Annotated in this window: 44 protein-coding genes and 2 pseudogenes (2 of these 46 running past the window's edge); 13 read left to right on the top strand and 33 right to left on the bottom strand. The window is 53.6% G+C overall.

Annotation, left to right across the window (positions count from 1 at the left end; genetic code table 11):
- The 5 genes from ACR0EV_RS17830 to ACR0EV_RS17810 form a co-directional block, all read right to left on the bottom strand.
- Nucleotides 1-1,353 carry the 5' portion of an ABC transporter ATP-binding protein gene (locus ACR0EV_RS17830; protein WP_480801333.1) on the bottom strand. It extends 297 nt beyond the left edge of the window, so only the first 1,353 of its 1,650 coding nucleotides appear in the window; its start codon is at nt 1,351-1,353; its stop codon lies beyond the left edge, outside the window.
- A gap of 4 nt (nt 1,354-1,357) precedes the next feature.
- A complete protein-coding gene (locus tag ACR0EV_RS17825; protein ID WP_480801332.1) occupies nt 1,358-2,188 on the bottom strand; it encodes an ABC transporter permease in 831 nt (276 codons plus the stop codon).
- Nucleotides 2,189-2,193: 5 nt separating this feature from the next.
- On the bottom strand, nt 2,194-3,147 hold the full coding sequence (locus tag ACR0EV_RS17820; protein WP_480801331.1) for an ABC transporter permease: 954 nt from the start codon (nt 3,145-3,147) through the stop codon (nt 2,194-2,196).
- Between the two features lie 64 nt (nt 3,148-3,211).
- On the bottom strand, nt 3,212-4,777 hold the full coding sequence (locus ACR0EV_RS17815; RefSeq protein WP_480801330.1) for an ABC transporter substrate-binding protein: 1,566 nt from the start codon (nt 4,775-4,777) through the stop codon (nt 3,212-3,214).
- Nucleotides 4,778-4,827: 50 nt separating this feature from the next.
- Nucleotides 4,828-6,120, bottom strand: a complete 1,293-nt coding sequence (locus ACR0EV_RS17810; RefSeq protein WP_480801329.1) for a CaiB/BaiF CoA transferase family protein — start codon at nt 6,118-6,120, stop codon at nt 4,828-4,830.
- A 110-nt stretch (nt 6,121-6,230) separates the two neighbouring features.
- Here ACR0EV_RS17810 and ACR0EV_RS17805 point away from each other — a divergent pair, with 110 nt between their 5' ends.
- Complete coding sequence (locus tag ACR0EV_RS17805) at nt 6,231-7,106, top strand: LysR substrate-binding domain-containing protein (RefSeq protein WP_480801328.1); 876 nt, start codon at nt 6,231-6,233, stop codon at nt 7,104-7,106.
- Between the two features lie 204 nt (nt 7,107-7,310).
- On the opposite strand, the gene ACR0EV_RS17800 is transcribed toward ACR0EV_RS17805, so the two are convergent.
- The 9 genes from ACR0EV_RS17800 to ACR0EV_RS17760 form a co-directional block, all read right to left on the bottom strand.
- Nucleotides 7,311-8,339 carry a 5-oxoprolinase subunit C family protein gene (locus ACR0EV_RS17800; RefSeq protein ID WP_480801327.1) on the bottom strand — a complete coding sequence of 343 codons (1,029 nt, stop codon included), beginning with the start codon at nt 8,337-8,339 and terminating at the stop codon, nt 7,311-7,313.
- The gene (locus ACR0EV_RS17795) at nt 8,336-9,058 is read right to left on the bottom strand and encodes a 5-oxoprolinase subunit B family protein (RefSeq protein WP_480801326.1); all 723 of its coding nucleotides are present in this window, start codon (nt 9,056-9,058) and stop codon (nt 8,336-8,338) included. Before ACR0EV_RS17795 ends, ACR0EV_RS17800 begins: the two co-directional genes overlap by 4 nt.
- Nucleotides 9,059-9,064: 6 nt before the next feature.
- On the bottom strand, nt 9,065-9,838 hold the full coding sequence (locus ACR0EV_RS17790) for a LamB/YcsF family protein (RefSeq protein ID WP_480801325.1): 774 nt from the start codon (nt 9,836-9,838) through the stop codon (nt 9,065-9,067).
- Nucleotides 9,839-9,865: 27 nt separating this feature from the next.
- Complete coding sequence (locus ACR0EV_RS17785) at nt 9,866-11,170, bottom strand: TRAP transporter large permease (protein ID WP_480801324.1); 1,305 nt, start codon at nt 11,168-11,170, stop codon at nt 9,866-9,868.
- A 12-nt stretch (nt 11,171-11,182) separates the two neighbouring features.
- Entirely contained in the window at nt 11,183-11,707 is a 525-nt protein-coding gene (locus ACR0EV_RS17780) for a TRAP transporter small permease subunit (protein ID WP_480801323.1), read from the bottom strand.
- A 69-nt stretch (nt 11,708-11,776) separates the two neighbouring features.
- The gene (locus tag ACR0EV_RS17775; RefSeq protein WP_480801322.1) at nt 11,777-12,754 is read right to left on the bottom strand and encodes a TRAP transporter substrate-binding protein; all 978 of its coding nucleotides are present in this window, start codon (nt 12,752-12,754) and stop codon (nt 11,777-11,779) included.
- Between the two features lie 99 nt (nt 12,755-12,853).
- Nucleotides 12,854-14,023, bottom strand: a complete 1,170-nt coding sequence (locus ACR0EV_RS17770; RefSeq protein ID WP_480801321.1) for an aminotransferase-like domain-containing protein — start codon at nt 14,021-14,023, stop codon at nt 12,854-12,856.
- 197 nt (nt 14,024-14,220) lie between these two features.
- Nucleotides 14,221-14,892, bottom strand: coding sequence for a GntR family transcriptional regulator (locus ACR0EV_RS17765; RefSeq protein WP_480801320.1), 672 nt, complete (start codon nt 14,890-14,892; stop codon nt 14,221-14,223).
- Nucleotides 14,893-15,087: 195 nt separating this feature from the next.
- The gene (locus ACR0EV_RS17760) at nt 15,088-15,870 is read right to left on the bottom strand and encodes an IclR family transcriptional regulator (RefSeq protein ID WP_480801319.1); all 783 of its coding nucleotides are present in this window, start codon (nt 15,868-15,870) and stop codon (nt 15,088-15,090) included.
- A gap of 168 nt (nt 15,871-16,038) precedes the next feature.
- On the opposite strand from ACR0EV_RS17760, the gene ACR0EV_RS17755 reads away from it, so the two are divergent.
- The 8 genes from ACR0EV_RS17755 to ACR0EV_RS17720 all read left to right on the top strand — a co-directional run bounded on the left by ACR0EV_RS17755 (nt 16,039) and on the right by ACR0EV_RS17720 (nt 26,729).
- Complete coding sequence (locus tag ACR0EV_RS17755; RefSeq protein ID WP_480801318.1) at nt 16,039-17,178, top strand: TAXI family TRAP transporter solute-binding subunit; 1,140 nt, start codon at nt 16,039-16,041, stop codon at nt 17,176-17,178.
- 97 nt (nt 17,179-17,275) lie between these two features.
- On the top strand, nt 17,276-19,231 hold the full coding sequence (locus tag ACR0EV_RS17750) for a TRAP transporter permease (RefSeq protein ID WP_480801317.1): 1,956 nt from the start codon (nt 17,276-17,278) through the stop codon (nt 19,229-19,231).
- On the top strand, nt 19,231-20,706 hold the full coding sequence (locus ACR0EV_RS17745; protein WP_480801316.1) for a class I adenylate-forming enzyme family protein: 1,476 nt from the start codon (nt 19,231-19,233) through the stop codon (nt 20,704-20,706). Before ACR0EV_RS17750 ends, ACR0EV_RS17745 begins: the two co-directional genes overlap by 1 nt.
- 57 nt (nt 20,707-20,763) lie before the next feature.
- Complete coding sequence (locus ACR0EV_RS17740; RefSeq protein ID WP_480801315.1) at nt 20,764-21,948, top strand: acyl-CoA dehydrogenase family protein; 1,185 nt, start codon at nt 20,764-20,766, stop codon at nt 21,946-21,948.
- Nucleotides 21,949-21,951: 3 nt separating this feature from the next.
- Complete coding sequence (locus ACR0EV_RS17735; RefSeq protein ID WP_480801314.1) at nt 21,952-23,031, top strand: acyl-CoA dehydrogenase family protein; 1,080 nt, start codon at nt 21,952-21,954, stop codon at nt 23,029-23,031.
- The gene (locus tag ACR0EV_RS17730) at nt 23,028-23,414 is read left to right on the top strand and encodes a PaaI family thioesterase (RefSeq protein WP_480801313.1); all 387 of its coding nucleotides are present in this window, start codon (nt 23,028-23,030) and stop codon (nt 23,412-23,414) included. Before ACR0EV_RS17735 ends, ACR0EV_RS17730 begins: the two co-directional genes overlap by 4 nt.
- Nucleotides 23,415-23,453: 39 nt before the next feature.
- Nucleotides 23,454-25,541 (top strand): 3-hydroxyacyl-CoA dehydrogenase NAD-binding domain-containing protein, encoded by a 2,088-nt coding sequence (locus ACR0EV_RS17725; protein ID WP_480801312.1) that lies wholly within the window; start codon nt 23,454-23,456, stop codon nt 25,539-25,541.
- Nucleotides 25,542-25,550: 9 nt separating this feature from the next.
- Nucleotides 25,551-26,729, top strand: a complete 1,179-nt coding sequence (locus tag ACR0EV_RS17720) for an acetyl-CoA C-acyltransferase (protein WP_480801311.1) — start codon at nt 25,551-25,553, stop codon at nt 26,727-26,729.
- A gap of 649 nt (nt 26,730-27,378) precedes the next feature.
- Here the strand turns inward: ACR0EV_RS17720 and ACR0EV_RS17715 are convergent.
- From ACR0EV_RS17715 to ACR0EV_RS17665, 11 genes are all read right to left on the bottom strand, one after another.
- A complete protein-coding gene (locus tag ACR0EV_RS17715) occupies nt 27,379-29,022 on the bottom strand; it encodes a choline dehydrogenase (protein ID WP_480801310.1) in 1,644 nt (547 codons plus the stop codon).
- Nucleotides 29,023-29,121: 99 nt separating this feature from the next.
- A complete protein-coding gene (locus tag ACR0EV_RS17710) occupies nt 29,122-30,090 on the bottom strand; it encodes an ABC transporter substrate-binding protein (protein WP_480801309.1) in 969 nt (322 codons plus the stop codon).
- Nucleotides 30,091-30,234: 144 nt separating this feature from the next.
- A complete protein-coding gene (locus ACR0EV_RS17705) occupies nt 30,235-32,325 on the bottom strand; it encodes an ABC transporter permease (RefSeq protein WP_480801308.1) in 2,091 nt (696 codons plus the stop codon).
- Nucleotides 32,326-32,331: 6 nt separating this feature from the next.
- On the bottom strand, nt 32,332-33,375 hold the full coding sequence (locus tag ACR0EV_RS17700; protein WP_480801307.1) for a quaternary amine ABC transporter ATP-binding protein: 1,044 nt from the start codon (nt 33,373-33,375) through the stop codon (nt 32,332-32,334).
- 8 nt (nt 33,376-33,383) lie between these two features.
- A complete protein-coding gene (locus ACR0EV_RS17695; protein WP_480801306.1) occupies nt 33,384-34,469 on the bottom strand; it encodes a proline racemase family protein in 1,086 nt (361 codons plus the stop codon).
- 135 nt (nt 34,470-34,604) lie between these two features.
- The gene (locus ACR0EV_RS17690) at nt 34,605-35,423 is read right to left on the bottom strand and encodes an SDR family NAD(P)-dependent oxidoreductase (protein WP_480801305.1); all 819 of its coding nucleotides are present in this window, start codon (nt 35,421-35,423) and stop codon (nt 34,605-34,607) included.
- An 11-nt stretch (nt 35,424-35,434) separates the two neighbouring features.
- Nucleotides 35,435-36,235, bottom strand: a complete 801-nt coding sequence (locus ACR0EV_RS17685; RefSeq protein ID WP_480801304.1) for an SDR family NAD(P)-dependent oxidoreductase — start codon at nt 36,233-36,235, stop codon at nt 35,435-35,437.
- 11 nt (nt 36,236-36,246) lie between these two features.
- Nucleotides 36,247-37,779, bottom strand: a complete 1,533-nt coding sequence (locus tag ACR0EV_RS17680; protein WP_480801303.1) for a trimethylamine methyltransferase family protein — start codon at nt 37,777-37,779, stop codon at nt 36,247-36,249.
- Nucleotides 37,780-37,897: 118 nt separating this feature from the next.
- The gene (locus tag ACR0EV_RS17675; RefSeq protein ID WP_480801302.1) at nt 37,898-40,345 is read right to left on the bottom strand and encodes a GcvT family protein; all 2,448 of its coding nucleotides are present in this window, start codon (nt 40,343-40,345) and stop codon (nt 37,898-37,900) included.
- Nucleotides 40,342-41,382: an alcohol dehydrogenase catalytic domain-containing protein gene (locus ACR0EV_RS17670; protein WP_480801301.1), complete on the bottom strand. Its 1,041-nt coding sequence runs from the start codon at nt 41,380-41,382 to the stop codon at nt 40,342-40,344. Before ACR0EV_RS17670 ends, ACR0EV_RS17675 begins: the two co-directional genes overlap by 4 nt.
- 8 nt (nt 41,383-41,390) lie before the next feature.
- Entirely contained in the window at nt 41,391-42,275 is an 885-nt protein-coding gene (locus ACR0EV_RS17665; protein ID WP_480801300.1) for a dihydrodipicolinate synthase family protein, read from the bottom strand.
- A gap of 218 nt (nt 42,276-42,493) precedes the next feature.
- Between ACR0EV_RS17665 and ACR0EV_RS17660 the strand changes: the two genes are divergently transcribed.
- A complete protein-coding gene (locus ACR0EV_RS17660; protein WP_480801299.1) occupies nt 42,494-43,444 on the top strand; it encodes a LysR substrate-binding domain-containing protein in 951 nt (316 codons plus the stop codon).
- Here ACR0EV_RS17660 and ACR0EV_RS17655 read toward each other — a convergent pair.
- The 8 genes from ACR0EV_RS17655 to ACR0EV_RS17620 form a co-directional block, all read right to left on the bottom strand.
- Nucleotides 43,441-43,686 carry a MoaD/ThiS family protein gene (locus ACR0EV_RS17655; protein ID WP_480801298.1) on the bottom strand — a complete coding sequence of 82 codons (246 nt, stop codon included), beginning with the start codon at nt 43,684-43,686 and terminating at the stop codon, nt 43,441-43,443. The genes ACR0EV_RS17660 and ACR0EV_RS17655 overlap by 4 nt on opposite strands.
- A complete protein-coding gene (locus ACR0EV_RS17650; protein WP_480801297.1) occupies nt 43,686-45,926 on the bottom strand; it encodes a xanthine dehydrogenase family protein molybdopterin-binding subunit in 2,241 nt (746 codons plus the stop codon). Before ACR0EV_RS17650 ends, ACR0EV_RS17655 begins: the two co-directional genes overlap by 1 nt.
- Nucleotides 45,916-46,404, bottom strand: a complete 489-nt coding sequence (locus ACR0EV_RS17645; protein ID WP_480801296.1) for a (2Fe-2S)-binding protein — start codon at nt 46,402-46,404, stop codon at nt 45,916-45,918. Before ACR0EV_RS17645 ends, ACR0EV_RS17650 begins: the two co-directional genes overlap by 11 nt.
- Nucleotides 46,401-47,261, bottom strand: coding sequence for an FAD binding domain-containing protein (locus ACR0EV_RS17640; RefSeq protein WP_480801295.1), 861 nt, complete (start codon nt 47,259-47,261; stop codon nt 46,401-46,403). The genes ACR0EV_RS17645 and ACR0EV_RS17640 overlap by 4 nt, the downstream gene beginning before the upstream one ends.
- A gap of 185 nt (nt 47,262-47,446) precedes the next feature.
- Nucleotides 47,447-48,565 (bottom strand): tyramine oxidase subunit B, encoded by a 1,119-nt coding sequence (locus ACR0EV_RS17635; protein WP_480801294.1) that lies wholly within the window; start codon nt 48,563-48,565, stop codon nt 47,447-47,449.
- Between the two features lie 26 nt (nt 48,566-48,591).
- Nucleotides 48,592-49,866, bottom strand: a complete 1,275-nt coding sequence (gene eno / locus ACR0EV_RS17630; protein WP_480801293.1) for a phosphopyruvate hydratase — start codon at nt 49,864-49,866, stop codon at nt 48,592-48,594.
- Between the two features lies 1 nt (nt 49,867).
- Nucleotides 49,868-51,277: a glycerate kinase type-2 family protein gene (locus tag ACR0EV_RS17625; protein WP_480801292.1), complete on the bottom strand. Its 1,410-nt coding sequence runs from the start codon at nt 51,275-51,277 to the stop codon at nt 49,868-49,870.
- Nucleotides 51,278-51,452: 175 nt separating this feature from the next.
- Nucleotides 51,453-52,145, bottom strand: a complete 693-nt coding sequence (locus ACR0EV_RS17620) for a GntR family transcriptional regulator (protein ID WP_480801291.1) — start codon at nt 52,143-52,145, stop codon at nt 51,453-51,455.
- Between the two features lie 1,698 nt (nt 52,146-53,843).
- Here ACR0EV_RS17620 and ACR0EV_RS17615 point away from each other — a divergent pair.
- From ACR0EV_RS17615 to ACR0EV_RS17605, 3 genes and pseudogenes are all read left to right on the top strand, one after another.
- Nucleotides 53,844-54,872: pseudogene (locus ACR0EV_RS17615) on the top strand (IS110 family RNA-guided transposase).
- Between the two features lie 449 nt (nt 54,873-55,321).
- A pseudogene (locus ACR0EV_RS17610) lies at nt 55,322-56,769 on the top strand (aldehyde dehydrogenase family protein).
- A protein-coding gene (locus ACR0EV_RS17605) for an iron-containing alcohol dehydrogenase (protein WP_480801290.1) crosses the window boundary here: on the top strand, nt 56,769-57,671 show its 5' portion. It continues 213 nt past the right edge of the window; the window shows 903 of its 1,116 coding nt (coding positions 1-903); its start codon is at nt 56,769-56,771; the stop codon falls past the right edge of the window. The pseudogene ACR0EV_RS17610 and the gene ACR0EV_RS17605 overlap by 1 nt, the downstream one beginning before the upstream one ends.

Below are 57,671 nucleotides of genomic sequence, written 5' to 3'. Positions count from 1 at the left end.
CGAGGTAACTTCGTCGCAGATGACCAAAGTCGGCTGGGCGGCGAGCGCGCGGGCGATACCAATGCGCTGTTTTTGGCCACCGGAAAGTTCAGAGGGGCGGCGGTCGATGTATTGGTCTGGCTCCAATTCAATCAGCGCCAACAACTCGCGTACGCGGTTTTCCTTCGCCTTGCCTTTCAACCCGGTGTAGAATTCAACCGGCCAGCCTATGATTTCACGGATTTTCTGCTTGGGATTCAGTGCCGTATCAGCCATCTGATAAATCATCTGCACCGCCCGTAGCTGGTCCTTGCTGCGGTCTTTGTAACTTCGCGGCAATGGCACGCCATCCAGGCTTACCGTGCCTGAAAAGGGCGGCAACAGACCTGTCAAAACACGTGCTGTCGTGGACTTTCCGGAACCGGACTCCCCGACCACTGCCACCGTCTGACGTCGATGTATATCGAAGGATACGCCTTCAAGGACGGCCTCTTTTGCATAACCTGCCGTAACATCATTAATCGATGCCAGCGGCTTTGCGTCTGATGGCACGGATTTGGCTTCGCGTTGGAATGACCTCACCGCCCAAAGAGATTTGGTATATTCCTGCTGCGGGGCTTCCAGCATGCTCCGGGTTTCGGCCTCTTCAACCTCCCGACCGTGGCGCAGAACTTTGGTACGGTCTGCCATCTGGGCCACTACCGCCAGGTCATGCGTGATGTACAAAGCCGCAGTGTTGAACTGATCGACGATATCGCGGATTGCCGACAGAACACTGATCTGCGTTGTTACATCCAAGGCGGTGGTTGGTTCGTCGAAAACAATCAAATCCGGGCGGCATGACATGGCCATTGCGGTCATTGCCCTTTGAAGCTGACCACCCGAAACTTGGTGCGGATACCTGAAACCAATCTCTTCTGGGTTGGGCAACCGCATTCGGCGGTACAAGTCTATGGCGTCTTTCTCAGCTTGCTCGCGGGGCATCACACCGTGAAACACCGGTCCTTCGCTAAACTGATCGATCAGCCTGTGTGCCGGATTGAACGACGCGGCTGCCGATTGCGCTACATATGCAATCTGGTTGCCACGCAGAGATCGACGCGCTGAATCTGTCATCAGCAGCAGGTTTTTCCCGTCGAAATTTACACTGCCACCACTGATCCGGCACCCGTCGCGGGCAAAGCCCATTGCCGCCAATCCGATCGTAGACTTTCCTGCTCCGGATTCCCCGATGAGGCCCATCACCTCACCCCGGTGCAGTTTCAGGTCAACGCCCCTGACTATTTCTTTCGGCCCGTCCTCAGTTTTTGCTTCGATCCTCAGCCCTTGGATGTCCAGTAGCACTTCATCGGTAATATGGGGTTCGTGAGCCATATCTTCAGTCCTTCAAGCCGCTGGAACGATGCAACATCCAGTCCACTACAAAGTTGACGCCAATCGTCAGCAAAGCGATGGCTGCCGCCGGAATAAGGGGTGTAATGTCCCCGAATGAAATCAGGCTGGCGTTGTCACGAACCATCGAGCCCCAATCAGCGGTCGGTGGCTGGATCCCGAGACCCAGAAATGACAATGCTGAAATCGCAAGAAACACAAAACAGAACCGCAACCCGAATTCGGCCGCCAAAGGGGCTGCTGCGTTGGGAAGAATTTCGCGTGATATCAGACGCCCTACCCCATCACCTCGAAGTTTTGCGGCCTCGATGTAGTCCATCACTACGATGTTGAGCGAAACCGCACGCGCTAGGCGGAACACGCGCGTTGAATCCACCAACGCTATGATAAGGACCAAATTTACAATCGAAGTCCCGAATACCGTTAGAAGAAGCAGCTTGAAGATCAATGAGGGGATAGCCATCAATGTATCCACCAGCCGTCCTAAAAGTTGATCGACCCACCCCCCTTTGAGGGCTGCCAGGATACCCACAGTTGTTCCAACAAGGAACGCGAGTATGGTGGTCAGAAACGCGATCCCCACCGTGTTGCGGGCACCGTAGATGATCCGCGACAGCATATCCCGACCCAGATTGTCGGTGCCAAGCAGGTAATCGGAACTCCACGGCATGAATTCCGCGTCCACGATCTCTTGCTCGCCGTAAGGCGCAAGCAGGGGCGCAGTTAAAGCGGCGATGGCATAGAGGAAGATGACAACCATTCCAAAGACCGCCGAAGGGGGTGCGGTCCGTATGGTTTTTTGGGCGGCAAGGATCATTTGGCTTACCTCGCATGGATCAGACGGGGGTTCGACAGGGTCGACAGCACGTCCGCAAGCAGATTGAGCAGAATAAAGGCGCTGGCGAAAATCAGGCTTGCGGCCTGTACGACAATCACATCCCGCTTTGAGACGGAGTCGACTAACAACTGACCAAGCCCGGGATACACGAACACAACCTCGACGACGACAACCCCTGTCACAAGATAGGCGAGGTTCAGGGCTACGACGTTGATGATCGGGGCCAATGCATTGGGCAAGGCGTGGCGCAGGATTATACGTTTGCGCGACATTCCCTTGAGGTCGGCCATCTCAATATACGGGGAAGCCAGCAGATTGATGATGGCCGCTCGGGTCATCCGCATCATATGCGCCGTGATCACCAGTGTCAGGGTGAGCGCGGGCAAGAACGTTACATAGAGTTTGGTCAGCAGCGGGGTCGAGGCTGTAACGTCGGCCATCGATGGAAACCAACCAGACTGCGAGAGAAGAAAGATAAGAATATAGGCCAAAAAAAACTCGGGCATCGAAACCGAGGACAATGCCATCAAATTTGCCAGACGGTCGAAGATCGAATTTCTGTAAAGCGCCGCCAACAGACCCAGAGACACGGCAAGCGGTACTGAAATTGCTGCGGCATAGATGGCCAGAAAAAGAGTGTTCCCGAGGCGTGACAGGATCAACTCCGAGACATCCCGACCGCTTGCCAGAGAGGTTCCAAAATCACCGGTCAGAATCCCACCGGCCCATTCGAAATAGCGTGTGATCGCCGGGCGATCCAAACCCAATTCCTGGCGGAAGGCTTCGACGGATTCCTGCGTTGCAGATTGCCCAAGAATTTCCTGCGCAATATCGCCAGGAAGCATTTCAATCGAAACGAAAATGATCACCGAGACGGCAAAGAGTGTCACAAAACCCATTGCCAAACGTTTCAATATCATGAGCCGGAGATTGGTCATGAGATGCCCCTATCAGATCGGAGGTTTTGCCCCAGTGGCCGCGGGCCACGCGGGGCAAAACCCTTTAGCCGTTGATCCACCAGCGTTCGATTGAACGACCGCCATCCAATTCCCAGGCGCCCGACATAGTTTCCGGATGTCCGATCTTGGTGCTCGCCGCAAAGACATTGTCAGCAAACAACGGAACGATTGACCCACCTTCGTCACGCACCATTGCCTGCATGTCGTGGTACATCTCGGCCCGTTTGCCTTGATCCAATTCTACCCGTGCTGCACCCAGCAGCTTGTCGAACGCGTCGTTGTGCCAAGCGCTTTCGTTCCACTTTGCCGAGCTGGAGTACCCGGTCGAGAACATGATGTCTGCCGTCGGTCGTGCGCCCCAATAGCTGGCGACAAAGGGCTTTTTCATCCAGATGTTCGAAAAGTAGCCATCGGCCGGCTCACGGGAAACCTCAAGGTTAACGCCAGCCTGCGCCAGGTTTTCCTTGTAGACTGTCACGCCATCCACGGCCCCGGGGTACAGGCCATCAGAGACATGCAAGGAAAGATCCAAGCCGTCCAACCCAGCTTCTTTGAGGTGGAATTTCGCCTTCTCCGGATCGTACGCTGTCTGTTCCAGATCACTGGCGTGAAACTGCATGCTGGGCGCGATCGGATGATCGTTGCCGATGCTGCCATAGCCGCGCAATATCTTCTTGAGCAATGCTTCGCGGTCCAGCCCATATTTCAGCGCTTTCCGAAGATGGATGTTGTCATATGGCGCAAGCGTGGTGTTCATCGCGTACACGTAATGTAGACCGCCTGAGGTGTTCAGAACGGAAACATCATTTCTGCGTTTCAGCAGTTGCACAGTCTTCAAGTCAACCTGGTCAATGATGTCCACGCCGGCAGTCATCAAAGCGTTCTGACGCGAAGTTGGATCGGACATCGAAATGATCTCGGCGCTGTCGAAAAATGCTCGATCATCGCGCCAATAGTTGGGGTTACGTTCAACTGATGCACGTACGCCGGGCTCGAATTCTTTGAGAATGTAACCGCCGGTGCCGTTGCCAGACATATCCAACCCGCCGTCCTTTTCAGGCAGGATCATCAGGCGGTAGTCAGTGAACACCACCGGGAAATCGGCGTTGCCCGAGCTGAGTTCGAAGCGGACCGTATGGTCGTCCTCGCGGACGATTTCATTGATGATACTCAGCAACGGCTTCATGCCTGACTTGCTGTCTTCGCCCATGTGGTGACGTATTGAAGCAATCACATCATCCGAAGTTAACGGCTTTCCGTCATGGAACGTGATGCCTGAACGTAGTTTGAAAACCCAGGCTTTCGCCTCGTTTGATCCTTCATAGGTTTCAAGAAGTTCCGGTTGAAAAACGTTGTTGCCATCGATCTCGACCAATGTGTTGTATAGACCATAGCCCATCGTCCGCATGAACGTATTGCCAAAGGTCGCAGGATCGAGGGTGTCCGAGGTCGAACCACCCCGAACACCGTAACGTACATGTCCGCCACGCTTGGGTTCCTGAGCATATGCCCGAGGTATACCCAATGCCATCAGTGCCCCAGCGCCAACCATGGAGGTCAACATAGAGCGACGGTTAATTGAAGAAGTCGATATGCTTTCCGATTTCATTTCTTCCTCCCTGAACATCGTGAAATCTACCTGAGTGCCCTCGGTTCTGCTCACCCCGATGCGGCCCTGTTTTTTGATGGTGCCGCGATGGCGCTTTGCGTGTCTCCGACCACGCCGGAGTTTCGAAGCGTCGCCAATTGCTCGGGTGTCAGCCCCAGGATGCTGTTCAGCACATCATCGCTGTGTTCTCCGAGATCTGGCGCAGCGTTCATTTCCTGCGGCGGCGTTTTGGACATCTTGATCGGCGAGGCCACGCCGACTACAGATGTCCCATCCGCATTGACCGGCGCCGTTTGCATTCCCCGAGCGCGCACATGCGGATCGGCGAAAACACGTTCGAGGTCATTGATCGGACCGGCGGGCACACCTGCGCCGGCCAGTTCGGCAATCCACCAATCTGTCGTCTGCTGGGACAAGATGTCCTGTAGGATCGGGGCCAGCACCTCGCGGTTGCCAACCCGTGCCGGATTTGTCGTGAATCTTGCATCTTCTACTAACTCTGGACGCTCGACCAGCTGGCAGAAGCGTGCAAATTGCCGATCATTCCCAACGGCCAGAATAATATGCCCATCAGCAGTGGCGAATGACTGGTAAGGCACGATGTTGGGATGCGCATTCCCCAGCCTTTGTGGTGAAGAGCCAGTCGACAGAAAATTAAGCGCTTGATTGCCCAGCGAAGCAACCTGCACGTCCATCAATGACATGTCGATATGCTGGCCCTCGCCAGTCTGGTTGCGATGTTGCAAAGCCGCCAAAAGCCCGATCGTGGCATAAAGGCCCGTCAGGATGTCTGTCAGTGCGACACCGGCCTTCATCGGTTCACCACCGGGCATTTCGTCGGGGCGGCCCGTAATGCTCATAAGCCCGCCCATGGCCTGGATCATGAAATCGTATCCAGCCCGCGCAGCATAAGGGCCAGTTTGGCCAAACCCGGTGATCGAACAATAGATCAGATCAGGCTTGAGCGCAGTCAGACTGTCATAGTCGAGGCCATATTTGGCGAGTCCGCCAACCTTGAAATTCTCGATGACAATGTCGGATTCGAGGACAAGCGCGCGTATCAGCTCTTGCCCTTCTTCGCTGCCGATATCAATGGCGACGGACTTCTTTCCCCGGTTCGCCGAGTGGAAATATGCAGCGCCACGATCACGTCCCGCGCTGTCGGTCAAGTTGGGCGGTCCCCAGCTTCGTGTGTCATCGCCAGATCCGGGCCGCTCAATCTTGATAACCTCGGCACCCAAGTCGGCAAGGATTTGAGTGCTCCATGGTCCGGCAAGAATGCGCGTCAGATCAAGCACGCGAACGCCATGCAATGACTTGGGTGTATTGGAATGACCTTGCACGTCACGCCTCCAGAAGCCTTGGAAAATTGGAAACATTAAGTCATGACTTTAAGTCATATATGGCTTAAAGATAGCGGAATAATCTCATCAAATATTGAGTTTAAGTCACTATGCGCCGTCACATCCCCACGACATCCATGCTGCTGTGCTTTGAGGCTGCGGCCCGTTTTGGAAACTTCAGCCGAGCCGCAAAAGAACTATCTTTGACGAATAGTGCCATCAGCCGATCGATTCAAAGCCTTGAAGACTTTCTGGGTGTTCCGCTCTTCATTCGCGACAAACAGCGTGTCCATCTCAACGATATCGGTCAGAGCTATCTGGTCTCGATTTCTGAAATACTGGAGAGGCTGGAGTCTGAGACCGCCATGGCGATTGCGCGGGCACAGATTGACCCGGTACTGAAACTTGGAACCTACCCGACATTTGGGTCACGTTGGCTGATGCCGCGTTTGCCGGATTTCACAGAACAGTATCCAAACGTGCCACTTACTTTCACAACTGGCGTCAAGCCGTTCAATGTGCATACCGGAGAAGTAGACGTGGCGATTCAGCACGGGCATGGTGACTGGCGCGACAGTCACACGCTCAAGTTATGGCATGAATATCTGATCCCTGTGGTTTCGTCAGACAATCAAGTAGACCCTGCTCGCTCACCCGAGCAGATATCGGACTTCATGTTGCTTTCCCTTCAAACCCGACCATTGGATTGGGAAATTTGGTTCTCGCATTACTCGCTAGCGAAGCCAACGGGGCATACCGGACCGGTTTTCGAAACATACGGTATGTTAATCGGTGCCGTGCGCGCTGGACTAGGTGTGGCTCTAGTTCCAGAAATTTATGTGCGAGAAGAGTTAGCATCAGGTGGTTTGATCGCCGCATTTGGTGAACCCGTTGCCAGCGGAGCTGCGTTTTACGCTGTATGCGACGTAAAGCGGCGGGGAGAACCAAGCATCAGATCCTTCTTTGACTGGCTGAAGATGCTCTGAAGGCCGATATGCTGAAGCCAAAGGTTCCGCTAAAAATTCGTAAGTTTTCCCCTATTGGCTTTTTTGCTTAAAAATTCCGAACCAATCCTTTTTCATGAGCCCTACGAATTATCCGCTGGCGGCGCTGGTGGATATCGCTGTCACCCTGAGCGCACCAATGTACACGGTCGAAACTACGCAATAAACCAAGACTAATCAGCCATTTCAGAATTCAAAACCAAAAACTCCGCTGATCAGGTTCTCTGTATAAAGCTTGCTCAGAAAATCCGACCCGTCGGCCGGCCGAAGGTTCGCAATTTTTGCGAGCAATTCGTTTTCTACTTGCCGTCTGATGTTTTCAGCTTGACCAACGTTGACGGCAGCAAATTTCAATTCGCTACCAGGCATCGCGTGAGCCAACCGCGGTAAATCGCTTGAGATGACCGTTGCAATTTTGGGGTAGCCCCCTGTCGTTTGACAGTCCGCCAACAAGACGATTGGAAGACCATGACCAGGCACTTGAATCGCACCTGCCACAACACCATCAGAGGGGATGTTGAAGCCAGACAAATGATCGATTACCGGACCATCGAGTTGCATACCCATCCGATTGCTCTTGGGGCTGACGGTGTAACTTGTGTTTAGAAACGCTTCGATAGCCGCAGAAGAAAAGTAATCCGCCTGAGGTCCCAATACTACACGGATTGGACCTAGATCCCGTCCGCCAAACTTTGGCGGAGCTGTAAGATCAGGCGCTTCCGGGGCGTTTTCCAGGCATAGCGGCAGGTGGTCACCCTCGTGAATTGCTCTGCCCTCAAAACCCCCTAGTCCGGCCTGCTGGTATGTTGCGCAGCTGCCAAAGACTGGTTTCACATCGAATCCGCCCGAGACGGCAAGATAAGCTGTTGCTCCGCCTTTCAATGCGCCTACACGTAGCGTCGTACCTCGAGTCAGCGTTGCACTGCGCCCCGATTGAACGGAACCAATTTGGGGATCATCGGTTTCAATCACGCAATCAGCGCCGACAAGTGCGACACGAACCGTCTCCGCACCAACTTGTAATTTTGGTCCTGCCAAACGTATTTCGAGGCAGCCCGTCTCAAGCGCGTTCCCGACCAAAGCGTTCGCAAGACGCATCGAGAATGGATCCAATGCACCCGAAATCGGAACGCCCAAAGCTTGCATGCCGGTCCGACCAAGATCTTGCAGGGTCGTGAACACGCCAGCCTGCAAAACCGTCAGTTCTGCGGTCATTGCCCCGACCTCGCGATCAGCTCATTTCGAAGTTGGCCTGCGTCATCCGCTAGGTCTCTAAATTCAGAAGCACATACTCTTTCAAATATGACCTCATCGCCTGGTTGTAGAAGTACCGGAGCCTGCGAGTTGGGCGCAAAGAGCTCAATTGGGGTACGTCCGAGCACATACCATCCAGTTGGGTTTTCAACTGGATAAATTACTGTTTTCGCAGTCGCAGTTAGGATCGCCCCGGAGGGAACACGTGCAATTGGTTCCTTTCTACGCGGCACATACAGGTCTTCGGGAAGGTCGCCAAGGTAAGGCTGGCCTGGGGCAAATCCCAGCATATAGACACTCTGAACGGTCTGAGTAAGGACCTTAATAATCCTTTCGACAGGGACACCCGTTTGGGCGCTAACGGATTTCATATCCGGTGCGTATTCGCCTTCGAAACACGCCGGCAAACACCAACGCCTTGAAACAGAATGGCTTTCTGGGGCGAACTCCGGCAAGATGGTTTTGATGTACTCTGTCAACGCCGCGTTAGAAGTTCGACAGGGATCATAGTGAAGGGTAACCGATCGATAGGTCGGCACCGTTTCGGTGACCCCGTAAGGAAGTGCCTGATTTAGAACGGCATGAAGGCGCAATGCGCGCGTGTTCGTAGCGCGTAGGTTCTCACCTTCGAACTCAACTGTTATGCCAGTGTCGCCACACGGCAAGTAATCCACCTTCATAACTGTTCAGGACAACGTTTTGTGCATGGGAACGATGTCTAGGCCCGCCGCTTCAAACTGACCACGCAAGCTGCGGGCGATGCCAACGGCGGCAGGGCTGTCACCGTGTACGCAAACCGTGTCGATCTCAACCTCGATGCGTTTGCCCGCGAGACTTTCGATTGCCCCTTGCTCAATAAACTTCAGGATGCGGGGGCCAGCAATTTCTGGATCTTGAATCATGGCACCTTCGACGCCGCGAGGAACAAGCATGGCATTGTCGTCATAGGCACGGTCGGCGAAGATTTCGCGGGACATTCTAAGACCCATCTTTTCTCCCGCTTTCTCCAATTCACTTTTGGGGAGGACGACGAACAGTAAATCCGGCGCAATTGCCTTCACTGCGCGGGCCGCGGCCATCGCCAGGTCTGGGTCAACACAGGACATATTGCCCAACGCACCGTGGATTTTGTAATGCGTAACTTCCGTTCCTGTAGCACGAGCCATGCCTTGTATTGCGCCGACCTGATAGATCAGCATTTTTTCTACTTCCGAGACATCATTCACTTTGATCTGACGTCGACCGAAACCCCATAGGTCGTTGAAGCCAGGATGCGCGCCAATACCGACTCCATTCCGGCCAGCCCGCACAAGAGTGTCGTGCATGACCAGCGGATCGCCGCCGTGAAACCCGCAAGCAACATTTGCTGAACTTATGATGTCCAACATCTCTTCATCATGACCGATTGTGTAAGCACCAAAGCTTTCGCCTAAGTCAGAATTGAGATCGATAACTGCCATATTCTCTTCTCCGGTTAAGGATCTTCTTCAGCCTCGGAATTCCACTTGGTTCGGCAAATAAGTTACGATACCGGGGAACACTGTAATCAAGAATACCAGCACGATCATGATCAAAAAGAACGGGAAAGTCGCGCGTGCAATCCGACTGATTTTCTCACCGGTCATGCCCTGAATAACAAAGAGGTTGAAACCTACGGGCGGTGTAATTTGCGCCATCTCGACAACAACCACCAGAAAGACTCCGAACCAGATCTTGTCGAACCCTGCAGCCTCGATTAATGGCAAGGTTATTGGAAGCGTCATGACGATTGTCGACATCCCTTCCAGCACGCAGCCCAGTCCGATGTAAAACACCAGCAAAAGCATAATCAGCATGAAGGGCGACAGTTCCAATGCGGCAATCTGCGTGGCCACGGCGCGCGGGACACCCAGATAACCCATCGACACCGACAAAAATGATGCCGCCGCGACGATCAGGCCGATCATCGAAATTGTACGGATGGAACCATAAGCAATCTGCGTAATGCTCTCGCGTGTCAGAGTCCCCTGTACTCCGCTGACGATTAGTGCGCCAAGTACACCCACTGCCGCTGCCTCAGACGGGCTCGCGAAACCGCCGTACATTGACCCGATGACGACGATTATCAGAAACAGGACAGGGCCAAGGTGTTTAAGTGCGACGATCCGGTCATGCCAGGTGGACGCAAGGTCTTCTTGTGGCACCTTGCTGGGATCTAGTGTTGTGCGCAGGCCTAGGTAGCTCATGTAACAGCCAGCTAACAACAAACCGGGCACAATACCTGCGATAAACAGCTTGAGGATCGAGGCTTCCGCCAAAACTCCGTAGATAATCATGATGATCGACGGTGGAATGAGGAACCCCAACGTCCCTGCCCCGGCTAGCGAGCCCATTGCCAGGTTCTTGTCGTAACCGCGTTTAAACAGCTCCGTCATTGTGATCCTGCCAACAGTTGCAGTGGTCGCAGCAGATGAACCAGAAACCGCAGCAAACAAGGTGCAGCCCAAAACGTTGACGTGCAACAAGCGGCCCGGCAGTTTTGTTGTCCAGGGGGTCAGGCCCGAAAACAGCGACGAAGATAGTTTTGATCGAAACAAAATCTCCGCCATCAGGATGAACATCGGCAAAGCGATCAACTCAGGCGTCGTCGAAGAGTTCCACGTCAATTGCGCAAAGAGCTTGTCTACAGGCATACCTTTAAAAATGGACAAGCTGACGACACCGACAAAATACAGTGCGAGGCCGATCCAGACACCTGTCCCTAAAGCGAGAAGCAGGAGGCAAATTATGGTCAGGGCGACTAAGGCGATCATTTAAGTTGCCTCCTACTCGGTGCCAAAGGCGTCGAGGGCTGCTTCGTCTTCAGGTGGCTCGTGCAGAAACAGCCGCAAAAGCCTTGCGATCATCTGTAAAGCCAAGAGGACGAAACCCAACGCTATTGCGCTCTGTGGAATGAACAACGGTGTGGCGTCCACTGTGGGGGATGTGCTGCCCCTTTGAAAGGACCGCCAAGCAAAGGCAACCATCGAGTTCGCGGCAAACAATGTCATGCCGATCCCTATCAGAGTAGCAAAGATTTCCATGCGCCATTGGCCCTTGGGTCCAAGAACACCGCGCAGCAATGCCACTCTGACGTGCCCCCCGGTTCGCAATGTGTAAGCGGCACCGCAAAACACAGCGACGGCGAAAAAATAAGCACTGAATTCCCACGCAAAGCTGAGCGAGTGGCTGAATAACCAGCGAGCAACAACTTCGGCGATAATCAGGACTGCAATCCCGAAGACAAGAATGACTGAAAGTACAGCAGTCCAACGGCTTATCCGGTCGAGTATATCAAGAACTCGGAGCATGTTTTTCGCTTTCTGGAGAGGTTCCCGCGCAAAAGCACGGGAACAGACTGGAAGAACAGCAAGCGTGCGTCAGTTGCCGACGACCGCGTCGAGAACTGCTTCGGCGTTGGGGTTGGCTTCAATGAAGGCCGTTTTTTGGTCTTCTGTCGCTGCGCGCATCGCTGAAAGCATCTCGTCGGTGACATCACCTATGATCATGCCGTTTTCCTTCAGGATCTCCAGCTTCTCAGCATCTTCTGAACGACTCACTTCCCAGAACTCCGGCTCAAGCCGCGCGGCAGCTTCCTCAATCGCAGCTTGGTCTTCCTCGCTCAGGCCGTTCCAGGCATCAAGGTTGACAGTGATTGCATCAGAGGACCACACGTGACCTGTTGGGTAGAAATGGGTCAGAAACTCCCAAAATTTTCCGTCCACTCCCGAACTGGCCGATGTTGTTACACCGTCGATCGTGCCCGCTGCCAGCGAGGGCACCACTTCGCCCCAAGGCAATTGAACTGCGGTCATACCAATGGCATCGAACAATTCCGTCGTAGATTTAGAATACGTCCGGATCTTGATACCTTCCAGATCCGAAAGCGTTTTGGCCTCGGATTTCGTATAGATACCTGGCGCGGGCCAAGGAACCATGTAGAGGACCTTCTGATTGTGTCGCGCGGCAACCTCATCTACGACCGGGCGAAAATGCTCATGCATATCCCGAAGCTCGTCATAGCTCGTAACCAGATAGGGGATGGATTCCATTCCAAGTATCGGCTCTTCACCCACCTGCTGGCTAAGGTAAACGTCACCGATTGGTGCCAGACCATCTCTGATCACTCCCAACATTTCGGGGCCTTTAAAGCCCAGAGAGCCTCCAGCATGCACCGTAATTTTTACGCGACCATCGGTAACCTTTGCAACTTCATCCGCAAATGTCTGAGCGTTCTTGGTGTGGAAGTTCCCATCCGGCCAAGGAAGAGGCATATCCCAATCTTCAGCCATAGAGGGCGCAGCAGCACCAAAGGCGATCGCCGCTGCAGCCAGTGTGGACTTAAAAAGAGTATTCATAGTTGTTTCTCCTAGTTGGCAGAGTTTGAGGCCGGGCATCGGTTCATTTTTTAGCTTCTGTCGTACGCCCGGCTTGGTTCTTCGTTTGAATTGTGCGGCTCAAGCCCTCATTGCATTGTAAGCTCGACCTAGGCGACGTATCCCCTCGTGAATGGTGTCTGGGTCGACGTAACTGTAGGAAAAACGTAGAAAATGCCCTGGATCTTCGACCGGGAAACACAAGCGCCCACTTCCAACTTCAACGCCATGTTCAATAGCCTTGGAAGCTAAAGCATCGCCAGATACCTGTTCTGGCAGTTCAGCCCATAGAAAGTACCCGCCTTCCGGCTTCCTTACTTTGGCGTCGGGTAGAAACTCCACCAAGGCATCGATCATGGCATCACGATGCACCCGCATGGTTTTAGTCACGATCTCGATATGCTCATGCAGCTTGTTCGACCGGATCGCTTCGATCACAAGCCGTTGGGTAAAGGGGCAGGATCCGCCATCTGATTTTTGCAGCCCCATGCGACGCACGATCTCGGTGTCGCCAATAGCCCAACCGATACGAAGTCCTGGAGCGAGGATTTTCGATACTGTTCCAATCGCGACGACACGACCGGTCTCGTCCATGGACTTGATCGGCGGTACGGCCTCACCTTCGAACCGAATGCGACGGTAAGGGTCATCTTCTAGAATGACAAAGTCATACTCTTCGGCCAGTTGCAGCAGATGCCTGCGCCGTTCCAACGACATCGTTATGCCCGTTGGGTTGTGAAAATCTGGTACGTCAAAAAGCAATTTTGGCAACGGCTCTGCATTTTCGAGCATGGTTTCCAGACGTTTTTGCAGGATGTCAGTTCGCATGCCATTCCCATCCTGAGGAATTGCCACAAAGCTCAAGCCATGCTGACGCAAACATTGCAATGTTGTCATATAGGTCGGTGCGGTCACGATGATTTTGTCACCCGGCTCAGTAAAAACCCTGCACGCCAAATCAGTTGCGTGTTTAGCACCATTGGTCACCAAAACGTTTTCTGGACTACAGATCACTCCATCTTCAGCAACGTAGCCTGCAATCGCTTCGCGAAGCGCAGGCAACCCCATGAGCGGCCCGTATTGCATAACTTCGGACAAGTATTCCTGTGCTGAAGACGCAGCCTCACGCGACAGGTCAGGCAAGATCGGCGGGTAAGCGGAACCGACGCTCAGCATGATAACCCCTGCGGCGTGGTCATACACGGATTTGCCAAGGACCTCTGCCCGTCTTGAATATTTGAACCTGTTCATTCCCATGACCAAACCTTTGTGTAGAGCTTCAATATAGCCGAATGGCCTTTACTATACATTATATATAATGTTTCATTCGAGCAAGAGAATTGAACTCCCTAGAGAAAGCCTCATGAATTCAAAGATGAATTGCTAGGCTAATGCGGTACGCGTCCTGCTCCCCGCTGACTGCAAAGATCGAATCAGATCAAACGCCTTTACTCATTCTCGCGCGCCAGGAAGGACAGCAAGTCATCCAAGCCGTTTGAAAGATGCTCTACTTGCACCGAAGCAGCCGCTTTTGAATCTCGCTTTTCCAAAGCCTCAATCAATCGCTGATGCTCGGAAATGGACTTTTCCAAGCGCCCCGGTTCACTCCAAAGTGCGTACAAGGGAAACGAAGATTTCAACCGATCGATCGTCCAAACAAGTGCGGTGTTTCCGCAAGAACTGAAGACCGTGTTGTGAAATTCACGGTCGATTGGATTGACAAGCGATGCATCGTCATCTGCTCTCATCAGTGCCAGTTGATCATTTAACTTCCCAAGCGTTCTGATAAGTTCCGGGGTCGCAAATTCAGCTGTCAGTCGTACCGCTTGTTCTTCAAGGATCTGACGCACAGAAAAGATCTCCCGAAGCCTCTTCTCGTCTATTTCTTTAACCTTAATAGAATGGTGCTTGTGTCTATCGACGATTCCATTCCCCATCATCACAAGGATTGCTTCTCGGATTGGCGTAATACTCAGATCTAAGTCTTCTGCTATCTGCCGCTGGCTGATAATTTGGCCCGGCTTATAAAGTCCCGCTTCAATCGCATTCCGTATCGCTATCTCGGCAACCTCCCGTTTCGTAAGTTGTTCAGGAATGGATGCTGACCTGCGTGATGTCATTATTGGTGCGCCTTTGTGTTCTCCAGCTATCAAAATATAATGCGAGAGACGAGTTTGAAAGCTAATCATCGCAAGGCACGATCAAAGCAATGCATGACAACGAGATATTCTAGTTCAGCCTTAGAAACTCAGGCCCTGTCGCAAGGAATCCCAAGTAAAAATCGCTGAAAATAACGGAACATAGCTCGAATTCAACTATGCTGATGACAGTTTTCTACCAGTATCCACAAGTCGCTCAGCGTAATCGCTTTCCAACTCGGCACTGGATGCAAGAAACGAAGGTCCGCCCACATTAAGGCCATAGACGGTTGAGCCGTCCAGCGAGGTCACTGGAACAGCTATTGCATTGATCTCTTTCTTCCAATCGCCAAAGCTGCGCACGTACCCAAGTTCGCCATAGTCACTTACGGCGCTATCGACGCTGGCCTGGATACGCGCCTTTTGCTCGGGAAATTCTGCCGCGCCGAGTGAAATTGCCGCCGCCCGTGCTTCTGGCTCCAGACGAACGAGAATGGCTCGTCCAATTGCGGAATAAAACAGGGGCAGCCGCGCTCCGACATAGAGAGACAAAGTCACGGCTTGAGTTGACTTTTGCGTGGCCAAATAAATCGCTCGGTTGCCCGCTTGTTCAGCAAGGGCAACGGTGATGTAGGGGTTGGGGCCCGCGCTCAGGGCTTCCATTTCGGGTTGATAAAGCTCGCTGACGCTCATGGCGGACAGCGCACCGAAACCAAGCTGAAGCACTTTCGCGCTCAGCCGATACTCTCCAGACTCGGGGTTTCGAATCAAATGCCCCGTTCGGGTCAAAGTATGTGTAAGCCGCGAAATCGTGGGTTTTGCCAGGTTTGATCGCGCAGCCAACGCCGCATTCGAAAGGTACCTGCTCTGACCATCAAAGGCAGATAGGATATCAAGCCCGCGCGCCAGCGCCGTTACGAATTGCCGATCAGTTTCAGCGGCTTCTTCGGGATTTTCCATCAAACACACCCCTCGAATGGTTTTGCAACCATTTCGCTATGCGAACCGAATGTCAATTTAAACTGGATATTTCACGATATTTTTAGCTGGTAAGTTGACTCAAATGCGAATTTGCGAAATATGCGTTCGCATAGCGGACTACATTCACATTCGAGGAGGACTAGATTCATGAAATTTCTGACCGCTTTGGCAGCCGTCGCAGTATTGGGTGTCTCAACAGCCGCCAATGCAACCGACCTGGAACTGCCAAAACAGGTATCCTGGACGGCTTACGGCACGGGTACTGCCGGGTATAATCAGGCTGTTGCGATTGGCGCTGCTCTGCAGACCGCCACGGGCACCAACCTTCGGGTTCTGCCCGGTAAAAACGACGTTTCGAGGACCGAGCCGCTGCGTCAAGGACGCGTGCAATTCTCGGCCACGGGCGTGGGCGGTAGCTTTATGGCGCAAGAAGGCGTTTTCCAGTTTGGTGAAGAAAAATGGGGGCCACAGCCTATTCGGCTGCTGATGGCGAACTCGGGCGGTGCAATAAACCTGACCGTTGGTGTGGCCGGCGATCTGGGCATCAAGGAATTTTCAGACCTGAAAGGCAAACGTGTTGCCTGGGTGACGGGCGCACCTGCCTTGAATGCAAACACAACGGCTTATCTCGCCTATGCGGGTTTGACCTGGGATGATGTAGAGCGGGTGGATTTCGGTGGCTATTCTGCATCGTGGAAAGGTCTGATTGAAGGTCAGGTTGATGCAGCTTTCGCATCCACAAACTCGGGCCCCGCGTACGAGGCAGCCTCTTCCCCACGTGGTTTGTTCTGGCCTGAAATCGATGCCAACAACACTGAAGGCTTGGCGCGCATGAAAGAAATAGCGCCGTTCTTTCAAACAAATACGGCCAAGGTTGGTGCAAATATCGATGGCACTGACGGCCACAAGGGTGCTGCATATGCGTACCCGGTTCTTGTCACAACTGGCGCACAAGAAGAAGATCTCGTCTATAACATGACGAAGGCGATGATTGATCTGTACCCGGAATATGACGGCAAGGCGCCGGGCATTGGTGGCTGGTCTATCGACAATCAGGACTTCGAATGGGTCGTCCCTTACCACGAAGGTTCTATTCGACTGTTCAAAGAACTTGGAGTGTGGACCGACGCCGCCCAAGAGCATAACAACGAGCTGCTTCGCCGCCAGCAAGTTCTGCAGGACGCGTGGAACGAGCTGAAAGAAACCGGCGCGGAAGATTGGGCTTCTGCATGGGAAACCAAGCGCCGCGAGGCCCTGAAAGCCGCCGGTCTTCAGGTCGTATTTTAAGCACTCATATTCGATCCGCCCGATCCTGCGGAAACGTTGGATCGGGCGACACCAATTCTCTGCGGCGCTTTGAACGTGCCAACGAACAGGTTTTGTTATGCAAGAACTTGAAAACGAAGTTGGAACGGCGGAAATCTCTGACACCGGCCGCAATCTTGCGCTGATTGTCGGCACGACCGCTGCGATCCTTCTTGTGGTTCACCAGTTGTTCAATATTCAGCTGTTCGGGATCGTGCTGCTAGATGGTCGGTATCTTGCGCTTCTTGCGGCCATCTTTCTGTCGTTAAGCTTTTTGGTTTTCAACATTCGTGGTCAGCGTCTTGGGCCGGTGGCCTTCTATGACTGGATTCTTGCCGCCATCGCGCTTGCGGCTGGCATCTATCTGGCCTCAGTTGCAATGCTGAACTTGTCTGAAGGTTGGGAATACGCAGCCCCACAAACAGCCCAATGGGTGGGCTATGTTTTCTTCGCCCTCGTTCTGGAGGCCACGCGCCGAGCGGGCGGCAAGGTTCTGTTTGTGATTGTGGTGCTATTCTCGCTTTATCCAACCTTCGCGGGGCATGTACCCGATCCGTTTTCCGGATTTCAAAGCACATTTTCCGAAGCCATTTCCTATCATGTCTATTCGTCGGAAAGTATCTTTGGAATTCCCATGCGCGCATTTGGCGGCGTTGTGATCGGATTCATCATCTTTGGCGCCGTGTTGCAGCACACGGGTGGCGGGCAGTTCTTCAATGACCTCGCCCTCGCGCTGGTCGGTCGATACCGTGGTGGAGCCGCCAAGGTGTCGATCTTTGCCAGTGGCTTTATGGGGTCGATGTCGGGCAGTGTGATTTCCAACATTCTGACAACGGGTGCGGTATCGATCCCGGCGATGCGTCGCACCGGTTTTACCGCAAAAACGGCTGCCGCGACCGAGGCTTGCGCATCAACAGGCGGTGTTTTGATGCCGCCCATCATGGGCGCGACGGCGTTTGTCATGGCCTCGTTCTTGTCGATGCCCTATGTCGAAATTGCTATTGCTGCTGCGATACCGTCCCTGCTGTTCTATTTTGGCCTGTTTGTTCAGATTGACGCCTATTCTGCGCGTCTTGGTCTGCGTGGCATGTCCGGACCGGATCTGCCCCGACTTCAAGAAACATTGCGCGGCGGTTGGGCCTATGTGCTGGTGTTTGCAGTTTTGATCTTCATGATGATCGTGCTGCGACAGGAAACGGCCGCACCGTTCTATGCGACCGTTTTGTTGCTTGTCGTCAACCAAATCCTTCCCCGCCACCGCCTTACAATTGGTGGGCTGATCGAAGTTCTGAAACGTGTCGGGACCGGCCTGACAGAACTGACCGCCATCATACTTGGCGTGGGTCTGATTGTCGGGTCGTTTTCAGCCACAGGTCTTGCTGGAACGCTGGTCAACGAACTGCTGGCGCTGGCAGGCGATAACGTCTTTATTCTTTTGATCGCCGGCGCAATGACCGCATTTGTATTCGGCATGGGTATGACAGTAACGGCCTGCTATATTTTCCTGGCGGTCGTGCTTGCTCCGGCATTGGAGGCCGGTGGTCTCAATGTGCTCGCCGTACATCTGTTCATTCTTTATTGGGGAATGGTCAGCTATATCACGCCTCCGGTTGCGCTTGGCGCATATGCCGCTGCTACCATGGCTGGCACAAGTGCGATGAAAGCGGGACTTGAGGCGATGCGCCTGGGTAGCGTGATCTACATCGCGCCTTTCTTCTTCGTGCTCAACCCTGCGCTTGTCGCGCAGTCGTCGCCAGCCGAAGTCATTCTTGCGGTCAGCTGCGCGTTGTTGGGCCTCGCTTTGATTTGCATGGCGCTGCAGGGGTTCGTTATCTTTGTCGGATCGCTCTCAGGTGCCGGAGAGATCCCGTTGCGCATTCTTCTTTTTGTTGCTGGCTTCCTAATTGCGCTACCAGAAATGGAGTATGTGGGCGTACCGTTTGGACCTAGCCTGATTACTGGCTTGATCGTTGCAATTCTACCTCTTTCCGTCGCCTTGCGCCGTCGCACAGAGTTTTCAGGAGAAAGAACTTGATGAACCGGATCCACGAAATTCTGTCTGAAGCGGATCAAGATGCTGTAGCACTCTCGGACCATGACGGTCGAAGCTACACATATGGTGAACTTAATGAGATGAGCCAGCAAGCCGCCCGCGGCCTAGCGGCCCACGGAGTGCGTGCAGGCGACAGGGTTCTACTGATAAGCGAAAACTGCGCAACCTATATCGTCGCCATTTTTGCGCTGAGCCGGCTTGAGGCTTGGGCCGTGCTGGTCAACGCCCGTCTTACCGATGCAGAAGTCACCCGCATAACCGAGCTTAGCGACGCCCGCTGTGCCCTTTTCACACCCGAGGTTTCAACGGCATCCAGCGCACACGCAAACCGAATGGGCCGGGTCGAGCTTGAACCTTTGTCATGTGGATCGCTTACTGTTTCGACCATTCGCGACGTGCCGGTGGAACCTGTCGAGCCTGACGCGACGCAAACCGCGGTCCTGATCTACACGTCTGGAACAGTGGGCGAGCCAAAGGGCGTGATGCTGACCCATGGGAACCTACTGTTCGCATCTAAGCTATCTGCGAGGGTCCGCCGCGTCACGTCGTCTGATGTGATGCTGGCCGTTTTGCCGGGGACGCATATCTTTGGCCTCACCTCGGTTTTCCTTGGCGCTGTTCGCGGTGGTGCGCGTTTGATTGTGCGCCCTCGTTTCGATGTGGACGATGTGATTGAGCAACTGAAAACAGCAACGCTTTTTCCCGCCGTTCCGCAGATATTTGCCGCCATCAACAAGCGCCTGCATGAACGGAACGTTGAAAAAGCCGATCACAATCTGCGCTATATCTATGCGGGTGGCGCGCCCTTGGACTTAGCGCTCAAGACCCAGACCGAAGAACTTTTTGGCCTGACACTCCACAATGGCTATGGGCTTTCGGAATGCTCTCCAAGCGTGGCGCTTACTCAGATGGACGCCCCACGCGATGACAGCGCTGTCGGCCCCCCGCTGCCGGGAGTTGAAGTGCGAATTAAAGATCCGAATAATGACGGCGTGGGTGAGTTATGTGTCCGGGGCGAGAACGTCATGAAGGGCTATTTCCGGAACGCCGAAGCAACGCGCAAAGCCATGACGGAAGACGGCTTTTTTTGCACCGGGGATCTGGCCAAACAAGAAGAAGACGGCACGCTGCATATTGTGGGGCGCTCGAAAGAGTTGATCATTCATTCAGGTTTCAATGTCTACCCGCCAGAGGTCGAGGCCGTTTTGGCCAGCCACCCTGCCGTGACCTTGGCCGCCGTTGTGGGCCGAACCAGAGGCAGCAACGAGGATGTGATCGGTTTCGTCAGCGCCCACAAAGAAGTTACAGAGGCAGACCTGCGCGAATGGGTTCGCGAACGCATGGCACCCTATAAGGTACCTGCACGTGTGGTTGTATCGGATGCGTTGCCGCAAGCCGCAACAGGTAAAATTATCAAACACAAACTGCTGTCTCAATTTGCCGATGTCTTGGATTGAACACACAGCGCGGAATGAATGGCACAGTTGCCCGAGAATGATGCGAAGGGACGCGAAATGAATCTGGACTACTCGGAAGCAGAACAAGCCTTTCAGGCTGAGATTCGCGCATTTTTGGCCAACAACCTGCCCGGTGATCTCGTTGAAAAAACAAGCTCGGGGCGTGAGCTTACCAAAAGCGACATGGAGCGTTGGCACGCAATCCTGAATGCCCGCGGCTGGCTTGCGGCGACCTGGCCGCAAGAGTATGGCGGCGCGGGTTGGAATGCTGTTGAACGCCATGTTTTTTCCGAGGAATGTGCCCTTGCGGGTGCCCCGCGATTGTTGTCGTTCGGACTTGCGATGTTGGGCCCAGTTCTGATCCGTTACGGGACTGACAAACAGAAGGCCGAGTATCTGCCTCGTATTCTGGATGGTCAGGATTGGTGGTGTCAGGGTTTTTCCGAGCCGGGTGCCGGTTCGGACTTGGCAAGCCTCAAAACCCGCGCCGAGCGTGATGGCGACCACTTTGTCATTAACGGCCAAAAGACATGGACAACGCTTGGCCAACACGCCAACCGTATCTTTTGCCTTTTGCGCACGTCGCAAACAGACAAACCGCAACAAGGCATCAGCTTTGTTCTCGTAGACCTCGATACGCCGGGCATTGAGATGCGCCCAATCCGGCTGATTGACGGTGGTCATGAGGTGAACGAAGTCTTTTTCACCAACGTACGTGTGCCGGTTGAAAATCTGGTTGGCGCAGAAAACGAAGGCTGGACGGTGGCGAAGTACCTGCTGACCCACGAGCGGACAAACATTGCTGGTGTTGGCTTTTCGGCCCGCGATCTTGAGCGTTATCATCAAATGGCCGCTGTTGTGCGCCGCGATGGTCAGCCTGTTTCAGAACATCTTCTTTATGCTGCACAGGCTGTCGAACTCGAAGCCGATCTGGAAGCCTTACGCGTTGCCAATTTGCGCGCCCTTGCAAGAACCAGAGATGGTGCAGCAGGCGGGATTGACAGTTCGCTGATGAAAATCCGAGGAACCCAAGTGCGTCAGGGTATTCTAAGCCTTTATCGGTCGGCCCTTGGTCACGCGGCCGCGCCGGATGCAGAAAGCCTTTCTGACAATCAACTCGCCCTGCCGCCCGAAGCCGCCCGCGCCGCGCCTGTTTATTTTAACAATCGCAAGCTGTCGATTTACGGCGGTTCCAATGAAATCCAACGCAATATCGTTGCAAAAACACTATTCAGGGACTGACAGATGAATTTCGAACGCAGCGAAGATCACGCGATGCTGGCTGAAATGTTCGGTCGGTTCTTGCGAACAGCCAACACGCCAGAGCGACGCAACGAAACGGCTTGGACGGCGCCTTTCTACGATCAAGCGGCTTGGGCGGAAATGATCGAATTGGGAATTCTGGGTGCTTTTGTATCTGAAGAGCTCGGCGGTTTGGGCGGCACAGCTGAAGACGTTTCGGTTGTTTTCGAAGAAGTCGGAAGCGCACTTAGCACCGATCCTTATCTTGGCACCTTGTTGGGTCTGCGCCTTTTGGCCGAGAGCGATCAAATCGATCTGGTCCAGCAGGTCATAACCGGCGATCGACGCCCTGCCTTTGCGGTTTTTGAACCGGAGGTCTCTCAAGACCTCTCTCAACTGTCCACTACCGCAGACGCGAATGGCAGGCTGACTGGCCGCAAGTCGTCAGTCTATGGTGCGCCAGATGCCGATCTTCTGCTGGTCGCGGCCAAAAACGATCAAGGTCTTGGTCTGTATCTGGTCGAAGACACTACAAGCGCACAAATCATCGCTGCCCCCATGCAAGAAGGCGGAGGCATCGCTGATGTGTTGTTTGAAGAGACCCCGGCGAAGCTTTTGAACGCGGATGGGACGACCCTGATCGAGGATGTTTTGGATTTGGGTCGTATCGCACTTTGTTCCGAGGCCGTGGGCGCTATGGATACGCTTATCGCCATGACGACAGACTACCTCAAACAGCGCAGGCAATTTGGTCGCAACATTGCGTCATTCCAGGCGCTGCAACACCGTATCGTGGATATGATCATGTGGGCGGATCAAGCCCGATCGATCACAATCCGTGCGGTTGCAAGCTATGGCACCGCCGATCAGCGTCGGCACACATCGATGGCCAAAAACCTTATCGGACGCGCGGCTGAACTTTGTGCGGAAGAGGCAATTCAGATGCACGGTGGTATTGGAATGACTTGGGAATACCCCGGCGCGCACTATGCTAAGCGATTAATAATGTTGGATCACCAATTGGGTGGACGCCACGATCACGCAATGCGCTTGATTGCCCTGAAGAAAGAGAATGCGGCATGAACAAAGACGACGAATCCGCCGCACAGAGCTTTGTTGGATATGAATCCAGTGTCTTTGACGAAAGCCGAGGACGATGCGCTCTGGACATCGGTTCGCAGCACCTCAATCGTGCGAGTGTTTTGCACGGGGGGTTTGTCGCGATGCTGTTGGACAACAGTTGCGGTCTGGCTGTGCGAAATGACAGCGGTGATCCTGATCGTGTGGTGCTTACGATGTCTTTGTCGGTGAACTACATCGCGTCTGCACGTTCAGGCCGCGTTGTGGCGACAGGCAATGTCACCGGTGGTGGCAAGAGCACCAGATTCGCCTCTGCAGAGCTGCACTCAGAAGACGGCACTTTGCTGGCGACCGCTTCAGGTGTTTTCAAACTGCTAAAAAAGTAACGAATATTCACCCTCTTTGATACATCAACAGGACGCGCCATGACCTCAGCTGTCTCATACGATATTCAAGACGGCATTGCTGTCATTACGATCGACAATCCTCCTGTAAATGCACTTTCACAGCCTGTCCGTGCCGAGCTGCTGTCACTGGCGAAGAAAGTGTCCGAGGATGCGGATGTGCAGGCCGTTGTTGTGGCTTGCGCGGGCCGTACATTTGTGGCCGGAGCCGACATTCGCGAGTTCGGCAAACCACCTGTCAGCCCTTTCCTACCGGATGTTATCAATGCGTTGGAGTCCATTCCAAAACCCACTGTTGCTGCGATGCATGGCACGGCTCTTGGTGGTGGCCTTGAACTGGCACTTGGGTGTCACTATCGCGTGGCGACCCCAAAAGCGCGCTTTGCACTTCCCGAAGTGACATTGGGTCTTCTCCCCGGCGCTGGTGGTACCCAGCGTCTGCCGCGCTTGGTATCGATTGAGACGGCGATCGATATGATCACAACAGGAAAGCAGATTGGTGCGGAACAAGCCGCCTCGATTGGGCTTGTGGATCTCGTCACTGATGACGCTGATGTAACTGGTGCATCCATCGCATTTGCAAAGAAACTGGTCCACGACGGCAAAGGCCCCCGCCCTGTTTCCGCGCGGGATATCAAACACGATGATCCTTCGGTTTTTGAGCAAGCCCGGCTGAAGCTTAGTGCAACTCGCGCAGGGCAGCTTGCGCCCTTTGCCTGCCTGGATGCGTTGGAAGCTGCAACGAAGTTACCTTTTGCCGAGGGGCTTGCCGCGGAACGGAGCCTTTTCCGCAAGATGATGAAAACCGATCAACGCAGTGCCTTAATCCACGCCTTCTTCTCGGAACGCAAAGTCGCCAAATTACCTGAGCTCGAGGGTGTGGCCCCTAGGGATGTGGCGCAGATCGGTGTGATTGGTGGCGGCACGATGGGGGCAGGAATTGCAACATCGGCCCTGCTTGCGGGTCTGGACGTCACATTGATCGAACGGGATTCCGAAAGTGCCGAACGCGCGCATCAGACCGTTGTGCGCACGCTTTCTGGTTCCGTTAAGCGTGGCAAGATTGATCAGGAGATGTTTGAAAAGCTGACGACGGAACGCTTCCGCGCCGAAAGTGACTATGCCGCGTTGTCCAACGCGGATCTGGTCATCGAGGCTGTTTTTGAAAGTATGGAAGTAAAGCGGGACGTTTTCACGCAACTGGATAAGGTCTGTAAACCAGGCGCTGTGCTCGCCAGCAACACCTCTTACCTCGACATCAATGAAATTGCCCAAAGCACAAGTCGTCCGCAGGATGTCATCGGTCTGCATTTCTTTTCCCCCGCGCATGTCATGAAGCTGCTTGAGGTCGTCGTTGCCGACAAAACCTCGCCCGAAGTGGTCGCAACCGGTTTTGCACTGGCGAAAACGATGGGAAAAATTGCCGTGCGTGCGGGTGTGTGTGACGGCTTTATCGGAAATCGCATTCTATCCCACTATCGCAAGGCGGTAGATGGTGCGGTGTTGGCAGGTGCAAGCCCCTTTGCCGTCGATTCCGCGTTGCAGGAATTTGGCCTTGCCATGGGACCTTTCGCCGTAAGCGATCTTGCCGGTCTGGATATCGGCTGGGCAACGCGCAAACGTCTTGCTCCGACGCGAGACCCTCGCGAGACTTATGCCGAATTCGCTGATCGTATTTGCGAGGCGGGCCATTTTGGTCGCAAAACAGGCCGTGGTTTCTATATCTACGGTGAGGGTGCACCGATACCTGATCCTGAAGTGGATGCTATCATCGCCAATGAGCGTATGGCCAAGGGGATCAGTCCACGCGAACTTGATGCTGAGGAAATCGTGGATCGCTTTATGGCGGCGATGGTCAATGAATCTGCCCGAGTTGTTGCAGAAGGCATCGCGTTGCGTCCACTTGATGTGGACGTTGTTTTGCTCAACGGCTATGGGTTTCCTCGCTGGCGCGGGGGTCCGTTGCAATATGCTGATACCGTTGGTCCTGCGAAAATTCTTGAAGATATTCAAAAGTTTGCCAAAGAAGATGCGTTCTTGTGGCAACCCGCCCCCCTACTCGAACAGCTTGCCGCTGAAGGCAAACTCTTCTCTAGCCTGAACAATTGAGGACGACCCATGAAACAAGCCGTCATTGTCTCAACCGCGCGTACTGGTCTTGCGAAATCTTACCGTGGCGCCTTTAACGAGACCCATGGTGCAACCATGGGTGGCCATGCAATTGAGCACGCAGTAAAGCGCGCCGGCATCAACCCCGACCTGCTAGAAGATGCGTTCATCGGTTGCGGTTATCCAGAAGGCTGGACCGGCAGCAATATCGCCAGGCAAACCGTCGTCCGAGCTGGTCTGCCCGTGACCGTAGCAGCGACGACGATCAACCGGTTTTGTTCGTCGGGTCTACAGGCCGTGGCCATGGCGTCTCATGCGATTGTGCAAGAAGGGGCCCCGGCTGCTATTGCCGGAGGGGTCGAAAGCATCAGCCAGATGCCCCCGTCGCGACCCCCACAAGCCCAGGAAGCATGGATCGTAAAAAACAAGCCAGAGCTTTATTTTAACATGATCCAGACCGCGGATATTGTCGCCAAGCGCTATAATGTCAGCCGGGATGCACAAGATGAGTTGGCGTTGGAAAGCCAAAGACGTACAGCGGCCGCGCAAGCCGCCGGGAAGTTGGACGATGAGATTGTGCCAATCACTGTTACTCAGGCGTTCAAGAACAAAGAAACCGGTGAAGTCACTCGCAAAGACGTGACCTTCGGCATGGATGACTGCAATCGCCCCACGACTTCGTTGGAAGGCCTTGCAGGTCTTGCTCCGGTGCAAGGCGAGGGCAATTTCGTGACGGCGGGTAATGCGTCTCAGTTGTCGGATGGTGCATCCGCGCTTGTTGTTATGGACGCTGATGTCGCCGCCCGCGAAGGCATTGAACCGCTGGGCGCGTTCAAAGGATTTGCTGTAGCTGGCTGCGAGCCTGATGAAATGGGGATTGGTCCGGTCTTTGCCGTCCCACGTCTTTTGCAGCGTCATGGCCTTTCGGTCAGCGACATTGATCTCTGGGAACTTAACGAGGCCTTTGCCAGCCAAGCGCTGTACTGCAGAGACCGCTTAGAGATTGACCCGGAAATTTGCAACGTCAACGGCGGATCTATCTCCATCGGCCACCCATTCGGTATGACCGGGGCCCGCATGACAGGCCATCTTTTGATCGAAGGCAAACGGCGCGGGGCGAAGCTTGGCGTCGTTACAATGTGCATTGGCGGCGGCCAGGGGGCTGCCGGTCTGTTCGAGATATTCTGAAGGAAACTAGGATTAGTCTCACTGTTGAGCCCATCTGTTGTGATTCAACACAAAAGACTGCGTTTTCATGTTCCAAACGAGTTCAAAATTAGTAGCAGTTTGAAATTTAATGGACCCAACACCTGTCGATGAAGTAGCCAGCAGCATCCAAATAACCAATGGCCAAAGCCCGGCAAAATTCAGCGCCATTGATCGTGAAAAATCGCAACAAAGAAAAAGCGCATATAAAGTTTCACTGCCCGGTGAAATCGTTCTCAGATAATGCTCACTCCTATCGACGGATCGTTGGAGCGGAGGACCACCGATACATTCTGCACATCCATTGCATTCATCACTCCGACCAAAAGTAGCGCGGTGAACTGATCAATGGCGGCCGCACCGCCTTGACACGTCTCCGCGTTTATCGACAAAGGTTTCAATCACTGCAAAGAGAAAAAGCAAACTTGGCCAGGGTCGGGACCATCCGAAACATGCGAAAATAAGCACAATCACTTTAATTTGCCAGGCGTGAGAGGAAAAGTCCAGTCGACCGGTCAGCCGGTCCAAGTTGCTTGTATTGTCACATTGCTGGAGCACCAATTCGACTGATGCGATAGTCTCAATTGTCTCGCCCGTCATCCAACTCAACACAGCTATGCCAACCAGAGTTCTAGCGCGAGCGACCCCTGAAATAATCCAACTCCACAGGCGTAAGCGCTTCTTTGCCCAAGGCCTTGTCAGCGATTTTTTCGCCGATCATCATCGCTGGTGCGTTCAGATTCGCGCTGAGGACATTTGGTAAAATCGACACGTCCGCGATCCGCAACCCTTCAATTCCGTGAACCAGACCTGCATTATCGACAACGGCCAAATTATCGTTACCCATGCGACAGGTCCCGCACGGATGATAACCACTTTCCATATGGGCACGCAGGAACGCGTCGATCTCGGCATCGGTTGAGATGTCCGCGCCTGGAAAGGCCTCGCGGCCACGGAACCTATCGAACGCGGGCTGCGCTACAATTTCACGGGCCAAACGCACGGCGTTTCGTGCAACCGTGCGGTCATGTTCGGTTTGCAAGTAATTAAATGTCATCCGCGCAGGTGCGCGTGGATCGGCAGAGGCTAGCGTCAATTCACCCACGCTGGTTGGGCGCATCGGCCCAACACCCACGGCAAACCCGTGGCCTTTTATCGATTGCTCGCCGTCATAGGACACCGCAATAGGAATAAATGTGTTTTGCACGTCGGCATAATCAATTGTTTCGCTACTTTCTATGAAGCTGACGGATTCAAAGTGGTTGGTCGCGCCCCAGCCGGTACGGCGCGCAATCCATTCCAGCCCAATTGCCGCCTGTTTGAGCGGGTTTTTAGCGCTATAAAGCGTCACGGGTTCAAGACATTCGTATTGAAGGTAAAAATCGCCGTGATCTTGCAGATTTTTCCCAACACCCGGCAGCGCGTGGCGCAATTTAATGCCGTGGCGCGCCAGTTCTTCGGGAGCTCCGATCCCGGACAACATCAACAGGCGTGGGGTGTCTACGGCACCCGCGCACATGATGACTTCGCGCTCGGCTTCGATCGATTGCGGGCCGGACGAGCCCGCGATTGTAACACCTGTAGCGCGATTGCTTGACAGATTCACCGACAGTACCTGCGCCCCGGTTTGTACGGTGAAATTCGCGCGGTCTTTGGTCGCGGGTAGGTAAGATTTTGCACTGCTCATCCGCGTCCCATTGGCAACATTGCGATCAAAATGGGCGAAGCCTTCCTGCTGCGCGCCGTTCATATCTTTTGAAAGAATATAACCAGCCTCCTGCCCAGCATCCAAAAAAGTCTGCGCCAAAGGCGTGCAAAATTCGTCAGGGCGCGTCACACCGACTGGGCCGAACTGTCCTCGGTAGGGGCTTTCCCCTCCGGACCAATTCTCCATGCGCCGAAAATAGGGTAAAACGTCCGCATAGCGCCACTCGTCACACCCGGGCAGGTCGCCCCATGCATCAAAGTCGCGAGGATGACCACGGACAAAGGCCATGCCATTGATAGACGACGATCCTCCAATAACCCGCCCCCGGGGATGTTTGATCCGCCGACCATCCAAATATGGCTCTGGATCGCTGAGGTATTGCCAATCATAGGTCTTGTGACCCATCAAATGTTCGAGTCCGGCAGGCATGTGGATAAACAAACTGCGGTCCTTGGGACCGGCTTCCAGAAGAAGAACTGAAACGCCCGGGTCCTCGCTGAGGCGTGCTGCCAAAGCACAGCCTGCTGATCCCCCACCAACAACAATGAAATCGTAGCTCTTGGTCATTTTTTTCTTCCGGTGATTTAGATGCAGAAGGGCGACGAAGCGCCCTTCAACTTGTCAGTAGCTGTATGTGTTCAGAAGCGTTGATCGCTTATTGATGCCTTAGTTAGCCATGGCAGCATCTACCCAAGGCTGCCAGATCGCCTGATTGTCATTGACCCATTGATCAACCGTTTCTTCAAGATCAGCCCCTTCAACGTCAATTGCCTGCATCAACGGAATTTGGACGTCGTTTGTAATTTGGTAGTTTTGCAAGAACTTATAGGCCGCAGGCCATTTGTCCTCCATTCCGGACCAAACGATTTTGATTGTCCCGGGTGCTTCAATCCCACAGTCCCACGTTTTGTCCGGGTTTACGCCCCAGGATGGGTCTTCGGTACAAGCGGGTTCGTATGCAGGCAAGGTCACCCAATCTACTGGAACCTCCCCGTGAATCCAATGCGGCGTCCAGAACCAAATCAATAATGGCTGTTTCGCCTGTTGGGCCGCCTTCATTTCTGCGATCAGCGCGCCTTCGCTGCCAGCGGGCACCGGTTCGTAGTTCAATCCAAGCGCTTCGATGATCTTGGGAGAGCGCGTACCCCAGTCCGCTGGGATGTCGACAATGCGCCCCTTCGGCAAGGTTTCTGGTGTTTGAAAAACACCAACACAATCGTTCAATGCTTCCCAGCTTGGCAAGCCTGGACACAAGTCGGCGACGAATTTTGGATAGCTCCATCCTTCCGCGGGTGTTAGACCGCTTTCGCCAAGATTCACAACTTGGCCTTCTTCTAGGGCTTTGGGTAGAACCTCACCCAAGTTGTTGCTCCACACTTCCATATTGGCGTGGATCTCACCTTCGGTCATAGCGATGAACTGAGGTTGGACCCCGGCTACAACATATTCAACTTCGTATCCCATCCGCTCCAAAATTTCACCCGCAATGGTCGTGGACAGGTGCTGACCTGTCCAGTCGTTGATCGCCAACTTGATCGGGTCAGAGGATTCCGGGACATCGGCAAATGTGGCGGTCGCGCACAGCAGAGCCGTCGCGAAAGTGCCAGACTTCGTGAGATTTACAAATCTAGACATCTGTGTCTCCCTAATTGACTGCACCTGATTGTTGTTCAGGCCTTCTTCTCGATGCGTGTAGACTACCGAGAACTCACCAAGTCGCGTAAGAAAAGGTAGTGTAATCCTACCGCAAAAAGACCCACGTTCGATAAATTCAATTTATCAACCCTCGCCATGGCCCAGCCCCAGACGACGTTTTTCTGCATTGGCCCAGGACTGAATGATGCGGTCGGCAATCATCGCCAAAAAGGCCATAGAAAGGCCTGCCGTCATACCGGCCCCAAAGTCTGCGGATGTTAGTGAGATGTAAATCGCCTGACCCAAATCCTTGGTGCCGACAAGAGCGGTCACTGCCAACATCGCCAGCGCGTATAGGATCGTTTGATTTAACCCCAACATAATTTCGGGCAGCGCCAAGGGGATTTTCACGCGGAACAACAATTGGCGACGGGTTGTTCCCATCATCCGGCAGGCCTCGACAATTTCGCGCGGAACATTGCGAATACCATGTTCAGTATAGCGTATGATGGGAACAATCGAATAGGCGACAATTGCCAAGACAGCAGAAAATTCCCCGACTTTGAATAGCATGATGATTGGGATCAGAAAAACAAACATTGGGATTGTTTGTAATGAGTCGTTGATTGGGCGGATAATTCTCGAAACCCGATCGTTTTCTGCGGCCCAAACGCCCAACGCACCACCGATAACCACATTAATGAACACAGCGATGGTACAAAGATAAATTGACACCATTGCCTCTTGCCACAGGCCGGTGACCCACATGAAGCCAATTGTTAGAAATGAAAACAGAGCCACTGGCCCCCCCCCCACATGATAGGCCAGCAGGGAGATCGCACCGATCACGACGGGCCACGGAATGTTGGTTAATCCGAAGTAATACACCAGAACCAAAGTGGTTACTGCGATGGCGGTAGAACGACCACCGATCCTGTAGGCGGCATACATCAAAGCGCCTGCAATCAGAACAAATCCCGTCACGCTGGCCCAGCCGAAGGCAAAGCCCCAAGTTTCTGGTCCAACCACGTTTCGCCATCCGATTTTCACCGGCAACATCAGGAAGATTAGCGTGTCATTTTTGAGACCAACAAAGAATTGGGGGAAAGTTGTTAGTAGCCAATCGATAAAAGCATTCAACGGGGTCGCAAGTTCAAGATTCCAAGCTCTTGGGTACTCCATCAAAAAGGAAATGAACGCAGACAGAATGAATGCGATTGCAATACTGACTACGAAAACCGTCAGAAAAAGTCGGCCCGCCAAGCGGTTGGTATTCTGTACGCCCATGAAGCGTTTTTGCGCGAAACCAGCGGTGGTGCGGTCCATCGCAATAGCCATCAGAGCAATGACCAATCCTGACAACAAGCTTTCGCCAAACTGCGCCTTGCGCACCGTGCTCAACACCTCCCAGCCGATATCTTTGAAACTGCCGATAATCGAGGCAATGATGATCATACTAAAGGCGGCCAAAGTCGCCTGATTTACACCCAGCATAATCTGACCTAAACCTGTTGGAACACGCACACGCCAGAACAACTGGCGTTGCGTCGCGCCAGACATGCGCGCGGATTCGATTACCGACTCCGGCACCCGTGATAGGCCTAAGTGCACGTTTTTGACCATAGGTGGGCAGGCGTAGATCGCACTGGCAATCATGCCCACGACAGGCCCAAAGCCAAACAACAAAAGAATAGGAACCAGATAGGCAAAAGTTGGAATTGTTTGCATCAATTCCATCAAAGGAACAATAAATTTTTCCGCCCGATTGGACAAAAATGACAAAGACCCCAAGGAAAATCCAATCGCCAAGGCAAGCGGTACTGAAATCGCCACTAACGCTAGGGAGTTCATGCTGGGCTCCCAATAGCCAAACAGCAAAATGTATAACAAAACAGCGACGTTTAGCGTAGCAATTTTAAGGCCACCCGCCAAATAGCCCACAAATCCAGCTGTAATCATGGTCACCGGCCAGGGTACCGCATTCAATACAGATTGAATGCCTTGCATGGGTTGTTCCAATAGGAACGCGATCGAACGGAATAGCCATTTGAAATAGGTGACGAACAGGCCCATCAGCCAGTTTAACGCAACGTTTATGGGTAACAACGGATTGTCGGGAGCGGACACAATCCAATTGGGGAGGATATTTGACCATGCACCCATCGCGACAATCGCAACTAGCAAAATCGCGATGACCAGCTCAATCCTAGATTGTGAGATGTCCCTCCTTTGCATGATCACTCACTTTCCAAAAACCGACTGAAAAACACTGCGCGTGGTCACATAGCCGCCATTAGTGCCTGCAACTTTGATAGGGGTGTCGTTCTCAAGCAGCATTTCAATTACTTTTGATAGCGGCGTTTTTTCGGCGACCTTTCGTGAGGCTTCAGCGCTGCCTACGCCATCTACGTTACGCGAAACTGCATCACCGGCTGTGAGTAACAGATCTTTTCGTACGTCTTTGCCAAATTCTGCAACATATTCATCCACAGGTTTGAACACGATTTCGGCAGGTGTGCCGCTCTGCACCACAAAGCCGTTGCGCATAATCGAGATCCTGTCCGCGATTTTCATCGCTTCTTCAAAATCGTGGGTAATAAAGATTACAGTCTTCTTCAATTTTTCTTGGAGTCTAAGCAGCTCATCCTGAAGACCCTTGCGGATCAATGGATCAAGCGCAGAGAACGGTTCGTCCAAGAACCAAATTTCAGGCTCCACGACCAGACTGCGGGCGATGCCGACCCGTTGTTGCTGACCGCCTGACAGTTGCGACGGCAAACTGTTTTCACGGCCCGCTAGCCCAACCAACTCAATCACCTTGTTCGCGCGAGCCAATTGTTCGGGTTTGTCGAAACCTTGGAGATCCAAAGGAAAGGTCACATTGTCGCGAACATTCAGATGCGGCAACAACCCAAAGCTTTGAAATACCATGGACATTTTCTTGCGACGTACGTCCAACAATTGTTGATCAGACATGGACACCATGTCTTCGCCACTCAAGCTGAGGCTGCCAAAGGTAGGCTCTGTCAGGCGTGATAGGCATCTTACAAGCGTAGATTTACCCGAACCCGACAGGCCCATGACAACCGAAATTTCGCTTTCTCGAAAATCAAGACTAACGTCGCAAACACCGGCAATACGACCTGAAGATTTAATTCTTTCGGCAAGCGAAGTGGAGTTCTCAGGCGTGGCTGGCGGCAATTTAAAATACTTATCTGCACTGGAGCCAAAAACCTTCCAAAGGTTCTTGCACGAAAGCTTCACGTTTCCAGTTTGGTCGGTCATTCGATGTCCTACGCTATCCCCGGCTCATAAGTATTTGGGTCTTCCACTCTCTTACTCTTAACAAGCTCCAAAAAATCGTCTTTCGGCGTCATTGGATCCCGAGGGTCAATTATCAGTTCAGACCGTGCAATGGTCCATCCTCTACCTGTCACACCAATAACATAGCCCTGATAGGGACCGCTTGATTTCTGTTCGCTGACCTGAACTTCTAAAGTGGTCCCGCGCGGGGATCGCGTGCGCAGCGGCTCGTTCACATCCCAAAGACCGTCGTCAATCAGTTGTGAAAGCACGATGGAAGAGGGCATGCCGGCCGCGCACCTCCCCACCTGCCGGTTGGGATACACATAAGGCACGACAGGGCGCTCCATCCGGCCATCCGCCCCCAATTGCAAACGTTTGGTAAAGATGACAGAGGCCAAATCGCGGCGATCTTCGATTTCGGGATGCACTGGTTTGAACACAGGCGCCGCCGCGTCGATGAAATCTTTGGCAAAGGCCCCGAGGTCGTATTCTTCATTGGGTGACATGTTGAACCCATAAGATGACGCATCTATGACGGGGAAAAACTCCCCTGCCCAGTAAAGATCAAACGCAACGCACCCGCGACCTGGCACATCAACCGATAACCCGCGCTCATAAGCAAAGGCGGGTAAAGAGGGCCGGCATGTTACCGACAAAACCATCCCGTTTTGGCAATTCACAAAGACATCAACCATGCCACCTGGAGCCTCAAGCGTCAGACGGCGCTCCCCATCGCTGGCGTCAACATGGCCCGCCTCGACCAAGGCAATGGCCGTGCTCATGATGTTTGTTCCCGAAAACATTGGATAGCCATTGTTTTCCATGATCACAAAACCCGCTTCCGCCTCGGGCAAGGACGGCGGGACAACAACATCGGCAAATAAAGCTGGATGCCCGCCCCTCGGTTCGTCCAACAGGACTTTGCGCAACCCATCGGCGTTTTGTTCCAAATACCGGGTTTTGTCCAAAACGGTGGCCCCCGGAATAGGGTGCAACCCATCCAGCACAATCCGATGAACATCACCACCCACGTGGATGTCGACAACGTTAAGCGAATAAGTCGCAGAGGACATAATTTTCCCTTTTCGCAAAGTGATTTTGTCGCAAAGCGAGGGGTCGCTTCTTGTTCGACTTAAGTCAGATGTTAGGATCAAATTGCCCAAGATGCGCGCCTAATAATCCTATGGTTCGATTGACTAGATTTATCATTAAGGCGCGCCGGCGACACAGTTTAATCCGCCATCCACATAAAGCTCTGAGCCCGTGATATACGCCGCGTCTTCGCTGGCCAAAAACAGCGCTGCTTTGGCCACATCCCAGGCAGTGCCGGTGCGTTTCATCGGCACGCCTGCGCCTCTTTTCTCAGCCAATTCAGCAAAATCAACGTCTTCTTCGGCTTGACCGGTGACCCGAGCAATGGCGTTTTTAGCCATAGGTGTGTCGATATTGCCGGGCAAGATTGAGTTGGCGCGGATGCCTTGCGCCGCATAGGTCGCAGCCAAATTACGCGTGAAAGAAACGATTGAGCCCTTTGATGTGTTATAGGCAATATAAGGCGCGCCCAAATTGCGAAATCCTGTGATCGACGACATGTTGATGATCGATCCACGCCCCAGTTCCAACATATGCGGTAAGACGTGTTTGCAAGGAAGGAAAACGGACTTGCCGTTAATCTCCATCACCAGGTCCCATTCTTCGACGGTTGTGTCGATGGGCGTGCCAGCACGCAAAATACCTACGTTGTTGTGCAAAATTTCGGGCGCGCCCAATGTGTCAACACCAAATGCAACCATGTCTTTGATCGCCCTCTCATCAGTGGCGTTACAGGCAAAGGCCTCAGCTGTACCGCCTTCGTCACGAATGATGTCGCGGGTTTCCATCGCGGCGTTTTCATTAACATCAACACACAAAACATTGGCTCCTTCGCGGGCAAAAAGCGCGGCTGACGCCTTGCCATTTCCCCATCCCGGACCAATCGATCCCGCGCCCACTACGATTGCGGTTTTGCCCTCTAGTCGGCCACTCATCGTACCCTCGCTCAGTCCTGTGTCACTTGATCAATTTTGTGAAGAAAATGGCTCATCCCGCCGTCAACACCCAAACATTGACCGTTCACGTAGGATGAAGCAGGGGAAACCAAAAATTGCACCACTGCGGCCAATTCATGGGGTTCTCCCCAACGATCAGCGGGTGTGCGGCCCTCGACCTTTTCCCGGAACTCTTGCTTGCGATACAAAAATTCGGTGTTATCTGTCCGGAAATATCCTGGCGCGACAGCGTTCACGTTGATGCCGTTAGGCCCCAGTTCAGCTGCCGCCGCCCGTGTAAACCCAACAATCGCCGCTTTGGCAGTTGTATAGTTGCAAATTCCGGCGCGCGGGCTGGTATAGGCAATGGAGGACACGTTCACGATCCGGCCACGATCCGGACCCGCACACGATTTCATATGATTTGCGGCCGCCTTGATCAGCTGAAATGGAGAAATCGCGTGGACAGCCAAGATTTTTTGATAGGTTTCGACATCTTCGTCTTCGATCGCTGTGTGCAACCCCATGCCCGCATTGTTCACTACTCCCCAGATGCTGCCCGCAGTTTCGACAATCTGGTCAATGGCGTCTGCAACTTTGGCGTGATCCTCCATGGGAAAATTCACATAGCTGACGGCGTGTCCCGCTGCTTCAAGTTCAGCCATACGGGCAACGCAAGATTCCTCGGTGCGCCCATGTAGCACCACATGCGCGCCGGCCTGCCCCAAAGATTGTGCCATCGCCCAACCCAAACCACGGGTGGACCCGGTGACCAAAATGACTTTTCCCTGAACAGAAAAAATGTTTTCCATAAGTTGTGTCCTTAGGCGATTGCTGGATTAATTTCGCGTCGGCGGCGTTCAACAAAGGCGTCAAGTTCTTCTCGCACGGCCACGTCCATTGCGGGAGCTTCATAACGCTCTAGCATCTCTCTGGCCCGTTCTCGTGCACGTTGTCCGACATCTTTTGCCCCGTTCGCCTCCCATTGAGGTTGCGAGTCATAGTCAAACGTTTCGGGCATCATGAAGCTGTCTTCAAATACTTCCAAGGTGAACGGATCTCCCAAATAATGACCTTGAGGTTCGATGCGCCGCACCGCCTCCATCGCTGAATCAAGACGGTCTAAAGACACACCCTGGGCCAATCGATGATAGATGGAGCATTGCTCGGCATCGACGATCATTTTTGCATAGCAATTCACCAAACCGGCTTCGTCCCATCCCCCGGCATGCAGCATCAAATTCGCACCAGCTGTGATGCCTGTGAACATCGCCATTGCACTTTCATACCCAGACTGGGCGTCAAAAAGTTTTGAACTGGCCTGCCCTGCGGTGGTGCGCCAGGGCAATCCGTAATACCGCGCCATCTGACCAACCCCGTATTGGATTAGTGTAATCTCGGGTACACCAGCCATGGGCGCGCCAGATTTCAGCGAAGTAGAAACCGTGAATTGACCAAAGATGCATTTGGTGCCGGGTTTGTACAATTGCATATAGGCGATGCCTGAGAGGGCCTCGGCCGTAAGTTGCGCCAGGGTCGCGGCGATGTCTGCAGGTGCATTGGCGGTTGCCAAAACAAACGGCGACATCAAACACACTTGCCCCGCATCCGCATAGGTCCGCGCACATTCCAGCAAAACATCATCCCAAAGACGCGGCGACACACAGTTGATGTGGTTGATGGTCACTGCATTGGCATCTACAAATTCGCGACCATGCACAATTCGCGTCATCTCCAGGCTGTCCAGGCAGTACTCCGGGATGTTGGGGACGCCAAAAAACGGCATGTCAGTGTAAATCAGGGACGAACGTACCCATTCCAGATGTCGGTGCGGAACCGCGATGTCCATCGGTTCCACAACAAACCCGGGCCCAACGTGATAGCAGGGCGACATCTGAATGATCTTGTTGAAATTGTTAACATCTTCTAACGTTGATTCACGCCGAACCCCGTCTAAATCACGCACATAGGGGGCACCTTGCATGGTGCAAAACACTGTGTTTTCACCGCCGATGGTTGCGCGTCGCGCTGGATTTCGCGAGGCAAAATCCCATTCGCTAGGCGCTTTGGCGATCAGGTCTGCGATCATCTCGCGACCGATAAAAACCATTTCGCCGTCCACTGTCGCACCGACTTTTTTCCAAGTGTCACGCGCCTTTTCACAGCGGAACTCAACACCGACCTCTTCCAAAATGGTCATCGCCGCATTGTGCACACGTTCAAACGCCTCTTCGTTTAACACTTGGATCGGTTGCAATTTCCGCTTGAGATGCGGCAATCGCAGCGTCGTTTTTCTTTCGGCGCGATCTGACTTTCTTTCGCTGCGGCCCCGACGGCGGCGAGTTGGCTCACTCATGGCAACTTTTCCTCGTTCAAAACGGTGGTGGAACTGCAGGTAGAAGAGCAGGTTTGGCGATTTTTGTTGGGGTGTATGTCACGATTCAACGTCATGTTCGTCTCGTCACTATTCCGGTTCACCCCCGCATACGCGTGGCTTTTGGGTCATAGAACGGCCGCAACGAAGCCCGCGCAGGAACGGAGCTACCGTTCACCTGAATGGCAAAACGATGCGTATCCAAGAAAGTTTGGGTAACCGGTTCCTTGGCATTGACAAATCCCATCCCAATGGCACCACCCAAGGCATGGGCATAATTACCAGAGGTGAGATAGCCAACAGCCTGGCCGTCACATAAGATGGGCTCATTGTGCAACAACACTGGATCTGGGTCTTCCAACAAAAACAACACCAAGCGTTTGTTGGGTACACCCGCTGCCTTTTCAGTAAGAAAGGCCTCGCGACCCAAGAACCCACCTGGTTTGGCCGGTTTTGCCGTAAAGCCCAGACCAGCAGACACAAGCGTGTCTTCATAGACAATATCATGACCCCAGTGACGGAACCCTTTTTCCATCCGCAGGGCGTCAACCGCATGCATACCTACGGGGCGCAGGCCAAGGGGATTACCTGCCTGAACCAATGCGTCCAACAACGCTGGGCCATCGGCGGCGGGGATAAATATCTCCCACCCGATTTCACCAACATAGGAAATCCGATGCGCCCAGGCACGCTTGCCTGCGATATCTATCCAACGACCGGTTCCGAAGGGGAAGTTTTCTGAAACCAGTGACGTTTCGGTCAGGATTTCAAGAATGTCGCGCGCGCGTGGACCTTGCAACGATATAACCGCAAAATCGCGCGAGACATCCGCAATGTGCACATCGTCAAATCCTTTGCGGTGCACGTTCATCCAAGCCAGGTCTTTGGTATAGCTGCCACATGGTGTCAGGACCCAAAAACAAGCCTCATCCACGCGGGCGATGGTGATGTCGGCTTCGATCCCACCGCGCTCGTTTAACCATTGTGTATACACAACCCCGCCAACTGGCACGTCTACATTGTTGGTCGACAGCCATTGCAAGAAGGGCAGCGCGCCTTGGCCTGTGACCTTGAACTTCGCAAGCGAGCTTAGGTCGTAAAACCCGGCGGTTTCCCGCATCGCCATATGTTCAGCTTTGGAATAGTCGAACCAGTTTTGCCGTTTGAACGAGTATTTATATGCGGGTTCAACACCTTCGGGCGCAAACCAGTTTGGACGCTCCCAGCCAGCGACTTCGCCATGCACCGCGCCCAGTTCTACCATTTTGTCATAAAGTGGAGACCGGATGACATCGCGGCTGGACTCGTATTGGTAATATGGCCAGTGCATCGCATATGACCGTTCAAGCGCCTCGGCCACGCGATTTTCCAAATAAGTTTCGTTCCCTTGGAAGGGCATCACTCGGCGTGCGTCACTTTCCCAAACATCCATGCTGGGATAACCTTGATCAATCCATTCCGCCATGACTTTGCCAATGCCACCCCCACCGCCAATGCCACGCGAATTAAAGCCACAGGCCACAAATAAATTCTGCACAGTTGGTGCTTCGCCCATGATGTGCTGATTGTCGACGGTAAAGGATTCTGGTCCATTGAAAAACGTTGAAATTCCAATGGTTTCCAGCACAGGAAGGCGCGCCATGGCCCGCTCCAAATAGGGCTCGAAATGTTCAAAGTCGTAAGGCAATTCGCCAAAACTGAAATCAGCGGGCACCTTGGCCATGGGCAAGGGATTGGCATTGTCTTCGAAGAAACCAACCAGCAATTTCCCTGCGTCTTCTTTCACGTACACCCCGTGATCCAGATCGCGTATGATTGGCAAGGTTGGGGGCAAGTCCGGGACCGGTTCTGTCACCACATAATAATGTTCGCAGGCAAATAGCGGCAATACAACGCCCACCTGAGCAGCCAGATCGCGCGACCACATCCCTCCAGCGATCACCACCTTTTTCGCCTGAATGGTGCCTTTAGTTGTTTCTACACCCGAGATTTGATCGCCATCTGTCAACAGCTTGGTCACTGTGACACCTTCGACCAATTTCACGCCGTTTTGCCGCGCCCCTTTGACCAAGGCCATCGTGGTGTCGATGGGGTTGGTTTGTCCATCTCTGGGGAGATGCAACCCACCAACCAGATCCGATACATCCATGTCTGGATAAAGATCGCCCAAGGTTTGCGGGCCGACAATGTCTACATCCACCCCAAACACCCGCGCCATTTCTGCCGTGCGGGTTAATTCTTCCATCCGCGCTTCGGTTTGGGCCAATGAAATCGATCCGTTGCGCTTGTACCCGGTTGCCTGACCTGTTTCTTGCTCAAGTTGCTGATATAGCTCATGCGAATAGGCGCCCAATTGCGTCATGTTCTTGGTTGGCCACAACGTGCCCACCAATCCAGCCGCATGCCAGGTTGTGCCGCAGGTGAATCGGTCACGTTCCAACAATAGAACGTCTGACACGCCGCGTTTAGCCAAGTGATAGGCGATCGATGCGCCGCCAATGCCACCGCCGATGATCACAATCTGAGCAGATGTAGGGAGGTCCGTCAAAGCGGGTTTCCTTTCATACTGGGAACCAGGCACACATGGTCAAACCCGCCCGATGACGCGACACTGTGGTCCATAGCTGCGTTGACATCTTCAAACAAAAAACGGTCGGCCCGAAGTCTGGACAAATCGAGCGCGCCACTTTCGATTAGGTCCAGCACACGTGGGACGGCCCCCTTGGGAAACCAAAACGTCCCGACAATTTGTTGCGACATGCGCATCAACCGGCTTGTGTCGACAGACAGAGGCACGGTCAAAGCGCCAACAATCGACAAGACCCCACCGCGTTTAAGGCGGGAAAACAAATGCAGGGTTGGCGCCGCGTCATCTCCGCCCGTGCAATCCAAAACCAGGTCAACTTCCGTGTCCGCCTTGGCGGAATCTACGGTCATCACGTCGCTCAGTGCAACCAACTCGCCCAACACATCTGCGCGGCGTCCCACCAAATGCACCTTTGACGCCCCCATCGCCATGGCCAAAAGCGCGGCGGAGCTGCCCAACATCCCAGCGGCCCCATTAATAGCAACGCGATCTCCTGGTTGAAAGCCCGCCCGCTCGAAACCGGACAACGCGGTTGCGAACCACCCAATGCGACACAACACGTCGGAAGATAGGGTGACATTTTCAGGAATAGTGGTCAGGGCATGTTCGGGGAAAACTGCCACCTCGCGAAAGGTGCCGTCGGGATTATCCACCAACAAAGGCGCTGTTTCTGGTCCCACTCCAAAACATCCAGCGAACCCGTAAGACGTGTTCGCCAAAGCACCGGGCGATTCCACGTACATGTCACAATATACACGCTGCCCAGTCTGGATCGACCGCACACCTTCGCCCACCTGAACAGCACGCCCAATCGCGCATTGTCCGGGGGTAAAGGGGCGCGGCGGGGTGGCCCAGCCACCGCCTGGGAGATGCTGAAAGAAGGGCGGCAAAAAAGCCGCCTCAATCTGAACCTTCACCGCTCCCGCAATAAGGACGGGCTCTGGAATATCGCGGCAAAAGAACGTGGTGATACCGTCTTCTAGTCGAACAGATTTCATAAGATCGATCAGCCAGCTTGAGTCGCCATAAGGGGCGCCAACAGGTCTTTGAGATCATCCACTACATCCTGGGGTACCGGGCAAACGGGCTCGCGCACTGCGCCACCATCATAACCCATAAGGCCCGCGGCCGCCTTGACCGCCGGAATATAGTCGCCCTGCCAGCAGTAGTTCAAAACTGGGAACAGCAACCCCCAAAGAGTCAAAGCCTCTCTGATTTTGCCGGCTTGAACCAAGTCATAAAGTTCGACGGATTCCCTTGGGAAGATATTGGCCCCACCCCAAATGGTGCCCGAACACCCCGCGATGAACGAAAAGACCGCATTGGGGTCGGCGCCGTTTAGCACGCCGCCGCCGCAGGCAATCAAGGCTTGCTGCTTGGCAATGTCGCCCGAGCTTTCTTTGATAAAATTAAAGTTCTCCAGCTGGAGCAGTCGCGTATACAAATCCGGAGACAGCTCAATGCCCGAGGCCTGCGGGATGTTGTAACCGATCAAGTCGACACCAACCGCCGCATTCAGACGCTCGTAATATTTGAAGATTCCATCATCATCTGTTGGCCCTTCGAAAAAGGGTGGCAAAATCAAAACCGCATCAGCGCCAAGATCTTGTGCTGTTTGCGACCGCCGCGCCACCTCGGCCACGTTCAAAGCCGAGGTTTGGCAGATAACCTTTGCGCGCCCATTGATACGCTTGATCCCGGTCTCGAACAATTTGGCGCATTCGCCTTCGGTCAGACACGCATGCTGACCTGTCCCCGAACTGAGCAAAATGCCGTGAACACCCGCCTCAAGATACTTGTCAATCAACTCATCCCAGCTGGCGAAATTAACCGAACCATCGTCATGAAACGGGGTTTGAATGGCTAAATTTACGCCCGACAATTCGGCCATGACAGTGTCCTTTCGTGGCTTCCCAGCACTCTCAGTTTCTTCTGCAGGATAGAAAAAGTTAATCGAAATTGGTGCAATTCACGATTGCAGCCGCTTCCAGTTCTCCTGGATATTAGCAAGAAAAACAACGAAATTGACAGATTTTCGCGCTTGTTGTTGGGCTCAAAAAATCGATATATTGATAAATTGAATGCATCAAACAAAGGGTGGCGGTGATCATGAGTGCAAGTTTAAGACGCCAATTGTCGTCACCCAACGCCCTTTTTGCATTTGAGGCGACGGCACGGCTTAGAAGCTTTCGACAAGCTGCCACCGAGTTGAACGTCACCCAGCCGTCGATCTCGTACCAGATTCGGAACCTGGAAAAGCACTTGGACACCAAGTTGTTCCGCCGGATCGGGCGTAGCATCGAATTGACTCAGGATGGAGAAATCTTGTTTCAGGCCGTGTCTTCCGGTCTTTTAACCATTCAAGAGGGTCTGGCGCGGATGTCAAAACGCCAAAGCACGCGCCTGGTCACAATTTGTGTCTCAGCACCTTTTGCCTCGTTTTTTTTGATGCCCCGCCTGCCCCGATTTCGCGAGGCGCACCCGCAGATTGATTTGAACCTAAAAATCGTGTCGAGAGATCTGAATCCAATTGCGGAAAACGCGGATTTTGCCGTGGTCATGGGAGATGGTCAATGGCAAGAGTTTGACGCCTGGCCGCTTTACGAAGAAGTGGTTTTTCCTTTGTGCTCACCCCAATACGTTTCTGGCCAAACGCTGCCTATTCCGGCAGAAGAGCTGCGCCAATTAGAGCTGTTGCATTTAGACGAACGCTTCCGCGACCGAATGACGTGGGAGAGCTTTTTTCAGGCCGCAACAAATGACCCAGTCGAATTGGAGCGGCACTTAATCTTTTCAGATCAGCAACCTTTGTTAGAGGCCGCCGTGAATGGGCATGGCATTGCTTTGGGGTGGCTAGGGACAACCGACGATTTGGTGAAAAAGGGCGCGTTGATCCGCCCGAGTGAATTGATCGTAAAAACCGACAAATCGCAGTATTTGATCGCCCCCAAAAACGTGGAATTGTCGCGTTCAGCCCGCAAGTTTTTTGAATGGATTTTGGCAGAAGCGTCCAAAGTCGAAGATTTGGGCGCGTCTTTGACACCTATCGAAAGCGTTTAACCACCAACCATGCGTGGCATCATTACAATCTCATTCTCGGGGCCCAAAACCACCCGTTTGTCATCGCGGTAAATCACGCCATCCACCGCAAAGGAAACCCCGCGCGCAATTTGGGGGCGCAGCGCGGGGTATTCCGATTTTATATGGTCCAAAACCTCTCCAATGGTTTTGGCATCCAAATCAAGCCCGTCGCGCCCATCGGTCAATGCCCGAAGCGACCCCCAAAGCTTGACATGGACCATCAGCCTTTGGTGTCCAAACGCGCCAAAATTTTCGGCGCAGACATTGGAAGTTCAAAAAACCGGGTTCCGGTTGCATTGGCCACCGCATTGGCCACCGCAGCAAGCGGCGGCACAATGGGCGTTTCGCCCACGCCTCGCACACCATAGGGATGCCCAGGATTGGGGATTTCCAAAATCACTGTTTCAATCGGCGGCAAATCTGACGCAACCGGAACGCGATAATCCAAGAAGCCGGGGTTCATCAATTGGCCCACATCGTTGTAGATATATTCTTCGTTTAACGCCCATCCGATGCCCTGCACCGCACCACCTTGCATTTGACCCTCGACAAAATCGGGATGCACCGCTTTTCCCGCGTCTTGGAAAACTGTGTAGCGCTTAACCGACGTGGCCCCGGTTTCCGGGTCAACCTCAACATCTGCGATATGCACACCAAAGCTGACACCGGCGCCATCGGCGTTGGTTTCGTGGTGTCCGGCAATCGGCCCGCCGGTTGCATCTGCCTCAGCCGCGATCTCGGCCAGTGTCATTGGCTCGTGGGTGCCTGCATTGTGGCCCGAGGGCACAACTGCGCCATCTTCCCAACGCACGGCATCTTCATCAACACCCCAAAGGCCCGCAACCCTGCGGCACATATCCGCCTTGGCAGCACGCGCCGCTTTAATAGTGGCCAAGCCAACGGCAAAGGTCACACGGCTTCCATCGGTCACATCGTTAAACCCAAGCGAGTTGGTATCCGCCACAATGGTGCGCACCCTGTCATAAGGAATGCCCAATTCTTCCGCCGCCATCATCGAAATCGACGCGCGCGACCCCCCGATATCGGGGTTGCCTTCGGTCACACCCACAGTGCCGTCAGGATTGACGCTTAGGGAAACCGAGGTGTTGCCGCCAAAGTTAAACCAAAACCCGCAGGAAATGCCGCGGCCTTGGTTTTCTTTTAAGGGGGCGGAATAATGGGGATGGGCTCTGGCCGCTTCCAATGTGGCGACCAAGCCAATTTCGTTGAATGTGGGCCCATACGAGGACACAGTTCCCTTGCGCGCCGCGTTTTTTAAGCGGGTTTCAAGGGGATCCAATTCCAGTGTTTCGCACAATTCGTCCACAACACTTTCAACGGCGTAAACCGCCATGGGCGCACCGGGGGCGCGATAAGCGGCCTCTTTCGGGCGGTTGGTTAGAACGTTGAACCCATGTGTACGCACGGCCGCCAAATCATAGGCGGAAAAGGTCGCCTGCGCGCCATAAAGCACGGTTTCAGATGGGAATGCTCCACCTTGGTAACGCAACGTGGCCTCACCACCGACCATACGCCCGTCCTTTGTCATACCAATTTTTACATCGATGGATGAAGAGGCCGTTGGACCCGAGGCACGAAACACCTCTTCCCGGGTCATCACAATTTTAACTGGGCGTCCGGATTTGCGAGATAGGGCCAGGGCAACCGGTTCAATGAACACCGTTGTTTTGCCACCAAAACCACCGCCAATTTCCGACGCGGTGACGCGCAATTGGCTGGCTTCGATCCCCATCAAATCCGCACAGATCGAGCGAACCAAGTATTGGCCTTGGGTACAGCACCAAAGCTCACCCCGGCCATCACTGGTCATGGAGGCCAGACAGGCATGCGGTTCGATATACCCTTGGTGGGTGGCCGCGGTTTTAAAGCTGCGTTCAACCACAAGATCTGCTTCGGCCAAGGCTGCGGCCGGATCGCCATGGCCGAATTCGCAATAGGACACGACATTTTCGTGGTATCCGGCGGGAACGGTTTCTTCCTGCCGGCCCGCCAAAACCACTGGCGCATCTGGGGCCATGGCGGCGTCCACATCAGTGACGGCTGGCAAAATGTCATATTCGACAACAATCGCGTCCAAGGCGACCTGTGCAGCGCTTTTGCTTGTCGCCGCAATCGCGGCAATGGCATGGCCATCATACAGCACTTTGTCGCGCGCCAGTACATTTTCACCAATGTCCCGCACTAATGGGTCTTCGGGATCGGTCAGGTCAGAATTGGTGACAACCGCCTTGACGCCAGGCATCGTTTCGGCGGCGCATGTGTCGATCGACACAAGGCGCGCATGGGCATGCGGGCTGCGCAGGATGGCGCCAAACAACATGCCAGGCGCGCGCATATCCGCGCCATATTGCGCCTTGCCGGTCACTTTATCGATCCCGTCTGGGCGACGTGGACGGGTGCCAACAACGGAAAACTCAGTTTTTTCGGAATCAAGCGCCATGGTTCGCCTCCCTCATGGTTTTGGCGGCTGATTGGACAGCGCGAATAATTTTGTCATACCCTGTACAGCGGCACAGATTGCCCGCCAACCAATAGCGTACTTCTTCATCACTTGGGTCTGGGTTGCGCTCTAACAACGATTTGGCCGCCACCAGAATACCCGGTGTGCAAATCCCGCATTGAAGGGCGGCCTCATCCAAAAACGCGCTTTGCAGCGGGTGCAACTCAGCCCCGTGTGCCATGCCTTCAATCGTTGAAATATCGGCATTGTCGGCTTCGGCTGCCAATACAAGGCACGAGCATACCAAACGCCCGTTAAACTCGATCGAGCAGGCGCCGCAATCGCCGGTTCCACAGCCTTCTTTCGCGCCGGTCAGGTTCAACCGATCCCGCAGCGCATCCAATAGGGTTTCGTCAGTCTCGGCCACGAAAGAGTACGCGTCGCCATTGATGGTCGTGTTTACAAGTAGAGCAGTCACAGCGTTTCCTTTGCACGAGAATAAGCAAGTGTTACCGACCGAACGGCCAAAACACCGGCCACTTTGCGGCGGAATTCAACGGTGCCTCGTTTGTCGTCTATGGGGTTGGCGGCGCCTTGGGAAATTTGCGCCAAAGTCTCCAAAACCGCGTTGTCCAGTTTGGTTCCCACCAACAGATCTGTTGCCGCCTCCAAAAGATATGGAACAGCGGCCACCGCACCGAAGGCTACGCGTGCCTGGGTGATGGTGCCCTTCGCATTAACCATGATATTCGCCCCGGCTGAAGCCACGGCAATGTCCATTTCGGTGCGTGGGATAAAACGCAAGTAGGCGTCAGATGACCCCGGGAACCGATCTGGGAACTCCATACCGAGAACAAATTCGCCAAGCTGCAACGCGTTTTGGCCCGGGCCCGTGGGAATTTCCGCAGCAGGCACGCGGCGCTCCCCTTCTTTGAAGGACACAACGGCAATGGCATTTGCAGCAATCAATGCTGGGATTGTGTCAGCGGCTGGAGAGGCGTTGCACAAATTGCCAACCATAGTGGCGCGCCCCTGCACCTGGGTTGAACCAATCAGTTGAGCAGCCTCTGACACGCCGGGCCAGAATCTGGTAAACTCTGGATGATCGCCCAATTGGGCACCCGAAACCGCCGCACCCACAAATGCTCCTTGCCGCGAAACTTCAATCCGGTTTGCATCGCTCAGCCCTTTGATGTCGATGACACAATCCGGGGCAAGCCGTCGGGATTTCATCTGAACCAAAAGGTCTGTCCCACCGGCAAGAACGTGAGGGTGTTTATGAGTGTGCAGCGCGTCATGTACCGCCACTTTTGCATCAGCGCGAACAAATTTCATCTCGTGCACTTACCCCTAATTTTGAACTTCCGGTCTGAGATACGTTCTTTTTTCGCGCCCAACTACTCAAAAAGACGCTCACGTTGATCAAGGAATTTGATTGATGGATCACGTGGAAGCCAATGGGCGTTTGGCCGCATATTGCACAACCAATTCTACCCCGCCCGTCTCGCCAAATGAGCACACTAAACCTGCGCCGGCACCTCCCAAAGGTTCAAAGAGGTGCCAATCCCCTTGGCTTTGGCCTGTTCCAACAACTGATACCCCCAACCGATGTCAAACACAGCCATCCCACAAGCGATGAAAACGATTCGATCATCGGGGGTGTCCCGTCCTGGCACCTTGCCATTGACAACGTTACCCAACCCCACCGATTCTGGTAACGCGTTCAATTTACCCGCATCAATCAGGCGATAGAACGGGCCACCTATAACGCCGCTGTAATAAGCCTCTTTGTCCCCCGAGGCGATGGCATCTTCGACATAGGCCTCGTGTAGAGGCGTGTGATCATAGATGATTTTGGCATTTGTCAAAAAGGTCTCATCCGAGTTCATCGGTCCTGAGACCAACAAAGTTGTGCCCTTTTTCAACCATTCATCTTTCAAGATCAGCGGCCTTAGGCGCGACGCCGCGACCGTGATGACATCTGCATCGCGCACACCCGTTTCAGCGTCGTCCACACCCAAACCTTGGATTCCATAGGTGTCTGACGCCCATGTTGCGAATTTTTGCGCTTTGTCCAAAAGCACATCAAAGCACAGAACTTTTTCGATGTTTTTTAATTGCGTCATGATCGCAACCAAACAAGCCTTGTTGATCGGCCCGCAACCCACCACGGAAATCACTTTGGCATTTGGGTTGGCTAGATGTTTGGCCGCCACCGCCGGGACCGCACCAGTGCGCGCCGCGCTCATTAAATTGGCGGACAGCAATCCTAAAGGCGCGCCGGTGTCCTTATCATTTAGCAACATAGTCAGGATCGACCGTGGCAGGCCTTTGTCAGCGTTTGCGTGATTTGACCCATACCACTTGTTCCCACAAACATCGAACCGACCACCCAAATACCCGGGCATGGCCGCGAACCGGCGGTCGGGACCGGCGACGGGCATATTGGGAAATTTAGACGTTTTGGGAAAGACAATGCCCATGCCATGGTTGTTGTGGTTTGCGCCGCCCATCAAGTAATCCCCGTCCCCCAAAAGGCTGAACACCTCTTCGCAGACCTCGACACACCGCGCGGCGTCTTGAACGCCGGCTGCAATCATGTCGGGTTCGGAAAGATACAAAAAATCAATTTTGGACATTGTCTGATCCTTCGGGGTTTACGACGTCAAAAACGCAAAAGGGGTTTAATGTCATACAAGCGGCAGCCGGGGCTGGCCGCGTTGGCACGCAGGAGAAAGTTCAACTTTTCAATCCGCTCACCAGAACGGGGCGCGCCGTTCTTTTGGAACGGCACCTGTAGGCCGACGGAAAAGTCCATGACCACATCGTCCACCACGCCGCCGGACCGACCAGAGGGCACCGAGATCAGACCGTTGTCTTGGGCAAAGCGCCAGGCCTCCATCGCTTCGGTGATGGTACCCACTTGGTTGGGTTTCAGAACAAATCCGTCACAGGATTTTTCACGCAACGCTCGTTCCAAAAAGGCAAGGCGTGTCACAATCAAATCGTCGCCCAAAATAATCGTCCGGGGGATGTCCCGAACGGCCTTGGCATAACCATCCCAATCGTTTTCATCCAAAAGATCTTCGATAAAAACGATGTCAAATGTTTCGGTAAGCCTCTTGGCATAGGCGATCAACTCGTCTGACGTAACACGCTTGCCTTTCAACAAATAGCGGGAGGTTTCCGCATCATAAAACTCGCTTGATGCGCAATCCAAAGCAAGGGCGATCCGGCCAGAATACCCCGCCTCGTCAATTGTCTCTTGCATGAGGCTTAGCAAAACCTCGGGATCGTCAGTCGGCGCCGCATAGCCGTAAGAGCTGGCCACTTGGGGTTTGTGACCCAGAAATCGCTCAAGCCGGGTGCCCATTTTTTTGAACACATCAATGGCCATTTCAATCGCCACATCAATGCTGTCCGTGCCATGGGGAACGATCAAAAACTCGTTAAAGCTTTGCGCAAAACCGTCGTAGGTCCCGCCGTTTATCACATTAAAACAAGGCACAGGAACGGTTTGGATTTCGCCACCGGCGATCCGGCGGTAAAGCGGCGTTTTTTCCGCATCGGCCGCGGCCCGAAACGCGGCAATGGACGTCGAATATATTGCGTTTCCGCCAAGGGCGCTTTTGTCAGGAGTTCCATCCAATTCAATCATCGCAGCGTCGATGCTTGATTGATCAAAAATGTTTTTTCCTAAGATAGCAGGTGCGATAAGCTGGCTTACATTGCGCACCGCCTTGTGAACGCTTAACCCGTCATACGTCGTCGTATCCTGATCGCGCAAAACATGCGCTTCATACATGCCAACCGACGACCCGGTTGGCGCAGCCCCACGGCCCACAGCCCCGCTTTCTGTGCGAATTTCCACCTCAACCACAGGGCGGCATTTGCAATCAATGATTTGTTGAGCCTGAACAGAGATTATTTTGTCCTGCATGTCACGCGCCCTGCTTTGCTTTGGGAACGTAAAGGATGTTCAGGTCACATAAATTGGTGCCCGTGTTGCCGGTGAAAACCGCGCTGCCTATTGTCTCTAACGCCTCATAGCAGGCGTGATCGCGCAGAGATTGATACAGGTTGATGCCTTTGTTCGATGCTGTGTCAAGACTGGTTGAATCGGTGATCCCACCTGCCACTTTGGACGTGCCATCCGTGCCTTCGCTGTCGATGGACAACAAACAGGCACCGTCCGTTCGGGCGGCGGCAATGGCAAAGCCAACTACCATTTCTTGCCCCGGTCCACCGTGTCCCTTGATGGTTGAGCTGTCAAAAATTTGGGTTGTGACCTCGCCCGAGCTTAGAACCACACACGGAGGTTTGACGGGGTTGCCATAGGCTTGAATCTCCCGCGCAATCGAGGCTTGGACAGTTCCTGCATCTTTGCTTTCCCCCTCTAAGAAGGACGACAAGATAAGGATGTTTAATCCCATGCTTTCGGCGATCTCTTTGGCGTAGATGCAGGAATCGGGAAGTGTATTGATCAGGAAATAGGTATTGTCGGGAAAGGCCTTCGGCGTTTCTTGATCAGGCCCCGCCGCTATCAAGTAGGTCACAACTGATTTGGGCAGCCGATCAGCCAAATCATAATTGGCAATCATGGCCCGTGCATCGTCCAACGTGGTGGCGTCTGGGCCGATTGGCGTGCTTTTGTACTGTGTGTAAGGCACAGTGATATCGTCTGTGGCTGGGCCTCCAACCGCGTCACTGATCCCTAATCCGATCAGCTCGGCGCCAACCGATTGGATCCGTTGGGCCAGGCGCCCTCCATTGGTCGCCGAAATGTGACGGCGCACCGCGTTGATGTCATAGATACCTGCACCCGATTTTAGCAAGACATCGGTTGCCTCGATCTCGTCTTGCAGGGTGATACCGTCGATGGGACAGGACATCAGGGCAGAACTGCCGCCGCTGATGACCACGATGAACAAATCATCTGGACCGGCAGCATCCACGATTTCGAGCATCCGTTTTGAGGCCTGAAAGCCCGCCTGATTGGGCAATGGGTGCCCGCCTACAACCACCTCGGTTTTGTGAAAGTGATCCGTGTCTTCGTGGATTTTTACTATTGCAATGCCTGCGGTCAGCCGGTCACCCAGGACATGATCCACCGCCATCGCCATGTGATTGCAGGCCTTACCCGCCCCAAACAGAAAAACGTTCCGTTTGGCAGAAAGGTCCCAGGACTTTTGCCCAATGTGCAGGGTATCCCCATCCAACCGCATCATATTGCAAATGCGGTGATAGCTGTCCAAGCGCTGTAGCGTGCGATCCGCAATTTCTAACACGATCTTCCGCGAGGCCACATCACCTTGGGCGGTGAGATCTTTGGCGTTGCGAATTTTCTTCATGTCCCTTCCCACAGAATCGGAACCTTTGCGCTCTGCGCGGTACACACAGGCAAAAGCAACGGATGATTATTCAAAGATTTTTACGGAAAACGTATTTTGTATGTCAAACCATTGTTGGACAACAGTCATTGGCAAAATTCAATCGATTGATAGAAATATTCGCAGGAAACTCTCTTTATTCCACCGCTGCGCAGTCGCTAACAAAGGCAGAAAGAACCGCACCTTCGGATTCGATGTGATCGGCTATGGTGTTGGCAGCTCGGGTTTCATCACCCGCCAAAATGGCCTCTATCACGGGGCGGTGTTGATCAACAATATGCTTGGGGTGGGAGACAAGATCGTCACTGGATCGAATATAGATCAGCGTCTGATGTTGTATTTGATCATACAGTTTGGACAGGCGGGAATGGCCCGACGCATCAATGATGGAACGATGCAATGCCATATCCTTATAAGCGATCCTTGCGGGATCGTTCTTGCGACATGCCTGTTCAAGCTTATCAAGCCCTGCCGTCAATGTTGTTTCAATGTCCACCTGTCTATCTGCAGCCGCCACAAGATTTGACACAATGCGTGCCGCTAAGGTCTCAAGGCTCGAACGCAGGGTGTACAGCTCCCACACGTCTTTCACGCTTAGTGTCATAACCGACCAACCCACGTAAGGAACTTGGACCACCAACCCCTCTTGCACCAGCTGATTTAACACACTGCGCACCGTCGTGCGGGACACACCCAATTGCGTGGCCAAATTCACTTCGGTCAACCGGGACCCCAGTGCGACCGAACCAGAAGTGATGGCATCCCGCAATACCGCGGCCGCCTCAGTTTCGGCGCTGCGGCGCTCTACTTTTTTTAAAATAAAGGACACCTTAACTCGCTAGCACACTGTCGAACAACGGACAATGCACTGTATACCTTCCGGCCTTTTGGTGCGAGCCACGGTCAATTGCCTTCATATCGCACCAATATGAAGAATGTGTAGCATATGTGGTCTTAGAAGAGGTTTCAGCCGTGCCCATGGGAAACCCAGAGCTGTGTTGCTGGTCCGCTCAGCCTCCTTCCTTAAGTGCCTTTAACTTTAGAGACGGTATGACTATTAGATTGAAATCGGAGATATTAGGCGGCGACAATAAGAACCACGCGCTGACAGTGCGTAGAGTATTGAAACGACCGATACCGATTGGCCGGACAGATTGTCGAAGATGACAACATCACCCTTGAGTAAAGACGGCACGAGCAGGATTTGGACCTAAAGGCGAAACTTCTCGCTTTTCGTAACTCTATCGGTGACCCCCGTAACGTCAAATCGATCATCGCTCTGTACACCCACAAAGACCTTTGACCTCCAACGGCCGAAGGGCGTATGATCGATGAGGTGATTGCTTTGGCCATGATAGTCTTGACCTAGGTTTTGTCTATGAAACCAATTGTGCCAAATGGTTGACGATGAGCGATTCATTCGCACTGCTATAACGTGACATCCACGCGCACTTTTCATGCACCAAATTAGCTTTTTTGAAACAGACCAAGGCCGCTCAAAATCATTCCGGACCGCGACACAATGCAAGTTCGTACCGTGCGTCTTGACCAACTCTAGGATCAATTTCTTTGGTTTTTCCCATTGAAAGCGAAACGGGCTGTAACCCGGTCAGCCACTCCTGCCAACTTTGCACGATACCTGATGTCGGAAGAGGTGAATCACCCTCACTCTATGCCTACAAACCAATCCACCACTGCATTCGCAATTTGTCAGCATGACGTAGCTTAAGAACTCCAGTTCTGACGCGTTTTGCCCTAGGCCGCCCACGTCCAGTTCAACAAACCTTTCGTATCATCATCAAGGCTTAAATGGGGCGCCTAGGTCAACATCGCGGTTTCTCCCAATGTAGTTTGGCAAGGTTCGAAACAACTTTGCGTACACAAAAATTCCCGTTACTTTCCTTTGTGACTCTTTTGCTCTTTTTTGATAGTTTAGTTGGGACTGTATTAACTTGTATCGCAGATTGAAAACGGAGATTGTGTTGTGTTCTCAGTCTTGGCGCTAGCAGTAGCCTGCCCAAACTATGAGTTTGGAAACTACTATCCGAAACCAAATTCCGCTGTGGACGCTGAGAGCGAACCATATCGTACTGACGAACGCGTTTTGTCTTGGTTGGTTTCTATTCGAAAGTACTGGCCAATCTCAAATCCAAAGAACTAAAAATGGTCAACAAATCGGTTAAAGCAAAAAAGTTACGCTCTTAGCCTCCAGACTCATTGATGTACAGCCAGAAAAGAACGTTAGCCGCGAGTGCGATGGCCGACAGGAAGGTCGTCGTCGGTCATCGACCCTGGGCTTGCAGTGAGCCTTTGGAAAGACAGGTTCCAAACGCGCCATCTGGGTGTAGGTCAGAAAAAATTGATCAGACATGTTCACAGCTCGTACCTCGAACCTTGAAACACGCAATCCTGAATAAATCAATGAGATGCTGTAACGGGGCTTGCTTCACGCACGACCGTTGCCACTTGCCAGATCAGTGCCGCGCTGTCGCCATTCCCGTATTGAACCCATATGGAGGATGACGGGATGAAGTTGTTTGTTGGATTGGATGTATCGCTTGCCAAGACCGCGATCTGCGTAATCAGCGAGCATGGCCAGATTATCAAAGAAGCAGAAACTGAAAGTGAACCCGAAGTTCTGGCGCGCTGGTTCGATGAACTTGACGGCAGCATCCCTGCGATTGGCCTGGAGGCCGGGCCACTGTCGCAATGGCTGCACCGTGGGCTGACCGAAGCTGGCCTTGATGCGGTGCTCATGGAAACGCGCCAGGTGAAAGGAGCGCTGAAGGCGATGCCGATCAAGACGGATCGGCGGGATGCCGAGGGGATTGCACGGCTGCTTCACCTCGGCTAGTTCCGCCCGGTTCACTGTAAGTCGGTATCGGCTCAGGAAGTCCGTACTGTTCTCGGCGCCCGGAAAGCCATTCAACAGGGTATGCTCGCATTGGAAATGTCGCTGCGTGGACTGTTGCGGAACTTCGGTCTGAAGGTGGGTGCAGTCTCTCGCGGAAGATTTGAGCCGCGTATTCGGGAATTGGCGGATGGCAATCCGATGCTTGTAACCGCGACAGTACCAATGCTGCGGGCCCGAGCATCCCTGCGACAAGAACTGGCCGGTCTCGAAAAGCGCGTGCGCCAGTTGGCCGGGGATGATCCAGTATGCCTACGCCTTATGTCGATGCCTGGGATCGGTGCAGTAGTAGCGCTGACATTCCGTGCTGCGGTCGATGATCCGGCTCGCTTTCGGTCGTCAAAGAGAGTTGGTCCCTGGGTTGGTTTGACACCTTCACGCAATCAGTCCGGTGAACGGGACGTGTCAGGCGGTATCACCAAAGCTGGTGACGTGAATCTGAGGCGGGCGTTGTGCCAAGCCGCAACCGTCATGATGAACCGTGGCCGTTCGACTTGGCTGAGAACGTGGGGAGCCCAGCTCGCGCAGCGGCGAGGTCGCAAAATTGCGATGGTCGCACTCGCACGCCGCATCGCTGTCATACTTCATCGGATTTGGGTCGACGGCACCGAGTTCCAGCCCGATGAGGCACCAAAAATGACGTGACCTTGTCGTTGCCTTACCCGTTGCCTGCTTGAGCGCGGGCTTTCGAGGTCCCCCAGGGACGTGGTTCCGATGATGCCGTGGTCAGGACTGTCGCTGTTCTTTGCCAAGCACGCCTATGAGATGGGCACATCGGAATTACATCGAACCAGCATCATGTTGGCAGCCATCGCGCTGACCACGAACCGAAGCAAGTACCCGAAGGATCTCAGCCGAAAGCCGCGAGAGAAGGCGGAACGGACACTAACAATACCGAGGTAGCCGCTCCGGCGGATCAATTGTTATACCCAAAACCGCTTGACTGAAACGACCCCGTTACCGAAGTCCTGACCCTAGCAATTTATCCCCGGCGAAAGAAACACTTCCGTCTGGTGAAGGATCGTTTGAATTGTCACGCTTCTTGACAGTCTTAAGCTGTATCAGCAACGAAGAAGTCTAATGGGAGGAGCTGTATGTTTGCGTTTAAGGGACGCCACTACATCTCAGGGGACGGTCTAGGAGAAAGCGGGACAGGAATGATCGACGTGCTCGACCCATCGTATGGGTCAGCAATCGGGATCGCTTCCGATGGATCGGCGGCGTTGGACAAAAGGGCCGTTCACGCCGCTCGCGTTGGTCTCGAGGAAACCAATTGGGCCTTTGAGCCCCAGATAAGCGCTCAGACGCTGATGGAACTTGCGGCGACCCTTGAGGCATGTACGACCGAGTCGGCGGAAATTCTCACCAAGGAACCGGGCAGGGTTTTGTCGCAAGCCATGGATGAGGTCGCCAAATGTTTTGGCGAAGCCCATTACTATGCAGGGGTAGCATGTATTGACTTTGGCCGCACTTTTGAAAGCGGCCAAGGCAAGCTCAGCCTTACAACCCGCGAACCGGTCGGTGTCGTGTCTGTCATCGCACCCTGGAATGCGCCAGTGAAGCTTTTGGTCCGTTCGGTTGCTCCCGCGTTTGCGGCCGGTTGTTCGGTTGTGATCAAACCAGCCCCGCAAATGCCACTGACCAACGCTGTTGTAATAGAGTGCTTTGACGCCTCGACATCCCTGCCCAAGGAGATCGTGAACTCCGTCAACAAGTTTGTGACCGAGGTCGGTCACATCCTTTCGACCCATCGGAAAATCGACGTGATCTCATTTACCGGATTTTCCAAGAACGAGAAAAACATCATGGCAAAGGCGGCAGAATCAATCAGTCACGTCTCGCGGGAACTACGCGGTAAGGCTCCTGCCTTTGTGTTCCCGGAGGCCGATCTATCGCGTGCCGTCCACGAGACTGTGCAGCGTGCTCTAGCCTTCAAAAAACAGATGTGCATTTGCATCAGCCGCATTCTCATTCACGGTCAAGCCTATAACCAGGCCAAGGGAGGGCTCCAAAGCGCATTTTCGAGCGTCGTAGTGGGTGACCCGCCAGCAAGCGGCGTAGGCCTGGGCCCACTGATCGACAAGGCAAGCCGGTCGTGCATTTTGTTTTTGATAGATCGCGCCAGCGACGGGGCGGTTGTCGTCACAAAAGGCGATGTCGGGGACGCCTCGTTGGCTTCCGAAAACTTTGTCTCGCCCACGCGTTCGAGACCGACGACGCGAACCATGACCTGGTGCAAGAGGAGCTCTTTGGCCCGATTATTTCGCTTGAGCAGTTCACATCAGAGTCAGGCGCTTTGGCCAAGGCCAATACGACAAAGTTATGGTTGGCAGCGTCGGTCTACAAACAAAACATGGATCTGGGTATGCGGGGGTCTCGAGCACTGCGGTCCGGGACGGTCAGGAACAACTGCCACAATCGCGTCTTGTCCGAGGTCGAATCCGGCGGCTACCGCGAAAGCGGGATCGGGCGATTGCATGGGATAGAAGCGATGCCCGATTTCCCTGAGTCAAAGCACATATTTTTCGAAGGAGCAGGCTGATGCCGTTGATACAATACCTGGCACGGATTCAGTTTGAGTTCGGAGCGATTCAGACCCTTAGCGAAGAAATCACTCGACTTGGTATTTCCCGCCCAATGCTAGTGACGGACACAGGGGTCGCGGCTGCGGGCCTCCTTCAAAAGGCTCTCGATGCGGCCAAACCCCATGATCCGATTGTTTACGATGATACGACAGAAAACCCGACCGAGCAGTCTTTGAATGCCTGTCTTGACCTCTGGGCCGAACATGGATGCGATGGTTTGATCGCGCTCGGTGGCGGGTCCCCGATTGATCTGTCCAAAGCTGTGGCTTTGCTAACATCCCATGGCGGGAAGTTGGCGGATTATGACGTAAAGGTCGGTGGCTCGGAGGCCATAGGCAAGGTGTCTCCGCAAATAGCGATTCCTACAACGGCAGGCACCGGCGCCGAAGTGGGACGCGCCTGTGTAATGTCTCTACTCGACGGAACAAAATCGATCGCGGTGAACTTGAATTTAGTCGCTGATACAGTTATTTGTGACCCGGAACTCTCTTTGTCCCTGCCGCCGCGGCTGACGGCTGCCACGGGGATTGATGCACTTAGCCATGGTATAGAAACTACTATGAGCCCTTGGGTGAACCCTCCCGCTGGCGCCATCGCGCTGGACTGCGTAGCCCGCACTGCAAAGTGGTTGCCAGTTGCAGTGCAAGAGGGATCAAACCGCCAGGCCCGCTGGGAAATGATGATGGGAGCGCTTGAAGGTGGGATGTGCCTGCAAAAGGCCCTTGGCGGAGCCCACGCAATGGCGACGCCTCTGGGCGAACTCAAGTTGCACCACGGAGCGCTCGTCGGAGTGCTATTGCCGCATATCCTCCGGTTCAATCAAGATCACGCCGCGGCGGAAATCGCTCAGATCAGGCGG

This window comes from Ruegeria sp. CF8 (genome assembly GCF_056537285.1).
This window is presented reverse-complemented; position numbering and strand designations above follow the sequence as displayed.

Excerpts from the sequence above, each read along its gene's own strand:
- ACR0EV_RS17805 (WP_480801328.1), top strand. The coding sequence starts at position 6,231 with ATGCGCCGTCACATCCCCACGACATCCATGCTGCTGTGCTTTGAGGCT.
- ACR0EV_RS17655 (WP_480801298.1), bottom strand. The coding sequence starts at position 43,686 with ATGGTCCATGTCAAGCTTTGGGGGTCGCTTCGGGCATTGACCGATGGG.
- ACR0EV_RS17775 (WP_480801322.1), bottom strand. The coding sequence starts at position 12,754 with ATGAATACTCTTTTTAAGTCCACACTGGCTGCAGCGGCGATCGCCTTT.
- ACR0EV_RS17660 (WP_480801299.1), top strand. The coding sequence starts at position 42,494 with ATGAGTGCAAGTTTAAGACGCCAATTGTCGTCACCCAACGCCCTTTTT.
- eno (WP_480801293.1), bottom strand. The coding sequence starts at position 49,866 with ATGCAGGACAAAATAATCTCTGTTCAGGCTCAACAAATCATTGATTGC.
- ACR0EV_RS17690 (WP_480801305.1), bottom strand. The coding sequence starts at position 35,423 with ATGAGTGGCCGACTAGAGGGCAAAACCGCAATCGTAGTGGGCGCGGGA.
- ACR0EV_RS17710 (WP_480801309.1), bottom strand. The coding sequence starts at position 30,090 with ATGTCTAGATTTGTAAATCTCACGAAGTCTGGCACTTTCGCGACGGCT.
- ACR0EV_RS17800 (WP_480801327.1), bottom strand. The coding sequence starts at position 8,339 with ATGACCGCAGAACTGACGGTTTTGCAGGCTGGCGTGTTCACGACCCTG.
- ACR0EV_RS17640 (WP_480801295.1), bottom strand. The coding sequence starts at position 47,261 with ATGAAATTTGTTCGCGCTGATGCAAAAGTGGCGGTACATGACGCGCTG.
- ACR0EV_RS17755 (WP_480801318.1), top strand. The coding sequence starts at position 16,039 with ATGAAATTTCTGACCGCTTTGGCAGCCGTCGCAGTATTGGGTGTCTCA.
- ACR0EV_RS17825 (WP_480801332.1), bottom strand. The coding sequence starts at position 2,188 with ATGATCCTTGCCGCCCAAAAAACCATACGGACCGCACCCCCTTCGGCG.
- ACR0EV_RS17820 (WP_480801331.1), bottom strand. The coding sequence starts at position 3,147 with ATGACCAATCTCCGGCTCATGATATTGAAACGTTTGGCAATGGGTTTT.
- ACR0EV_RS17815 (WP_480801330.1), bottom strand. The coding sequence starts at position 4,777 with ATGAAATCGGAAAGCATATCGACTTCTTCAATTAACCGTCGCTCTATG.
- ACR0EV_RS17750 (WP_480801317.1), top strand. The coding sequence starts at position 17,276 with ATGCAAGAACTTGAAAACGAAGTTGGAACGGCGGAAATCTCTGACACC.
- ACR0EV_RS17785 (WP_480801324.1), bottom strand. The coding sequence starts at position 11,170 with ATGATCGCCTTAGTCGCCCTGACCATAATTTGCCTCCTGCTTCTCGCT.
- ACR0EV_RS17765 (WP_480801320.1), bottom strand. The coding sequence starts at position 14,892 with ATGACATCACGCAGGTCAGCATCCATTCCTGAACAACTTACGAAACGG.
- ACR0EV_RS17790 (WP_480801325.1), bottom strand. The coding sequence starts at position 9,838 with ATGGCAGTTATCGATCTCAATTCTGACTTAGGCGAAAGCTTTGGTGCT.
- ACR0EV_RS17770 (WP_480801321.1), bottom strand. The coding sequence starts at position 14,023 with ATGAACAGGTTCAAATATTCAAGACGGGCAGAGGTCCTTGGCAAATCC.
- ACR0EV_RS17740 (WP_480801315.1), top strand. The coding sequence starts at position 20,764 with ATGAATCTGGACTACTCGGAAGCAGAACAAGCCTTTCAGGCTGAGATT.
- ACR0EV_RS17670 (WP_480801301.1), bottom strand. The coding sequence starts at position 41,382 with ATGAAATCTGTTCGACTAGAAGACGGTATCACCACGTTCTTTTGCCGC.
- ACR0EV_RS17725 (WP_480801312.1), top strand. The coding sequence starts at position 23,454 with ATGACCTCAGCTGTCTCATACGATATTCAAGACGGCATTGCTGTCATT.
- ACR0EV_RS17720 (WP_480801311.1), top strand. The coding sequence starts at position 25,551 with ATGAAACAAGCCGTCATTGTCTCAACCGCGCGTACTGGTCTTGCGAAA.
- ACR0EV_RS17705 (WP_480801308.1), bottom strand. The coding sequence starts at position 32,325 with ATGCAAAGGAGGGACATCTCACAATCTAGGATTGAGCTGGTCATCGCG.
- ACR0EV_RS17650 (WP_480801297.1), bottom strand. The coding sequence starts at position 45,926 with ATGGCGCTTGATTCCGAAAAAACTGAGTTTTCCGTTGTTGGCACCCGT.
- ACR0EV_RS17780 (WP_480801323.1), bottom strand. The coding sequence starts at position 11,707 with ATGCTCCGAGTTCTTGATATACTCGACCGGATAAGCCGTTGGACTGCT.
- ACR0EV_RS17760 (WP_480801319.1), bottom strand. The coding sequence starts at position 15,870 with ATGGAAAATCCCGAAGAAGCCGCTGAAACTGATCGGCAATTCGTAACG.
- ACR0EV_RS17745 (WP_480801316.1), top strand. The coding sequence starts at position 19,231 with ATGAACCGGATCCACGAAATTCTGTCTGAAGCGGATCAAGATGCTGTA.
- ACR0EV_RS17635 (WP_480801294.1), bottom strand. The coding sequence starts at position 48,565 with ATGTCCAAAATTGATTTTTTGTATCTTTCCGAACCCGACATGATTGCA.
- ACR0EV_RS17730 (WP_480801313.1), top strand. The coding sequence starts at position 23,028 with ATGAACAAAGACGACGAATCCGCCGCACAGAGCTTTGTTGGATATGAA.
- ACR0EV_RS17665 (WP_480801300.1), bottom strand. The coding sequence starts at position 42,275 with ATGGCCGAATTGTCGGGCGTAAATTTAGCCATTCAAACCCCGTTTCAT.
- ACR0EV_RS17625 (WP_480801292.1), bottom strand. The coding sequence starts at position 51,277 with ATGAAGAAAATTCGCAACGCCAAAGATCTCACCGCCCAAGGTGATGTG.
- ACR0EV_RS17695 (WP_480801306.1), bottom strand. The coding sequence starts at position 34,469 with ATGTCCTCTGCGACTTATTCGCTTAACGTTGTCGACATCCACGTGGGT.
- ACR0EV_RS17715 (WP_480801310.1), bottom strand. The coding sequence starts at position 29,022 with ATGACCAAGAGCTACGATTTCATTGTTGTTGGTGGGGGATCAGCAGGC.
- ACR0EV_RS17795 (WP_480801326.1), bottom strand. The coding sequence starts at position 9,058 with ATGAAGGTGGATTACTTGCCGTGTGGCGACACTGGCATAACAGTTGAG.
- ACR0EV_RS17735 (WP_480801314.1), top strand. The coding sequence starts at position 21,952 with ATGAATTTCGAACGCAGCGAAGATCACGCGATGCTGGCTGAAATGTTC.
- ACR0EV_RS17685 (WP_480801304.1), bottom strand. The coding sequence starts at position 36,235 with ATGGAAAACATTTTTTCTGTTCAGGGAAAAGTCATTTTGGTCACCGGG.
- ACR0EV_RS17680 (WP_480801303.1), bottom strand. The coding sequence starts at position 37,779 with ATGAGTGAGCCAACTCGCCGCCGTCGGGGCCGCAGCGAAAGAAAGTCA.
- ACR0EV_RS17700 (WP_480801307.1), bottom strand. The coding sequence starts at position 33,375 with ATGACCGACCAAACTGGAAACGTGAAGCTTTCGTGCAAGAACCTTTGG.